Annotated in this window: 48 protein-coding genes (2 of these 48 running past the window's edge); 21 read left to right on the top strand and 27 right to left on the bottom strand. The window is 66.1% G+C overall.

The genetic code is table 11. The annotated features are described in order from the left end of the window. Positions 1 to 870 carry the 5' portion of an FAD/NAD(P)-binding protein gene (locus H7F51_RS01505; protein ID WP_185662429.1) on the bottom strand. Its footprint begins 486 nt before the window's first position, so the window shows 870 of its 1,356 coding nt (coding positions 1-870); the start codon lies at positions 868 to 870; its stop codon lies off the left edge, out of view. Positions 871 to 1,186: 316 nt separating this feature from the next. Here H7F51_RS01505 and H7F51_RS01500 point away from each other — a divergent pair, with 316 nt between their 5' ends. Then, positions 1,187 to 3,529, top strand: a complete 2,343-nt coding sequence (locus H7F51_RS01500) for a TonB-dependent receptor (RefSeq protein WP_246447576.1) — start codon at positions 1,187 to 1,189, stop codon at positions 3,527 to 3,529. Between the two features lie 426 nt (positions 3,530 to 3,955). Here H7F51_RS01500 and H7F51_RS01495 read toward each other — a convergent pair whose 3' ends face one another. Genes H7F51_RS01495 through H7F51_RS01465 form a run of 7 tightly spaced genes read right to left on the bottom strand, consistent with a single transcriptional unit; the run spans position 3,956 to position 10,273 of the window. After that, a complete protein-coding gene (locus H7F51_RS01495; protein WP_185662427.1) occupies positions 3,956 to 5,110 on the bottom strand; it encodes an LLM class flavin-dependent oxidoreductase in 1,155 nt (384 codons plus the stop codon). A gap of 18 nt (positions 5,111 to 5,128) precedes the next feature. Further along, positions 5,129 to 6,091 carry an LLM class flavin-dependent oxidoreductase gene (locus tag H7F51_RS01490; RefSeq protein ID WP_185662426.1) on the bottom strand — a complete coding sequence of 321 codons (963 nt, stop codon included), beginning with the start codon at positions 6,089 to 6,091 and terminating at the stop codon, positions 5,129 to 5,131. Further along, positions 6,088 to 6,696, bottom strand: coding sequence for a nitroreductase family protein (locus H7F51_RS01485; RefSeq protein WP_185662425.1), 609 nt, complete (start codon positions 6,694 to 6,696; stop codon positions 6,088 to 6,090). Before H7F51_RS01485 ends, H7F51_RS01490 begins: the two co-directional genes overlap by 4 nt. Beyond that, on the bottom strand, positions 6,696 to 7,556 hold the full coding sequence (locus tag H7F51_RS01480) for an ABC transporter ATP-binding protein (RefSeq protein ID WP_221773940.1): 861 nt from the start codon (positions 7,554 to 7,556) through the stop codon (positions 6,696 to 6,698). The genes H7F51_RS01485 and H7F51_RS01480 overlap by 1 nt, the downstream gene beginning before the upstream one ends. 13 nt (positions 7,557 to 7,569) lie before the next feature. Continuing rightward, the gene (locus H7F51_RS01475; RefSeq protein WP_221773939.1) at positions 7,570 to 8,346 is read right to left on the bottom strand and encodes an ABC transporter permease; all 777 of its coding nucleotides are present in this window, start codon (positions 8,344 to 8,346) and stop codon (positions 7,570 to 7,572) included. After that, entirely contained in the window at positions 8,343 to 9,134 is a 792-nt protein-coding gene (locus H7F51_RS01470) for an ABC transporter permease (protein WP_185662423.1), read from the bottom strand. The genes H7F51_RS01475 and H7F51_RS01470 overlap by 4 nt, the downstream gene beginning before the upstream one ends. Beyond that, positions 9,134 to 10,273 carry an ABC transporter substrate-binding protein gene (locus H7F51_RS01465; RefSeq protein ID WP_343061161.1) on the bottom strand — a complete coding sequence of 380 codons (1,140 nt, stop codon included), beginning with the start codon at positions 10,271 to 10,273 and terminating at the stop codon, positions 9,134 to 9,136. The genes H7F51_RS01470 and H7F51_RS01465 overlap by 1 nt, the downstream gene beginning before the upstream one ends. A 298-nt stretch (positions 10,274 to 10,571) precedes the next feature. Between H7F51_RS01465 and H7F51_RS01460 the strand changes: the two genes are divergently transcribed. The 8 genes from H7F51_RS01460 to H7F51_RS01425 all read left to right on the top strand — a co-directional run bounded on the left by H7F51_RS01460 (position 10,572) and on the right by H7F51_RS01425 (position 21,017). Then, complete coding sequence (locus H7F51_RS01460; protein WP_185662421.1) at positions 10,572 to 11,645, top strand: ABC transporter substrate-binding protein; 1,074 nt, start codon at positions 10,572 to 10,574, stop codon at positions 11,643 to 11,645. Positions 11,646 to 11,718: 73 nt separating this feature from the next. Further along, positions 11,719 to 12,834, top strand: coding sequence for a sigma-54 interaction domain-containing protein (locus H7F51_RS01455; protein ID WP_185662420.1), 1,116 nt, complete (start codon positions 11,719 to 11,721; stop codon positions 12,832 to 12,834). Between the two features lie 156 nt (positions 12,835 to 12,990). Further along, positions 12,991 to 14,076, top strand: a complete 1,086-nt coding sequence (locus H7F51_RS01450) for an ABC transporter substrate-binding protein (RefSeq protein WP_185662419.1) — start codon at positions 12,991 to 12,993, stop codon at positions 14,074 to 14,076. A 13-nt stretch (positions 14,077 to 14,089) separates the two neighbouring features. Beyond that, a complete protein-coding gene (locus H7F51_RS01445) occupies positions 14,090 to 14,836 on the top strand; it encodes a class II aldolase/adducin family protein (protein WP_185662418.1) in 747 nt (248 codons plus the stop codon). A 71-nt stretch (positions 14,837 to 14,907) separates the two neighbouring features. Next, entirely contained in the window at positions 14,908 to 16,263 is a 1,356-nt protein-coding gene (locus H7F51_RS01440) for an LLM class flavin-dependent oxidoreductase (RefSeq protein ID WP_185662417.1), read from the top strand. A gap of 32 nt (positions 16,264 to 16,295) precedes the next feature. Beyond that, a complete protein-coding gene (locus H7F51_RS01435) occupies positions 16,296 to 17,354 on the top strand; it encodes an ABC transporter substrate-binding protein (RefSeq protein WP_185662416.1) in 1,059 nt (352 codons plus the stop codon). A 13-nt stretch (positions 17,355 to 17,367) separates the two neighbouring features. Then, on the top strand, positions 17,368 to 19,182 hold the full coding sequence (locus H7F51_RS01430; RefSeq protein WP_185662415.1) for an ABC transporter ATP-binding protein: 1,815 nt from the start codon (positions 17,368 to 17,370) through the stop codon (positions 19,180 to 19,182). Positions 19,183 to 19,184: 2 nt separating this feature from the next. Next, a complete protein-coding gene (locus tag H7F51_RS01425) occupies positions 19,185 to 21,017 on the top strand; it encodes an ABC transporter ATP-binding protein (RefSeq protein ID WP_185662414.1) in 1,833 nt (610 codons plus the stop codon). Between the two features lie 50 nt (positions 21,018 to 21,067). On the opposite strand, the gene H7F51_RS18940 is transcribed toward H7F51_RS01425, so the two are convergent. Continuing rightward, positions 21,068 to 21,328 (bottom strand): hypothetical protein, encoded by a 261-nt coding sequence (locus H7F51_RS18940; protein ID WP_425490986.1) that lies wholly within the window; start codon positions 21,326 to 21,328, stop codon positions 21,068 to 21,070. Positions 21,329 to 21,639: 311 nt separating this feature from the next. After that, positions 21,640 to 24,033, bottom strand: coding sequence for a TonB-dependent receptor (locus tag H7F51_RS01415; protein WP_185662413.1), 2,394 nt, complete (start codon positions 24,031 to 24,033; stop codon positions 21,640 to 21,642). A gap of 109 nt (positions 24,034 to 24,142) precedes the next feature. Here H7F51_RS01415 and H7F51_RS01410 point away from each other — a divergent pair, with 109 nt between their 5' ends. Together H7F51_RS01410 and H7F51_RS01405 are read left to right on the top strand one after the other, a co-directional pair. Next, a complete protein-coding gene (locus tag H7F51_RS01410; RefSeq protein ID WP_221773938.1) occupies positions 24,143 to 25,090 on the top strand; it encodes a LysR family transcriptional regulator in 948 nt (315 codons plus the stop codon). 388 nt (positions 25,091 to 25,478) lie between these two features. Further along, positions 25,479 to 25,970: a hypothetical protein gene (locus H7F51_RS01405; RefSeq protein WP_185662412.1), complete on the top strand. Its 492-nt coding sequence runs from the start codon at positions 25,479 to 25,481 to the stop codon at positions 25,968 to 25,970. A gap of 152 nt (positions 25,971 to 26,122) precedes the next feature. On the opposite strand, the gene H7F51_RS01400 is transcribed toward H7F51_RS01405, so the two are convergent. The 3 genes from H7F51_RS01400 to H7F51_RS01390 all read right to left on the bottom strand — a co-directional run bounded on the left by H7F51_RS01400 (position 26,123) and on the right by H7F51_RS01390 (position 30,178). Beyond that, positions 26,123 to 27,154 (bottom strand): hypothetical protein, encoded by a 1,032-nt coding sequence (locus H7F51_RS01400; RefSeq protein WP_185662411.1) that lies wholly within the window; start codon positions 27,152 to 27,154, stop codon positions 26,123 to 26,125. Positions 27,155 to 27,273: 119 nt separating this feature from the next. Next, positions 27,274 to 28,458, bottom strand: a complete 1,185-nt coding sequence (locus tag H7F51_RS01395; RefSeq protein WP_185662410.1) for an MFS transporter — start codon at positions 28,456 to 28,458, stop codon at positions 27,274 to 27,276. Between the two features lie 28 nt (positions 28,459 to 28,486). Beyond that, positions 28,487 to 30,178, bottom strand: coding sequence for a thiamine pyrophosphate-dependent enzyme (locus H7F51_RS01390; RefSeq protein ID WP_185662409.1), 1,692 nt, complete (start codon positions 30,176 to 30,178; stop codon positions 28,487 to 28,489). Between the two features lie 52 nt (positions 30,179 to 30,230). Here H7F51_RS01390 and H7F51_RS01385 point away from each other — a divergent pair, with 52 nt between their 5' ends. Further along, a complete protein-coding gene (locus H7F51_RS01385; protein WP_221773937.1) occupies positions 30,231 to 31,208 on the top strand; it encodes a LysR family transcriptional regulator in 978 nt (325 codons plus the stop codon). A gap of 29 nt (positions 31,209 to 31,237) precedes the next feature. Here H7F51_RS01385 and H7F51_RS01380 read toward each other — a convergent pair whose 3' ends face one another. From H7F51_RS01380 to H7F51_RS01365, 4 genes are all read right to left on the bottom strand, one after another. Beyond that, complete coding sequence (locus tag H7F51_RS01380) at positions 31,238 to 33,907, bottom strand: TonB-dependent receptor plug domain-containing protein (RefSeq protein ID WP_185662407.1); 2,670 nt, start codon at positions 33,905 to 33,907, stop codon at positions 31,238 to 31,240. A gap of 331 nt (positions 33,908 to 34,238) precedes the next feature. Then, a complete protein-coding gene (locus H7F51_RS01375) occupies positions 34,239 to 34,970 on the bottom strand; it encodes an RES family NAD+ phosphorylase (RefSeq protein WP_185662406.1) in 732 nt (243 codons plus the stop codon). Next, positions 34,942 to 35,316, bottom strand: coding sequence for an antitoxin Xre/MbcA/ParS toxin-binding domain-containing protein (locus H7F51_RS01370; RefSeq protein WP_185662405.1), 375 nt, complete (start codon positions 35,314 to 35,316; stop codon positions 34,942 to 34,944). The genes H7F51_RS01375 and H7F51_RS01370 overlap by 29 nt, the downstream gene beginning before the upstream one ends. A 149-nt stretch (positions 35,317 to 35,465) precedes the next feature. Then, positions 35,466 to 36,071, bottom strand: coding sequence for a pyridoxamine 5'-phosphate oxidase family protein (locus tag H7F51_RS01365; protein ID WP_185662404.1), 606 nt, complete (start codon positions 36,069 to 36,071; stop codon positions 35,466 to 35,468). Positions 36,072 to 36,263: 192 nt separating this feature from the next. Between H7F51_RS01365 and H7F51_RS01355 the strand changes: the two genes are divergently transcribed. After that, on the top strand, positions 36,264 to 37,943 hold the full coding sequence (locus H7F51_RS01355; RefSeq protein WP_425490991.1) for a UGSC family (seleno)protein: 1,680 nt from the start codon (positions 36,264 to 36,266) through the stop codon (positions 37,941 to 37,943). 209 nt (positions 37,944 to 38,152) lie between these two features. Next, the gene (locus H7F51_RS01350; RefSeq protein ID WP_185662401.1) at positions 38,153 to 38,566 is read left to right on the top strand and encodes a recombinase family protein; all 414 of its coding nucleotides are present in this window, start codon (positions 38,153 to 38,155) and stop codon (positions 38,564 to 38,566) included. Here H7F51_RS01350 and H7F51_RS01345 read toward each other — a convergent pair. Continuing rightward, positions 38,563 to 40,341: a cation:proton antiporter domain-containing protein gene (locus H7F51_RS01345; RefSeq protein ID WP_185662400.1), complete on the bottom strand. Its 1,779-nt coding sequence runs from the start codon at positions 40,339 to 40,341 to the stop codon at positions 38,563 to 38,565. The two genes, H7F51_RS01350 and H7F51_RS01345, sit on opposite strands and share 4 nt — an antisense overlap. A 438-nt stretch (positions 40,342 to 40,779) precedes the next feature. On the opposite strand from H7F51_RS01345, the gene H7F51_RS01340 reads away from it, so the two are divergent. The 4 genes from H7F51_RS01340 to H7F51_RS01325 all read left to right on the top strand — a co-directional run bounded on the left by H7F51_RS01340 (position 40,780) and on the right by H7F51_RS01325 (position 42,081). Next, positions 40,780 to 41,214: a hypothetical protein gene (locus tag H7F51_RS01340; RefSeq protein WP_185662399.1), complete on the top strand. Its 435-nt coding sequence runs from the start codon at positions 40,780 to 40,782 to the stop codon at positions 41,212 to 41,214. Then, entirely contained in the window at positions 41,211 to 41,375 is a 165-nt protein-coding gene (locus tag H7F51_RS01335) for a hypothetical protein (protein WP_185662398.1), read from the top strand. Before H7F51_RS01340 ends, H7F51_RS01335 begins: the two co-directional genes overlap by 4 nt. Before the next feature lie 106 nt (positions 41,376 to 41,481). Further along, positions 41,482 to 41,808 (top strand): hypothetical protein, encoded by a 327-nt coding sequence (locus H7F51_RS01330; protein ID WP_185662397.1) that lies wholly within the window; start codon positions 41,482 to 41,484, stop codon positions 41,806 to 41,808. Between the two features lie 72 nt (positions 41,809 to 41,880). Continuing rightward, positions 41,881 to 42,081 carry a hypothetical protein gene (locus H7F51_RS01325; RefSeq protein WP_185662396.1) on the top strand — a complete coding sequence of 67 codons (201 nt, stop codon included), beginning with the start codon at positions 41,881 to 41,883 and terminating at the stop codon, positions 42,079 to 42,081. A gap of 81 nt (positions 42,082 to 42,162) precedes the next feature. Here the strand turns inward: H7F51_RS01325 and secA are convergent, their stop codons facing one another. Both secA and H7F51_RS01315 read right to left on the bottom strand, forming a co-directional pair. After that, entirely contained in the window at positions 42,163 to 44,904 is a 2,742-nt protein-coding gene (gene secA / locus H7F51_RS01320) for a preprotein translocase subunit SecA (RefSeq protein WP_185662395.1), read from the bottom strand. A gap of 119 nt (positions 44,905 to 45,023) precedes the next feature. After that, positions 45,024 to 45,299, bottom strand: coding sequence for a hypothetical protein (locus tag H7F51_RS01315; protein ID WP_185662394.1), 276 nt, complete (start codon positions 45,297 to 45,299; stop codon positions 45,024 to 45,026). A gap of 187 nt (positions 45,300 to 45,486) precedes the next feature. Between H7F51_RS01315 and H7F51_RS01310 the strand changes: the two genes are divergently transcribed. The 3 genes from H7F51_RS01310 to H7F51_RS01300 are packed head-to-tail and all read left to right on the top strand — an operon-like array spanning position 45,487 to position 48,584. Further along, the gene (locus H7F51_RS01310) at positions 45,487 to 46,512 is read left to right on the top strand and encodes an acyltransferase family protein (RefSeq protein ID WP_185662393.1); all 1,026 of its coding nucleotides are present in this window, start codon (positions 45,487 to 45,489) and stop codon (positions 46,510 to 46,512) included. A 31-nt stretch (positions 46,513 to 46,543) separates the two neighbouring features. Further along, a complete protein-coding gene (gene argJ / locus H7F51_RS01305; protein WP_185662392.1) occupies positions 46,544 to 47,770 on the top strand; it encodes a bifunctional glutamate N-acetyltransferase/amino-acid acetyltransferase ArgJ in 1,227 nt (408 codons plus the stop codon). A 7-nt stretch (positions 47,771 to 47,777) separates the two neighbouring features. Beyond that, complete coding sequence (locus H7F51_RS01300) at positions 47,778 to 48,584, top strand: inositol monophosphatase family protein (RefSeq protein ID WP_185662391.1); 807 nt, start codon at positions 47,778 to 47,780, stop codon at positions 48,582 to 48,584. 3 nt (positions 48,585 to 48,587) lie between these two features. Here the strand turns inward: H7F51_RS01300 and trxA are convergent, their stop codons facing one another. The 7 genes from trxA to H7F51_RS01265 form a co-directional block, all read right to left on the bottom strand. After that, a complete protein-coding gene (gene trxA, locus H7F51_RS01295) occupies positions 48,588 to 48,908 on the bottom strand; it encodes a thioredoxin (protein ID WP_185662390.1) in 321 nt (106 codons plus the stop codon). Between the two features lie 80 nt (positions 48,909 to 48,988). After that, a complete protein-coding gene (addA, locus tag H7F51_RS01290) occupies positions 48,989 to 52,459 on the bottom strand; it encodes a double-strand break repair helicase AddA (protein WP_185662389.1) in 3,471 nt (1,156 codons plus the stop codon). Between the two features lie 36 nt (positions 52,460 to 52,495). Next, positions 52,496 to 55,495 (bottom strand): double-strand break repair protein AddB, encoded by a 3,000-nt coding sequence (addB, locus tag H7F51_RS01285; protein WP_185662388.1) that lies wholly within the window; start codon positions 55,493 to 55,495, stop codon positions 52,496 to 52,498. A gap of 2 nt (positions 55,496 to 55,497) precedes the next feature. Continuing rightward, positions 55,498 to 56,226, bottom strand: a complete 729-nt coding sequence (locus H7F51_RS01280; protein WP_185662387.1) for a nucleotidyltransferase family protein — start codon at positions 56,224 to 56,226, stop codon at positions 55,498 to 55,500. Then, on the bottom strand, positions 56,223 to 57,206 hold the full coding sequence (locus tag H7F51_RS01275; RefSeq protein ID WP_185662386.1) for an aminoglycoside phosphotransferase family protein: 984 nt from the start codon (positions 57,204 to 57,206) through the stop codon (positions 56,223 to 56,225). The genes H7F51_RS01280 and H7F51_RS01275 overlap by 4 nt, the downstream gene beginning before the upstream one ends. Further along, complete coding sequence (gene tsaE, locus H7F51_RS01270; RefSeq protein ID WP_185662385.1) at positions 57,203 to 57,646, bottom strand: tRNA (adenosine(37)-N6)-threonylcarbamoyltransferase complex ATPase subunit type 1 TsaE; 444 nt, start codon at positions 57,644 to 57,646, stop codon at positions 57,203 to 57,205. The genes H7F51_RS01275 and tsaE overlap by 4 nt, the downstream gene beginning before the upstream one ends. After that, positions 57,643 to 57,671: the 3' end of a sensor histidine kinase gene (locus H7F51_RS01265; protein WP_185662384.1), read on the bottom strand. It continues 2,323 nt past the right edge of the window; 29 of the gene's 2,352 nt are visible here — the last part of the coding sequence; its start codon lies off the right edge, out of view — the gene reads right to left on this strand; its stop codon occupies positions 57,643 to 57,645. Before H7F51_RS01265 ends, tsaE begins: the two co-directional genes overlap by 4 nt.

The raw sequence follows: 57,671 nt of genomic DNA, 5'->3' as shown, positions 1-57,671 counted from the left end.
CAGGTGCCGCAGGAAACGGCGCTGTGCCTGCTCGTCATGCAGGCGCCACAAGCTTTGGGTATGTGTCCGCAGCTCATCCACCGCCGCGCGCCACCCCACCCGCTCGGAGCGCTTGCGGACATGCCGCAAGAGCCACGACCCGCGCCCCTCGGGACGGGAGACGAACGCGATCGTCGCCGCCTCGGCGTCATGCGCCAATGGCACCAGGCCGCGCCGCGACAGCGCCGTGATCCGCCCCTGGTGCCCCGCGCCGACAAGGCCGAGGATCACGTCCACCGCCGTCAGCGCCGTTCCCAGCAGCAGCACGTCACCGCCAGCCCGGGCGACAGCGTCGATCGCGCCCTGCCAGGGATCGCTGATCACGATCGAACCGGGCAGCCCGGCGAAGGCGGGAGGCAGTCGCGGCGGACAGTTGCCGATCGCCAGAACGACCGCCCTGACGTCGAGGCTACGACCATCCGCAAAGTCTAGGCGAGTGCTGCCCGGGCCGACCACCGCGTCGACAGCCTCGCTTTCGACGATGCGGATCCGGTCAGGCGACTTGCCCAGTGCGTTCATCAGCAACTCGCGCAAATACCGACCATAGGCGAGGCGGGGGACGAACCGGTTGACCTGCTCCCGTTCGGCAAAGCCCATCCACCGCAGGAAGTGGCCCGGATCATCGGGGAAAGCACTCATGTTGCTGGCGCGCACGTTCAGCAGGTGCTCCGGCCGCCGCGTGCCATAGGCCAGGCCGCGCGCGATGCTCGTATGGTCGCGCTCGACCAGCACGACGCGCCCGCCATGCCGCAGGATATGAATGGCGAGGAGGGTTCCGCTGAACCCTGCTCCCACGATGGCAATCGGCAATTTCTGCCCGTCGCGCTTCACGAATCGCTCCTGTTTCCGGCTGGCGCGCACCCTAGGAAGCAGATCGGAAAAAACTCAACTCTTTTAATAGACATTGCGCGCCGAGCGGCTTCACCCGTGCGGTGCCCCGGCCATGGCGCGCCGGGCCATGGGCTGCGCAAGATCCAGCAGCGCCGTCACCGCTGATGCTGCAATTGCAGCATGCCGCAGGGCCGGATTTCGCGCCAAAATCGATATATCACATTGATATATATTGATTTCAGCAAGGATGGCACGCTCGTTGCGTAACCCCTCCCGACACCCGCGCACCGTTGCGCCCGATTTGAGGGGGAAGTCCTTGTCGTACCGAGTTCACCGCACCGCCCGCTTCCTGAGCGCCGGAGCCAGCGCCCTGGCGCTGAGCCTGGCCGCAACCCCGGCGCTCGCCGCGACGGCCGAAGAGGCTGCGGCGCCCGAAGCTCCCATCCCCGCCGCCGAAGCGGCCGACGAAGCCGCCGGCGGCAGCTACGACATCGTCGTCACCGCTGGCCGCCGCGAGGAACGGCTGCAGGACGTTCCCACCGCCGTCAGCGCGCTCAGCAAGGAACAGTTCCAGGTCGGCGGCATCGGCCGTTCCGCCAATGAAGTGCTGAGCCTTGTCCCCAACGCCTCGGCCGGCACGCAGCAGCACGGCCGCCCTCGCTGGTGGATCCGCGGCGTCGGCGCGGGCCAGCAGCAGCTCGACCTCGCAAACCCGGTCGGGTTCTATCTCGACGACGTCTACATCAGCAATTCCAGCGCGACCGGCCTGCCCCTGTTCGACATCGAGCGGGTGGAAATCCTGCGCGGCCCGCAGGGCACGCTGTGGGGCAAGAACACCACCGGCGGCGCGATCAACGTCATTTCCAAGCGCCCCAGCCTGAGCGGCGATGACGAGAATTACCTGAAGCTCGAATACGGCAGCTACGACGACAAGATCGCCGAAGGCGGCGTCGGCGCCGTGATCGTGCCCGACAAGCTGGCCGTGCGCGGCTCCTTCCGCATCGACGACCGCGACGGCCGCTTCACCAACCTGTTCACCGGCCAGAATTCCAACGCGATCAGCGACCAGGTCTTCCGCGGCCAGATCCTGGCCAAGCCGACCGACGACCTCGAAGCCCTGCTCAGCCTGCACTACCGTCGCTACAAGACCGACGGCAGCTACTGGAACACGGCAAGCTATGCCGCCAGCGGGGTCTATCGCGGGGGCTACGTGCCCTCGACCGACCAGGACACCACGAATACCAATGCGCCGGAATGGACCAACAACAAGCAGGTCGGCGGCTCGCTCCATCTCGACTGGCATCCCGGAGACCTGACGCTTACCTCGATCACCGGCTACGAACGCTTCGACAGCCGCAGCGCCGGCGACAACGACTATACGCCGTTCGAGATTTCGCGCGGCTATTCTAACGCCAGCTCGCGGCAATGGTCGCAGGAACTGCGCCTGACCTCGCCCAAGGACCAGACCCTGTCGTGGATCGTCGGGGCTTTCTATTTCAACGAGAAGATCCGCTCGAATGCCTATTCCGCGGCCCTGCCGGAAACCGCCGTGCCCGCGCTGGCCGGCGGCGGCGCCACGGTCGCCTTCAGCAACACCCGCTATAACCACAAGACCGAAAGCGGCGCGGTGTTCGCCAGCGGCACGCTCAACATCTCCGACAGGTTCAAGCTGACCCTCGGCGGCCGCTGGACCCGCGAGACGAAGCAGCTCGAATTCAACCGTCTCGCCTCGGCCAGCGCGGCCACGGCGTCATGGAGCAATTATGCCCAGTGGTGGAACAGCTACACCGGCACTTACGGCGGTGCCGGCACCTTCTCGGGCAACCTCTCGCGGACCTGGGATGCCTTCACCTATGACGCCACCCCCTCGTTCCAGATCGACCGCCACAACCTGATCTATTTCAAGTATTCGCACGGCCTGAAGTCCGGCGGCTTCAACACGGCGGCCACCCTTCCCGCCGCCCTGATCGCGGTCGAGCCGGAACGGCTCAACTCCTATGAAGTCGGCTACAAGTCGCAGTGGCTGGACGGCGCCGTGACGCTCAACCTGACCGGCTTCCACTATGACTACCGCAACGTGCAGGTGAACGTCGTCGGCCCGAACCCGGGCGCGGTCGGCGGCACGACCGTCTCCTACCTCCAGAACGCCGCCAAGGGCCACGTCGACGGGGCCGAGGTCGAACTGGCGGTCCGCCCGGTCGAAAACCTGCACCTCAACGCCGCACTCGGCCTGCTCAATACGCGCTACGACCAGTTCAACGTGCTCAACGGCGGGGCCAACCTGTCCGGCGCGCAGTTCGTCCGTTCACCGCACACCACGCTCAACGTCGCGGCCAGCTACACCGTGCCGCTGCGCAACTCTGGCAACATCGAGTTCGAGGCCGACGCGCGCTACACCTCGCTGCAGTATTACTACGTCACCCCGCAGGACCCGGCGACGCGCTACTACACCTCGCAGCCGGGCTACACCCTCGCCAACGCCCGCATCACCTACACCACCGCCGACGACAAGTTCAGCGTCTCGGCCTTCGTCAACAACCTGCTCAATGCCCGCTATCTCAACCACTCGCTCGTCGCGGCCTCGGCCACGGTAACGGGCGACGTGGTCCAGTGGGGCGATCCGCGCACCTGGGGTGCATCGGTGATCTACCGCTTCTGACCAAGGAAAGCGGGGCGGCGCGATCCCTGCCGCCTCGCCTCCATCACCAGCGGCAGACCGGAAGGGCGTCGGGAACAATCCCGGCGCCCTTTTTTGGGGCCATGTCGTTTGAGATGGATCCGGGGGCGCATCCAACGGCCGCAATGACGGCTGCCTGCCTAAATGTGGTCCGGACACGCCGACTTTGCGAACGTTGGACTTATTTCCAAACCCGCTCAGGCTGAGCGGAGTTTTGTGGCTGGATCGAGAATGTCGCCCCCCGACAAAGCTGCCCTCACCCCAATCGTCGTGCTGAAACAAGTTCCGACATGCCGAAAGCGGACCGTTGCTCAGGCCGTGAGACTTCAACCATATCCGCTCGCCCCCACAGAAAAGGGGCGCCGGGATTGCTCCCGACGCCCCTTCTCCAGGCCCTCTGCCAAGCGGTTATTCGGCAGCTTGAAGCAACGCCACACCGCTCTGCCCGAGCAGCGGAAGAACTTCCTCGCCCACGCGCCAGGCTTCCTCCAGATGGGGCGTGCCCGCGAGGATGAAGCCATCGGCGCCCAGCGCGATCAGTTCGTCCAGCCGCTCGGCGCATTGCTCATAGCTGCCGACGATGCCCAGCGCCGGGCCGCCGCGCAGCAGGTTGAAGCCGCCCCACAGGTTGGGCGCGACGATCAGGTCGTCGTAGCGCGTCGCATCGGCGGGCCGCAACGCGTCCTGCCGGGCGGCGCCGACCGAGTCCGTGCCGCGCGTGCGGGTGCGGCGGCGCTCTTCGCTGACGTTCTCGAAGCCGATCTGGACCTCGCGCCACGCCTCCTCCTCGGTCGGCCGGGCGACGAGATCCACGCGGATCGCGCACTTCTGTTCACCGCCCAGCCGCGCAGTGCGCTCCTTCACGCGGTCGAACTTGTCCGCCAACTGGTCGAACGGCTCCAGCCACGACAGGTAATAGTCGGCATGCCGCGCCGCGACTTCGAGCGCCGCATCGGACGAGCCCGAGAACCACATCTCGGGAAATTCCTCGTTTGCCAGAAGCGGTGCCAGGCCAGCGTTCTCGACCTGGTAGAAGCGGCCATCGTAATCAAACGAGCCGCCACCCCACACGCCGCGAAACACGTCGAGCCATTCCCGGGTGCGACCATAGCGGTCGTCGTGCGAAAAGCTGTCGCCCCACCACAGCTGCGATGGGCCGCCGCCGCCGGTGATGATGTTGAACAGGGCCCGGCCGCCGCTGAGGCGCTGCAGACTGGCTGCCGCCCGCGCGCTGTGGACCGGATTTCCGAAGCCCGGCTGGAAGGCGAGCATGAAGCGGAAAGTGCTGGTCTCGCGGGCCAGCAGCGAGGAGATCACCCAAGGGTCCTCGGTCCCCGGGAACGAGGGGATCAGCCCGCCAAGAAAGCCCGCGCCTTCCGCCGCCTTCGCGATCTGGGACAAGTGATCGATATAGGCGAACTGGTCCGCGCCGCCGTCGCTCGCCGGGCCGGGGGCGATATTGCCCGGCCGCAGCGGCGACCAGTCGCCCCGGTCGTAGTCGTGGGTGCGCAGGCTGGAATGGCAGCCATGGGTCGGCAGGCGCCAGTAGAAGTCGATCGCCATGAAAGTGCTCCTTTGGTCTCAGGCCGCGACGCGCAGGGTCGAGAGCCGCGCCCGCAACCGGGGCAGGACGTGCTGTCCGACGAGATAGGCCTCCTCGAGCGAGGGCAGGCTGCGAAAGACGAAGTGTGAAATCCCCACGCCTGCCAGGTCGGCAAGCCTTGCGGCGACCTCGTCATAGGACCCGACCAGGGCCTCGGCAGGCGCGCCGATCCGCTCGGCATGACGCTGCGCCTCGTCGGCAAACGGGCGCGCGACGACTGGCTGGAGCAGGCCATAGGCGACCGGGCGGCCGGTTCGCTTGCCCAGTCCGTCCAGGGTCTCGACCTGCCGGGACACGTCCGCCAAGGCGCTCGCCCGAAACAGATGAACGTCCGCCTGCCGCGCCGAATATTCGAGGTCTTCCTCGTCTTCGCCCTGCAGGAACACCTGCGGGAAATCCGCCCGGTTGAGCGGATCGGCAAAGCCGCCGTCCTTCACCGCGAAGTGCCGCCCCTCGAATGTGAAGGGCTGCGCGGCATGAACCCCGCGCGCGACGGTCAGGAATTCCTCCAGCCGCTCGCCCAGGTCATCCGCGCCGATGTAATCGCCCGAGCGCCGGCGGTCGGCAGCGCCCTCCGCTGCCGCGATCGCCCAGCCGAGCCGGTTGCGCGTGCTGCGCTGGAACGAAACGGCCTGCTTCGCGGCATAGACCGCCGATCCGACCGAGGCCGGAAACTCCGGCACGAGGACAATTCCCGGCACTTCTCGTGCAACCGCGGCGGCGATCACCCGGCTTTCGTCTGCCTCTTCGCGGTGGCGGATGAACAGACCGGAAAACCCGGCCTGGGCCGCGGCGCTGCCCACTTGCGCGTAGTAATCGAAGCGGTTCAGCGCCGGCCCGCGCTGCGACTTGACAATGCCGGGCAACTGCCGCCCGGCGAGAGGCTCGAAACGCTGCGGCTCGGCGGCGGGATCAAGCTCCCAGTAAGCGCTGATGGTCATGCGACATCCTTCTCTGCGTCAAAAGCCGGCTCGCCGAAGCGACCAACAAAAACCGTCTCGGCCAGCGGCCGCCGGGAATTCGGGGCCTCGGCGGCATGGAATTCGGGATCGAGCTGGTCCAGCCCGCCCTTCCGGCCGAGCGCGACCACGGCCTCGACCGCGAATTCATCGGGCACCGCCAGCAGGTCACGCGTGGCCGCCCGGTCGAACCCGCCGATGCCGTGGCTGTGCCAGCCGAGCCGAAGCGCCTGATGGGCAAAGTTGGACCAGGCCGCCCCGGCATCGAAACTGTGCGACCCGTTCTCCACCACTTCACCCCGGCGCTCGACGAAGCGGTCTGACAGGATCACGATCAGGGCCGACGCCTTGGCCGCCCATTTGGCGTTGCGCGGCGCGAGCAGGCCCAGCAGCGGCTCCCACAAGGGTTGCAGCGGCGTTGCAACCACGAAGCGCCACGGTTGCACGTTCGAGGCACTGGGCGCCCAGCGGGCCGCCTCGAAGGCGCTCAGGAGCACGCTTTCCGGTATGGCTTCGCCGGTAAAACTGCGCGGAGACCAGCGCTGCGTGAACACCGGATCGACGGGATGATCGGGACTGCGCGGCATCAGCGGGCCTCCCGCGCCGGAAGGCGCACCAGGTTGTCGGAAACGCCTCCGGGCTCGACCGGGGCCGCAGTCAGTTCGGCCAGGATCTCATCCTTCAGGCGATGCAGCAGCGGCGAACGGCGGTCGCGCGGATGGGGCAGGTCGACATCGACGATCCGCCTGATCCGCCCGGGATTGGGCGACATCACGATCACCCGGTCACCCAGGTAAAGCGCTTCCTCGACGTCGTGCGTAACCATCAGCATGGTCGAGCGCTGCGCCATCCAGATCCGCTGCAACTCGGTCTGGACGTTGACCCGCGTCAGCGCATCGAGCGCGCCCAGCGGCTCGTCCAGCAGCAGCAGCTTGGGTTCGGTCACCAGCGCCCGGGCAATGGCCCCGCGCTGCGCCATGCCGCCCGAAAGCTGGTGCGGATAAGCCTTTTCGAACCCCTCCAGCCCCACCAGCGCGATGTGCTCGGCCACGATCTGCGCCCGCCGCGCCTTGGGCACATTGGTGTTGCGCAGGGCCAGCTCGATGTTCTGTTCGAGCGTCATCCACGGGAACAGGCGGTGGTCCTGGAACACGATCCCGCGATCGAGACTGGTCGTGGCGACGCGCTCGCCGTCCAGCCGGATTTCGCCCTGGTAATCGTCGTCCAGGCCCACGATCAGGCGTAGCAGGGTGGACTTGCCGCAGCCAGACGCGCCGACGATGCTGACGAATTCGCCGGGGCGTAGGGTCAGGTTGATCCCCTCCAGCACCGGGCGGAGCTGCCCGCCGATGCGGAAGCTCTTGGACAGGTTGGCGATGGCCAGCTCGCCCCGCACGGGTGTGTTCGGTGTCTCGGCCGGGAGGCGGAGCGAAGGGTCGATACTCAAGACTGAGCTCCTTTCAGCGGTTGTCGGGTTGCCAGCGCAGCAGGCCGCGCCGCAGGTGCAGGAGGATCTGGTTGATCGCGAAGCCAAGGAACGCGGTGACGATGACGGCGACGAGCATCATGTCGAGACGCTGCTGCATCTGCGCCTGCTGCATCGTCACGCCGAGCCCGGCGCCGGTTCCCAGCAGGATCTCGCTGGCGATCGTTGCGATCCAGGCGAAGGCAAGAGCCTGATTGAGCCCGGTCAGCACGAACGGCAGAGCGGCAGGCAGCTGAACCAGCGCGAACCGTTGGCCGGTATCGAGGCCATAGATCCGGCCGACTTCGAGATAGCGGCTTTCGACCTGCCGCAAGCCGCTGTGGGTGCTGAGCAGGGTCGGGAAAAACGAGGCGACGCAGACGACGATCAGCTCGGACCCTTCGCCCGTCCCGAACCACAGAGCGATCAGGGGCATCCACCCCAGCATCGGCACCTGCCGCAAGGCCTGCAGCAGCGGCCCCAGCACACGGTTTACCGCGGACGACAGCGCCATGGCCACGCCGGTCAGAAAGCCCAGGGCGGCACCGATGCCAAAGCCCGTCAGCGCACGCGCCAGCGTTGCCGCCACGCCGGCACCGAGCGTGCCGTCAGCCACCAGTTCCCGCCCCGCGGTCAGCAGGGCCGAAGGCGGGGCAATTGCCACGCTGCCAAGGGCGCCGCCCGAATTCCACTGCCAGAGCGCCACCAGCAGGGCCGGCGCGACAAGCCCGGCGGCCGTGCGAAGCGGAGCGGAAAGCAAGCTCCGGGTCATGCCGCCCTCCACCGCGTCGCGTGCTGCTCGATGGCACGCGCGCCCCGGTCAATCGCGAACCCCACCAGGCCGCTGACGATCACGCCCGAGAGCACTACGTCGATCTGGAAGAGCTGCCGCCCCATCTCCATCATCTGGCCGATGCCGCTATCGGCGGCGAGCAGCTCGGAAGCGACGAGCACGACCCAGGCCCGGGTCAGGCCGATCCGCAGCCCGGTGACGACGGCCGGTACCGTGGCCGGCACGACAATCCGCCAGACCGTGTCGGCAAGGCTCAGGCGATAGACCCGGCCCACCTCGAACCATGCGCGCGGGACGCCGCGTACCGCGTCGAACGCGGCGAGTGCCACCGGGAAAAACGATGCGATGGCGACGATCGCGACCTTGAAGGGTTCGCCGATGCCGAGGAACATCACGAGAAGCGGGACCAGCGCGATGACCGGAACCTGCCATAGGGTCAGGAAGAGCGGGACAAACGCGGCCTCGGCAAGGCGCGACAGGGCAATGGTCACCCCGAAGGCGAGGCCCGCCGCCGCCCCGAGGATGAAGCCGACCGACAGGCGGTGCAGGCTGTCTCCGACGTGTCTTTGCAGCTCGCCGGACTGGGTCATCGCGAACAGGGTGCGGAAGACTTCGGCCGGCGGCACGAGCACCTGTTCGGGGAAAAGGTGGGACAGGCTGACCACTTCCCAAAGTGCCAGAAGGAGGACCGGCGGTGCAAGGGCGGCGAGATTGCCCGCGAAAGCGCGCGCTTCTCCCAGGCTTGGCGAAACGAGCGAGCCGGCCATCACGAATTCCCCTGGGCAGCGGCGGGTTCGGCCGCCGACCAGAACTTGGCCAGGTCGAGGTCCTTCAGGCCCTGCTGCACGAAACGATCGTCGAGCAAGGCGTCCGCATCGACCTTTTCCCGCACAAGGCCGCGCTTGAGCGCATATTCCGTGACTGAGCGGTAATGCGAGCGCAGCGCGTCGTCGTAATAGGGCAGGTAGCGATCTCGCCAGCTTATCCGGGGATCGAGATCGTTCACGACCACGTTGATCGGCAGCGATCCGCGCGACGAATCCTTGATCACCTGGTCACGGTTGGCATCCTGCGCGGACCACGCGGCGGCGCGGAGATAGGCATCCACCACCAGCTGGGTCAGCTGAGGATTGTCGTTCACGAAGTCGGCCCGGCCGAACAGTTCGGCGCGCATTTTCCAATCGCGCGGGGCCTGCTTGGTCGACCAGAGGATCTTGCCGATGCCGCGTTCCTGCGCGAGCAGGCCGTCGGCCAGCAGCACGGCCGCATCGACGCTGCCCGAGGACAGCGCGGCCGGGGTTGCGGAGGGATTGATGTTCACGATGGTGAAATCGGAAAACTTCAGGCCGTTGGCATCCAGCAGCTTGGAGAACGGCAGTTCCCACGGACGCCCGCGATGAAGCGCAATGCGCTTGCCCTTGAGGTCGGCAATGGAAGCGGCTTGCAGGCCGTTGCGAACGACGATGTAGGTTTCCTGCCCCTGCGCAAGCGGAGCGACGAGCTTCAGCGGAACCCCGCCGGCGACCGCGATCACGGCGGGAAAATCGCCGTAGGATGCAAAGTCGATGCGCTTGCCGGAAAAGCCCTCGTTGATCAGCGGCCCGCCGACAGCGGTGGGCACCGGGGTAAAGGCAAGCTCGACGCCGCGCTTGGCCAATTCCGCCTTGAGCCAGCCGTCGCGGATGATCACCCCGGTCAGGCCGCTGTAGATCTGCTGGCCCTGGAAGGGATGCGCAATCGCGGCAATGTTGACCGTTCGCACCGCGTTGCCGCCCGAGGCGGCCGCAGGACGCAGCCACTGCCACGCTCCCAGCCCGAGTACCGCTGCGGCGGCAAGCGCGAGGAGCAACTTGCGCTGCCAGGCTTGCGCCCGGGGTGGTTCGAAGCCGATGGGGGTCTTTGACACGATGAAAGCCGCCTTTCCTGCTGAGGGCCGATCCCAGTGTTGCAGGGGCCGTGCCAATCTGCCGACACCGCGCATTCGCGGGGTTTCGGGAGCTCGCCGCCACCCCGGGACCTGTGGAAATCGGCGCAGGCCTGTGCGAAAATGCGCAGCCGGGACGGGCCGCGGGCGCCAGCCGGCCTGCAGGGGCCCGCCCCCGGCGCGGTGCCGCGTTCTTGGCATGGCCTTTGCGAACCGGTAGCCATCAGTCTGCAAAGCGGTGCCCACTTGACCCGTAAGCGCCGCCTCCCTCGGAGGGCCAATGTCGATCGGGAATTTGGCTAGTGACCGGCACCGGATGCCGGAAGCGATCTGGCTGACGCATGGCCCGGTGCCGGCGGCCTCGGCGGTGGCGTGGTCGCTGGGCTGGCTGGCCGAGGAATTCGGACAGGATGGCATCCGCGTAGGCCGGATCTACGAAAACGGCCTCAACATCGTGGCATGCGATCCCGAACGGCAGGCCCGCCATCTCTTTCGCGAGGGCGGCAACATCAAGGCCCTGGCGGCCCGGGCGCTCGGCGCGCCGACAAGGGTGATCGGCCTCACCTGGATAGACGAGGGCCAGGCGATCGTGGTGCGGCCCGATACGCCGGTGCTGGACCCTGCGGATCTTGGCGGACTACGTTTCGCGCTGCCCGGCTTCGCCGCCCATCCCGGGGAAAGCATGGCCCGGGGAATGAGCCTCCACGGGATCCGCAGCGCGCTTGCCCTTGGTGGCCACGTGCTGGCCGCTGCAGACCTGGTGGAAATCCCCGTCCCCGGGGTCGGCCGACTGACGCCCGAACGGATGCGCCAATTGTGGAACGCGCTCGACTGGGTCGCGGACGGCCGGGCCGATGCCGCCTATATCAAGGGTGCCGCCGCCGCCGAGATGGCAGAAAGTCTGGGGCTTGTGGTCGCCATCGATCTTGATGCCTATCCCAGCAGGCTGGCCCGCATCAACAACGGCACGCCGCGGCCGATCGTGGTTCACGAGCATATGCTGGAGCGCCATCCCGAGCTTGTGGAGCGCTTTCTCGAACAGACCATGCGGGCGGCGGACTGGGCGGCGACGCACCCCCGCGAATTGAGCCCCATTCTGGCGCGGACGACGCTGGCCGGGCCGGACGGCGTGGCCATGGCCTACCGCCGGGGGGTACACCGCGCCCTGCACCCCGACCTTTCGCCCGACCGGATCGGCATGCTCCGGGTCCAGGCCGATTTTCTGTGGGACAACGGTTTTCTCGCGCGCCGCGTGGAGGTGAACCAGTGGATCGAGCCAGGCCCGCTGCACGCCGTTCTGGCCCGGAAACAGCGCGAACAAGCCCGCATTCCAGCGGGTTTAAAGCTCGGCTAGTCGTTTCGATCTATTTTCTACTAAGTTGGTAGAGATTTTTTGATTATGCTTCCGAGTACACCCGGAGGTCTCAATGCCCGCGACTCGAAACCAATCTTCCCAGCCGGCGCGGACGGTCAGCCTGGTCTCGGGCACCAATGCGGACGGCCGTCCGCTGCTGACCTTCGATCATGAAGACCATCACGCCGAGGGGCCGCGTGCGCGCGCCCTGGTATTTACCGATCCCCGCTCCCGGGCCCTGTTGCCCTTGCTGGCCAGGGTCGCCCCGAGCCAGGCGAACGTCCTGATCATCGGCGAGACCGGCACCGGCAAGGAACTGGTGGCCCGCTACGTTCATGAACTGAGCGACCGTGCGGCGGGACCGTTCCTTGCCGTCAACTGCGGTGCCTTCTCCGAGGCGCTCGTGGAGGGGGAACTGTTCGGCTATGAACGCGGGGCATTCACCGGCGCGAACATGGCGCGCGCGGGCTGGTTCGAGGCCGCCAACGGCGGAACCCTGTTTCTCGACGAGGTGGGCGACCTTCCCCCGTCGCTTCAGGTCAAGCTGCTGCGCGTTCTGCAGGAGCGCGAAGTCGTAAGGATCGGCTCGCGCACCCCGGTGCGCCTCGACGTCAGGGTCATCGCCGCAACCAATGTCGACCTGCACAAGGCGGTGCAGGCCGGGCGCTTCCGTTCAGACCTGTTCTACCGCCTGCAGGTCGTGCCCGTGCCGCTTCTGCCGCTGCGCGACCGGCGGGCCGACATCCTGCCGCTGGCACGCCATTTCCTGCAGGTCTATGGCGACATGACCCAGTTTTCGCGGGTGGAACTGACGCCTGCCGCGGAGGAAGCGCTGTTCCGCCATTCCTGGCCCGGCAACATTCGTGAACTCGAAAATGCGATCTACCGGGCCACGCTGATCAGCCGCGACGGGCAGGTCTCGCCCGACGACCTGGCGCTGATCGACCTGAACCTTGCTCCTGCCCTTGGCAGCGAGGATGGACCGGCCGGCACCCTTGAAGAACAGCTCCGCCCGTTCGTGACGCGGCTGCTCGACGGGGGGCATCCCGAACTGCTGGAGCGACTGATTGGCATGACGGTCAGCGAGGCATTCCAGAAATCAGGCGAGAACCAGATCAAGACGGCCGAAGCGCTCGGCGTCACGCGCAATGTCGTGCGGACCTATCTCAAGAACCTTGGCCTGATCTGATCCGGCGCCGCTGCAAATGCAGCAGCGGCGCTGCGCAATATCGCACAGCCTCGCCAGACCAGCCGCTTCAGGAATGGCGGTTTTCCGCCCTTTCCGGACTTGGCACAGCTCTTGCGATCATACCGGCGAGACCAACTCGCAAGGAGATCGCGGGCCATGCCCGAAGCGCATAACCAGCCTGAAACCATCTGGTTCACCCGTTGCCCGGTGCCGACCGCAACCGGCATCGCCTACAAGCTGGGCTGGCTGACCGAAGCCTTCGCCGGCGATGGCATCGCCCTGCGCACGCTGCAGGAATCGGGTTCCGACCTTGCGCGGCATCATTATGATCACGGCCTTCCGACGCTGATCCGCGAAGGCGGCAACATGCTGGCCTTCGGCGCGCGCGCGCAGGGCGAGCCGACCCGCCTGATCGGCCTGACCTGGATCGAGGAGAGCCAGCTCATCCTCACCCGTGCGGACTCCGGGATCTTCTCGGCGGCCGACCTCAAGGGCAAGCGGCTGGCCCTGCCGGGCTGGTCCCACAACCCCATCCCCAGCCACGTCCGCGGAACGAGCATCGCACGCGGCATGTCGCTCGCCGGCTACAAGGGCGCGCTGGCCTCGGCCGGCTTGACGCTTGACGATGTGAACCTCGTCGAAGTGCCCGACCGCCTTCGCAATATCGGCGGAACCGGGCGCGATCTCCAGCCCCGGGCCGATCGCGGCGTGAACCGGCTCTGGCCGTTCGCCGCGCTCCTCTCCGGCGAGGTCGATGCGATCTACGTCAAGGGCGCAGCGGCGCTGGACCAGGCGCGCGAAGCCGGGCTGGTCGTGGCGGTCGATCTCGATGCCCTGCCCGACCGGCGCTTTCGGGTGAACAACGGGACTCCCCGTCCGATCACGGTGCACCAGCGCCTGCTGGACGAGCATTTCGACCTCGTGGTGCGGTTCCTCGCCGTCACCCTGCGCGCGGCGGACTGGGTTGCCGCTCAGCCCGACCGGCTGCGCGAGATCCTTGAATTCGAAACCGCCGGCAGCGCCGAGGCAGTGAGCCACGCCTATGCCCGCCTGCACGAAGGACTGCGCCCGACGCTGGATGCCGACCGGCTCGCCCTTTTCGAGCAGCAGAAGAAGTTCCTGTTCACCCATGGCTTCCTCGATGCCGATTTCGCGCTCGCCGACTGGATCGACACCCGCCCGTTGCAAGCCGCCGAGGCCTTCAACGCTTCCGTTCCCCAATCCGACCCCATCCTGGCCTGAGGAGTACCTGCCCATGTCTCAAACCACCGGACTTTCCCCCGCCGCCATCGGCTTCGTGCTCAACGCTGAAAAGGACGCGCGCCGCGCCTTCCGCTGGCTGCGCGAGACGCACACCATCTCGCCCAGCGGCACTGTCGGCATTGCCCAGCGCATCCCCGGCGAGGACAAGATCGTGACCTTCGGCTACGCCGGCCCGTGGGAGGACGATCCCGACCAGCCGCGCACCGCCGTGATCGATTTCGACGGCAACTCCTACTGGGGCGACCGGCCGGCCGGCGAATCCCGCTACCTCAAGCTGTTCCGCGAGCATCCGGATTTCCAGGCGATCAGCCACGTTCATGCGCCGCATCTCGGCGCCTACTCGCAGGCCCATGCGGAACTGCCCCTGCTCTACGTTCCCAACCGCCGCTTCCGCTTCTCGACCGAGCTGCCGGTCTACATCAACCGCCGCCAGAAGGAGGTGGACTTCATCCTCGAAGCGATCGCCGCCGACCGCCAGGTGCCGGGCATCGTCGAGGCCAACGGCGGCGCCACGATCTGGAGCTGGAAGGGGATCCGCGATCTCGCCAACACCATCGTCCTGCTCGAGGAGGGCGCGCGATTCCAGGTGCTTGCCGCGGCCTTGGGCGGTTCGCAGCCGTTCGGCGCTGGCGTGCTCGAACAGCAGTGGAAGATGAGCAAGCTGGTTCCGGCCGATGCCCATGTTGCTGACGACGGCACGATCCATCTCGCCCAGCCGGTCGCCGAACCCGCCGAATGATCCTTCCGGGCCGGCGCCGCGCGCCGATGGCGGTGCCGGCCCTTCACACCTGACCTACCGGAGATAGACCCATGAGTACTGCCCGCCGGCGGCAACTGGCGCTTGCCGTATTCCTCACCCGCCACGGTCATCACCCCGGCGCCTGGCGCCAGCCGGATTCCGCCGCGACCGGCAAGCCGGATTTCCGGCACTGGGCCGACCTCGTCCGCACGGCCGAACGGGGCAAGCTCGATGCGGCGTTCTTCGCCGATTTCGTCGGCATCAGCGGCGACAGCACCAAGGGCATCGAGCGCCGCCATGCCTTCCTCGATTTCGAGCCGCTGACCGTTACGGCGGCGCTGGCCGCCATCACCAGCCGGATCGGGCTGGTCGCCACGGTCAACACCAATTTTGAGCAGCCCTATGCGCTCGCCCGCCGTTTCGCCTCGCTTGACCACATCAGCGGCGGGCGGATCGGCTGGAACATCGTCTCGTCGCTCGCGGACGGCGCCGCGCGCAGCTTCGGTCTCGACGCCTCGTTCAGCCACGCCGAGCGCTATGCCCGAGCCGACGAATTCGTCGATCTCGCCAAGTCCCTGTGGGACAGCTGGGAGGACAATGCCTTCGAGGGCGCCGATGCGGAGAGCGGGATCTACCTCGACGCCGGCGCGGTTCACCCGGTCCATCACCACGGCGCCTATTACCAGGTCGATTCCGTGCTCGACGCAGCCCGCCCGGTCCAAGGCTATCCTGTCTTCGTCCAGGCCGGCAATTCCGAGGTCGGCCGCGACTTTGCCGCAAGGCACGCCGAGATGATCTATGCCGCCGCGCAGTTCATCGAGGACGCGCAGGCATTCTACGCCGACGTCAAGGCCCGCACCGCGGCGCATGGCCGCGATGCCGACACGATCAAGGTCATGCCGGGCCTCTCGTTCACCATCGCCGGCAGCGTGCAGGAAGCGCAGGACAAGTTCGGCGCCCTCGAAGCGGCGGTTGATTTCTCGGGCGAGCTCAACCTGATGGGCCACGACGTCAGCGCCTATCCGCTCGACGGGCCGCTGCCCGACCTGCCCGAACCGGAAAACGGCAAGGGCCGCTGGCGGCAGCTGACTGCCCTTGCCCGGCGCGAGAACCTGACCATCCGCCAGCTGTTCCTGCGCTTCAACGCGGTGCGCGGGCACCGCGTGGTGCTGGGCACGGCGACCGACATCGCCGACCAGATCCAGGACTGGTTCGAGCGCGATGCGGCAGACGGCTTCAACCTCATTCCGCCGCTCCTGCCCTCCTCGCTGACCGACTTCGTCGACCAGGTGGTGCCCGAACTCCAGCGGCGCGGCATCTTCCGCAAGGAATACGAAGGATCGACCCTGCGCGAACACCTTGGTCTGCCGCGCCCGCAAAATCGCAACACGATCGCCGCCCCTGCCTCGCTCGAAGCGGCCGAATAGCCGTCCAGCCATCCCATTCAGGAGAGAAATCCATGTCCGCGCAGCTCGACAAGCTCTGGTACACCCGCTGCCCGGTTCCGACCGGGCTGGGCATCGCGATCCAGCAGGGATGGCTGGAAGAGGTGTTCCGCCGTCAGGGGACCGAGCTTGGCTCGATCCTGGAATCCAATGACTTCGCCACGCGCGAATCCCACTTCAGCCACAAGGTGCGCAATTCGGTGCGCCATGGCGGCAGCATCCCTGCGATCAGCGCGCGGTCGCTCGGGCGGGACACTCGCCTCATCGGCCTCTCCTGGGCCGACGAGGCGCAGTTGATTCTTGCCCGCCCCGAATCCGGCATCGAAAGTGTGAAGGACCTCAAGGGCCGCCGCTTCGGCCTGCCCAACTGGAAGAACGTGGAGATCGACTTTTCCCGCGCCCAGGCGATCCGCGGGCTTGAGAACGCGCTGCGGCTGGAAGGCCTCGAAGTCAGCGACGTCGAACTGGTCGATCAGGATATCGAGCGCCACTATTCCGACCGCGCGGCCGAACAGGTGGGCGGGGCCCTGACGTGGAACGGCCGCTCCGTCAGCCGCGGGCGGGCCAGCAACCTCGAAGTCATCGCGCTTCTGCGCGGAGAGGTCGACGCGATCTTCCTGAAGGGCGCACACGGCGCGCAGGTCGCCAGCCAGTTCGGGCTGACCACCGTGATCGACACCGGCAGCCATCCCGATCCGCTGGTGCGCTCCAACAACGGCACGCCGCGCACGCTCGCCGTCGATGGCCACCTGCTCGACAATCACTTCGATGCGGCCGTCACCATCCTCGATCAGGTGATCCGGGCGGAGGAATGGGCCTGGGAACACCCTGCCGAGGTCCGCCGCTTCCTCGGCCGAGAGACCAATGCCAGCGAATACTGGGTGACTGCGGCCTATGGCGAGGATGCGCACAAGCGCCTGCGCACCGACCTTGCCGAACAGTCGGTCACGGCGCTGCAGGATTTCACCAGTTTCCTCCATCGCTGGGGATTCATCCCCAACGACTTCGCGGTGCGCGAATGGATCGACGCCCGGCCGCTGGAAGCCGTTCGCCACGCCGCCCTGGCGGTTTGAGGCAGGCGTTCTCATGGGGGATCTTCCGTCCGGAGCCCGGCCTCTCGGCACCGGCCCGCTCGCCAACAGCCCGCTGCTGCGCTGTCTCGCCATCTATCGCGAGATGCCGCTGCGCTTTGCCCTGACCGCCACCCTGTTCGCGGTGGTCAATGTCGCGCTGGTCGGCCAGCAGGTGCTGGTCGGCCACGCCGTGCAGGAAGCGGGCGCGGGCAAGCTCGTCCGGCGCCTGACTGACGGCGCGCTGGACTATTCGCGGGCATGGCACTGGGTGGCGCTGCTGCTCTCCCTCGCGGTGGCCCGGGCCATCGTGCAGTATGGCGCCGGCCTGCTCTCCCTCTCGATCGGGCAGGCCCTGCTGACGATCCTGCGTTCCCGGATCATGGTCCAGATCCAGCGGCTGGACCTTGCCTATCACTGGCGGCACGGCGTCGGCGAGATGGTCACGCGCATGACCCGTGATGCGGACAAGGTCCGCGATGCGCTGATCAATTTCTGGCGGCAGATGTTCGAGACGGGCTTGATGGTGCTGATTTCGCTCGGCGTCCTGTTCAGCTGGGCGCCGCTGCTGGGGATCGTGCCGCTGGCGCTGGTCTTGCTGGGGATTGCCCTGCTAGCGCGCGAGGCCGACACCTTGGTGGCGCTCGACCGGCGCATCGGCTCTGCTTACGATGCGGTAACGCAGGACCTTTCCGAAGGGGTCAACGGGGTACGGGTGATCAAGGCCTTTGCCCTCGGCGAAGCGCGGACCGCCCGCTTTCGCGAACATATCGAGGTCTTCCGGCACGAAGCCCGCGCGGCGCTGGCCCATGCCTCGCGGCGGGTTCCGCTGCCCCAGGCCGTGATCGCGCTCAGCCATGTCTGGGTGCTGGGCTATGGCGCCTGGCTGGTCGCGCAGGGCCGGCTCGGGCTCGGGCCGCTGGTGGCCGCCATGCTGGTGGTGAACACGATGGTCCTGCGGATCGAAGGGATCGGACGACTGCTCCAGGTCGTGGCCGATGCGCGCGCCTCGGCCGGACGGATCTGGGAAGTGCTCGACGCGCAGCCGGCGATCCGGCCGGGTACGGCGCATCTGCCGGGCGGCCCGCTTGGCCTGCGTCTCCGCGACGTGGCCGTCGCTCCGCTGGATGACCACGCGACCGTTCTCAAGGGCCTTTCGCTGGACATCCAGCCCGGCGAGATCGTCGCGCTGGTCGGCCCCACCGGTGTCGGAAAATCGCTCCTGACCGGGCTCCTGCCGCGCCTCCTCGAAGCGGAGAGCGGCTCGGTCGAGATCGGTTCGGACGCGATCGGCTGGCACGACGTGCGCGGCCTCGATCTTGCCGCCCTGCGCCGCCGCGTCCACGTCCTGCCGCAGGAAAGCTTCCTGTTCTCCGACACTCTGGCCGCCAATCTGCGCCTTACCGCGCCGGAAGCGAGCGACGAGGACCTGGTGCGAGCACTTCGGCTCGCCGCTGCGGACGAGGTGCTCGAGCGGCTCGCCGATGGCTTCGCCACCCGCGTGGGAGATCGGGGCGTGACACTGTCGGGCGGGCAGCGCCAGCGCATCTGCCTCGCCCGCGCGCTTCTCGCCGGCGCCGATATCCTTGTTCTCGACGATGCGACGAGCGCGCTCGATGCGGCCACAGAACGGCGTGCCATCGACAATATCCGCAGCCTTCGCCAGGGCCTCGACCACCCCGTTACGATGCTAATCGTATCGAGCCGGCTGTCCACGATCCTCGCCGCGGACCGGGTCGTGGTGCTTGGGCAAGGACGGGTCGGCGCGGAAGGAAGCCATGCCGAACTTGCCGCGGGCAATGCATCCTACCGCGCGCTGATGGGGATCTGACCATGAAGGGGTTTCGCGGCGATTCCGCGCTTTCCGACATCGAACTGGAAGAACAGCTGGCCAAGGCCGGGCTCGAACGCGCCATCCGCCGCCGCCTCCTGCCGCTCCTGACGCCTGTGCGCGCCCTGATCGCGGCCGTCGTGTCGATCGAACTGGCGCAGGTGGCGGTCATTTTCCTGCGGCCGGCCCTGATCGGCCTCGTGATCGACCGGGGGTTCCGGCAAGGCGGCATCCACTGGCCCGTCATCGCCTGGGCATGTGCCGGCCTTGCCGCCACCTGGACGGCGCGGTTCGCGCTGGGCGGCCTCTCGCAATACTGCGCCGGGCTCGCCGCGATCCGCGTCCTCAACGATCTGCGCGCGCAGGTCTTCGCCCATGTGCAGCGGCTGAGCGTCGGCTATTTCGATCGCACCAAGGCCGGGCGGATCATCTCGCGCGCCGACCGCGATGTCGACACGCTCGAGCCGCTGCTGATCCAGGGGCCGCCCGAATTCCTCTCGGCCGTGCTGCGCTTGCTGATTTCCGCGGCCCTGCTGTGGCTGATCGCACCCGACCTGCTGCTCGGCCTAGCCGGCATCGTGCCCCTGCTCGTGCTGGGAACCGTACTGTTCAAGCGGCTCGCCCAGCGCAACTGGGCCAAGGTGGCCGAGCATCGCAGCCGGTTTACCGCTCATCTGGTCGAAACCGTCGCCGGGGTACGCCTGATCAAGCAGGCGGGGCGCGAGCAGGAGAACCTGCTCGCCTACGAAAGCCTGCTCCATGATTTCAACCGCGCCCTGGTCCGCGGCTCGTCGCGGTCCGGCTGGTTCGCCCCGTTCACCGGCGTGCTCACCACGCTGGGGCTGGCGCTCATCCTCACCATCGGCGGGCGCGGGATCGCGCTCGGCACGCTGACGCTGGGCCAGCTCGCGCAGAGCCTGTTCTACGTATACCTGTTCCTCGCTCCGCTGCAGGAATTCAGCGACCTGTTCGAACGCTTCGCCAATGGCACGGCCTGCGCCCAGCGCATCTTCCTCCTGCTCGATACGCGGCCCGATGTTGCGGAGCCCGAGCGACCGGTTCCCTTGCCCCCGCTCGAGGGCGAGATCCGCTTTCGCGATGTCTCCTTCGGCTACCTGCCCGGCAAGCCGGTGATCCGGGGGCTCAATCTCACGATCCGCCCCGGCGAGACGCTGGCGATCGTCGGCCCCACCGGGCACGGCAAGAGCACCCTCGTCCAGCTGCTCACGCGGTTCTATGATGTCGATGAAGGCGCGGTCCTGCTCGACGGGCACGACATTCGGACCCTGTCAGAGGCCGATCTGCGCCAGGAAGTCGGCGTTGTCCTGCAGGACAATGTCCTGTTTGGCGGCACGGTGCTGGAAAACCTGCGCCTCGCCAAGCCCGATGCATCCGACCCCGATCTGATCGCAGCCGCCCGCGCCATCGGCGCCGACGAGGTGCTCGAAGCCCTGCCGCACGGCTATCACACCCAGGTCGGCGCCCTCGGCAACCAGCTGAGTCAGGGCCAGCGTCAGCTCGTATGCCTCGTTCGGGCCTATCTGGCCGATCCCGCCATCCTGGTGCTGGATGAAGCCACCTCGGCCGTCGACGTGGCGACCGAGCGAAAGATCCAGGTGGCCTTGCGCCGCCTGTGCCAGGGCCGCACCTCGGTCATCATCGCTCACCGGCTGGCAACCATCCGCGAAGCGGACCGGATCGCCGTCGTCCACGAGGGAGAAATTGTCGAGCTGGGCCCGCACGGACAGCTACTGGCCGGCAAGGGTCGCTATGCCCAGCTCTATGCGGCTTACTCGTCGTCGAGCGGCGTCACCATGGAGATTGCCAATGCATAGCCCGGCTCGGACGGCTATTCGCCCGAGGATCGCCGCGCCGGCATAGATCGTCACGTCGTTCTGGATGACGCGTGACGACGTTCGTCCTTGATGAGCCTGCCTTCGGCATCGGCGCTGAAGCTGCGCGCGCCGAGTGTTATGGCCTGATATATCCGCACGCGGTCACTGATGATTGCCGCCTGGCCAATTGCCACGCAGTGCCGTGATCGATGAAGATGGATTCCCGGCTCAGTCAAAGCAACTGCACCGGCTAGCGAAACAGCGAGGCTGGTTTCGCTAGCCGGTGCATTCCGCATATCGAGCGATGCCATAACAGTCGTATCGCTCCAACCTCATTACAGGACCGACGTCCCGTAAACCTGTGTGATGTGGAAAAGGGGCAGCAAGAACGTCTTCTGCGTAAGGGTCGAAATTGATCGTTGGTATCGTCATGGCTGACCTGCCGTATTTTTAATTGCCTCGCGCAGTTGATCCACCGGGCGTTTCGGCAAACCAGTGGGCTGGCAGAGCTCCCATCGAACCGGCAATTTCGCGCCGTGCGAAACTCATGACACTTTCTTTCAGTCCAGCCACCGGCCGGGGAATGCCCGCTTCCCCGGCCGGTGGAGATCAACCGCTGCGATCAGAACCGGAAGCCAAGCCCCAGCCCGAAGGTACGAAACGAATCCAGCGAGAAGGTGCGGAGCAGCGTCAGCTTGGGGACCGCATTACCCCGATTGTCCCGAGCCGAGGCATCGCCCGGATCGGTTCCGATCGAGGTCGGCATGTGGACATTGGTGCAGTTGCGGCAGAACAGCGTGACGCGGATGTTGCCGCCGATCTGCGCGCCAAGGCTGGCGCCGAACAGGTCCACCATCGGGATCGTCGCCCCCGGCGTTTCAGCCGGAGAGGTCTTGACCGAGCTTCGGTGATACCAGTTACCCTCGATGAACGGCTTTACCGAACCGCTGACCGGGAATTCGTACTTGGCCTGGACCGTAGAGGTGAATTCCGGCGAGTTGGGCAGGCGCAGGCCGCTGGCGTCAAAGGTCGTCTGGGTAATTGTGCAGCCCGCGGTCGTCTGGGTGGGGTAGCACTGGGCGCCCGGGAAGCTGCCGAATTTGGACGACAGCAGCGAAGCGCTGGCGTTCAGGGTCAGGCCGGTTACCGGCGCTGCATACAGGCTCGCTTCGATACCCTTGGTGGTAACCTTGGCCGCGTTCAGGATCTGGAACGTGCGGATCACTGTGTCGAACGACTGGACCTGGAAGTTGTCGAACTTGGTCTGGAAGGCCGACAGGTTCAGGGTCAGGCGGCGGTTGAAGAAGCTCGACTTGATGCCCGCTTCAAGCGCCTTCGAAGATTCCTCGCGCACCACCAGCGAGGCCGTGATCACCGGGGCGACGTCATTGAAGCCCGGCCCCTTGTAGCCGCGACCATAGAAGCCATAGAGCATGATGTCGGGCGTCACCTGATACTGTGCGCCCAGCTTCCAGCTGAAGTTGGTGTGGGAATAGCGCCGGTCGATCGTCGCATTCGGTCCGCCCAGGTTGGTGAAGTAGTTGTATTGCCCCTGGACGAGGTGGATCGAGACCTTGTCATGGGTGACGCGGCCGCCGGCGATCAGCTTGAACTGGTTCGTCACGTCATAGGTCAGCTGGCCGAACCCGGCATAGCTCTCGGTATCCAGCACATATGCGTTGTCCCGGCCGAGGAAGGATACGTTGCTGACCGAGCAGGTGGGCGGGTTGGCGCCGGGTACGGCCGTGACTCCCACGCAGAACGGATAGCCGCTGGCAACGAACGAGGGCACATAATTGGCGCCGCGGATCACGTTCGACTGATCGAGGGTCGACTTGAAGTAATACAGCCCGGCCTGGCCAGTCAGGCGGTTGCCCGATGGCAGGGCCACGCGCAGTTCGTTCGAATACTGGTCATAGCGGCCGCTGGTGCGGTTGATGCTGGCGCCGTCGGCCGACAGGTTGTCGATGTCGTACTGCTGCTCAACGGTGTAGAAGCGCCAGGCCGCCAAGTTGCTGATTTCAAGACCTGAATCCAGCGTATAGGCCAGCCGCGCCTGAGCGCCGCCGGTCTTGATGTCGCGGAAATATCCGGTTTCGCTGCCATATTTGAAGTTGTTCGCGCCCGGGGTGATCCCGTCGGCGGCAAGCGCGGCGGTGTTGACGCTGTCCGGTGCGACGACGAAATAGGGTCGGTCGAACCCGCCGCCGACGCCAGTGTTCTTGTTAAGATCGCCGATCAGGTAGAGCGACAGGGCATCGGCCTCGAGCAGGTACTTGGCCTTGAACGACCACGAGCGCGGGTTGATGTCATTGCGCACGCCGGGGTTGAGTTTGCCGACGAAGGTCGTGCCCGGTTCCTGATAGGAATAGAGCGCGTTGAGACGCAGGGCCGAATTCGCCGAAACCGGGATGTTGAGCACCTGCTTGGCGATCACGCCATTGGCATTGCCGGGCGACTGCGGGGTATCGCGCGAGACGAATTCGAGATCGGTCTTGCTCGAGAATTCGCCCAGCTTGGGCTTGGCCGTGACTATATTGAGCAGGCCGGCCGAGGCGTTCTTGCCGAACAGCAGGCCTTGCGGCCCGTTGAGCACTTCGACGCGCTCAAGGTCGTTGAACAGCGAACCGCCAAGGAACGGGCGGCCAAGGTTCACTTCGTCAAGCGAGAGGGCCACGCTCGAATCGATCGTCCCGGCGAAAGCCAGTGTCCCGACGCCGCGCACGGCGAAGGTGTTGTCGCTGCCGACCTGAAGCGAGGGTGCGGCGCGGGCGATCTGGGTCAGATCGTTGATCTGGCGCGATTGCAGCATTTCGCTGGTCACTGCGGTCAGGCTGACCGGGACCTTCTGGAGGCTTTCACTGCGCCGCTGTGCGGTCACGATGATTTCGCCGCTGGCTGTGCCATCGGCGGCTGCATCAACGCTCGCTGCGGCCGGGCTGGTACCCTGCGCGAGAGCGGCGGGGGCGATCATGGTGCTGGCAGTCAGCAGCGCGGTGGCGAGGGCGGGGCGCATGGTTTCTCCCTGTTGTTGTTCTGAATGGTCGACCAGCAGAGCATACCGGTCTGACCAATATCATTGACCAAAGCCCGCCCTGCTGTAAAACAAATTGATCAACTCGATAATGATATCGTTTCTTAATCGATTGGAGTTTCGCGTGCGCCTGAAGGGTCTCGACCTCAATCTCTTCGTTGTCTTCGATGCTCTGATGGAGACCCGCAGCACCTCGCGGGCGGCGGAGAGGATCGGGATCAGCCAACCTGCGGCGAGCGCCGCGTTGGGGCGGCTCAGGGAATACTTCGGCGACGAACTGTTGGTCGTTCAGGGCAAGCGCATGTACCCCACGCCACTTGCCGAATCGCTCCTGCCGGAAGTGCGGGCCTGTCTGCGCAGCGCTGAATCAGTCCTATCGATGCCGGTGGAATTCGCGCCCGAACGGTCTGATCGTCTTTTCCGCGTCAACGCATCTGACTATGTTGCCGCGACCATCCTCGCTCCGCTTGCCCGCCATCTCGCGCAGGCTGCTCCCGGCGTGCGCATCCACGTCAGCCTAAGTGATGAACACGCAGAGGGCCGTCTGCGCCGCGGCGAGATCGATCTTCTGGTCACGCCAGCGGAATGGGCCGTGGCCGGATTTCCCGCAGAGCCTCTTTACGAAGAGGAGTTCGTCCTCGCCGGGTGGCTCGACAACCCGATATTCGCCTCGCCGATCACGGCCGAGGACGTGCTCGCGCACGGACATGTCGCGGTTTCGGTCGGCGGCCCGCGGATTACCGCGGTTGGCGACAAGCAACTGGAACTTCTTGGCTACTCCCGCCGCATTGACATCGTAGCGCCTTCGTTCGTCGTCGTGCCGTGGCTGCTGATAGGAACCATGCGGCTGGCGCTCATGCACCGCCGGCTGGCGCACGATGCAGCACGCCACTTCCCCCTCGCCTACGCAGACCTGCCCTTCGCCCTGCCCCCTCTAAGGCAATTGGCGCAATATCACGAGACACGTGCAACCGACGCCGGCCTGCGGTGGCTAATCGACCAGATTGGATATTTCGCGGCAGTCATACTGCAAGAGTGACATTCGCCGCCACATCAAGGCTCCGTTCGCACGGCCGCACGACATGACCAGTTGGAGGAGACGCGGCGCCCGGATCGATACGATTAGCCCCGGCATCGTGATACCCCCTCTCACCAAGGACGAACTCGCCGGCCGGCACGGCGAAGGCTAACCAAGACCGTGCAATGCGCGGTCGCGCTCATCTGGGAGCGGTCGGTCCGCTTTACTCCTTGGCCGTCAGGAAATAGACGTTCAGGACTATCCAACTCGCCGCCGTTCAACCGTCTCATTTTGTTTCGGTGAACGTATGGCCGCGTGGTCGGGTTCGTTAGGAGACTTACCGGACCGCCGAACTAAGCGGTCAAAAGCCCAACCCTCCCGACCTAACATGCTAGCGACGTTGCCGACCATGGCTGCCATCGGCACACCGCCAGCATGTTCGGGACGGGATGCCTTACCCCGCAGCCGCAGCCGGATCTGGCCAGGCATATTCGTCTGCCCTGGTCCGCTCTGCCTCGCTCTGCTGCAGACGGCACATCGCATTGTAACGGGCGATCAACTGTTTGGCCGCCGCATTCGGCTGGGAAACGGCCTTGCCGAGAGCCGCCAACAATTCGTCCGGCTCACGATCCTCGCGCACCGCTTCAGCATAGCTCGCGAGAAGATCGAAGGGGCGGGCAAAGGTGACCGTGAGAGCACCATTCGCCCAGATGCATTCTCCGAGCAACAAGGCGGGCCATCCGGCGCCATCATCCTGCTCGGCGTCGCGGCCTATTTCATGGGTGTTGTGCGGGCACCGCTCACGGCAGACTGGGTGGACAGTCAGATTTGCCCGGCCAAGCTCTATCATACCCTGTCGCAGGGCTTTCGGACCAACACCAGTCCAGCAGCGGCAACCTGATCATGGAGCCGGTTGCCCGGTGATGTGACATTGCCCGCTCGATCAAACCGACGTTCAACTGGCCAAACGGGGCCTTCGAACCTGCCGCGCGCCAGACCGAAATCGGCCCGCACGAGACGAACCGATATCCGCGGCAGGTTCGGATCAGCCGCTCAATCTTCCGGGCGGTTGACGTCGTAGGGAACCGGCTCCGGATTGATCACGTATTTGCCGGCGATCAACATATGAAAATCCGGACGGGCGAGCATGGCCATGCGCTGGGTTGCTCCCTCGAACAGGACCACAAGAGGTCGCCCGTGCGTGACGGATGAGGCATAAGTGAGCCGATAAGGGCGCTGGCTCATGTCCAGGACCGAGGCACGCGTTTCCCTGTTCGGGTGATACTTGCCGCCGATCAGATGGGCTTCCTCCAAGATCGAAACGGTGTGCGTTTTCGGGTCCACGGCCGAGGCGTCATAGACAATCCGAGCCGTGTCGGCCTGGCCGACCTTGTACATTCCCTCATCTTCGGGAGCGACCTGATCCACCACGACGTCGACCCGAAGCGCGACCAGCTTCGCACTCTTGCCAACCTTCAGCGGCGGCGTTGGCGCGTGCGGCAAGCCCGGCGACGGGCTGCCTGTTCCCACGGCGGGCAACACGTTTGTCATGGCCTGCCCGCGCCCATCCGGGGCGCCTTTGCCGTTGATCACCCAGTCAACCTGCGGCCCGCTCATTTCCTCCTCGCCGACGATGTACTTGCCGGAGAGTTCGAGCCCGCCGTCTGACTGCCGGCGGATGGTCATGCGCTGGGTGTCCTCATCGAACAGGATGGCATAGGGCGCCCACGCCGGTTTGCCGTCAGGGCGCAGCCGCACTGCGGGCGAAGCGGCCATGTGATAGCGGTAGGGCTTGGACCCGAGATCCAGCCAGGCATTGCCCACCGGCATTTCGGCGGCATCGGGATGGGCCGGGATCAGCATCGGGGTGTGCTGCTGGTGCAGGATCGGCACGCGATGGCTAACCGGATCGATCTTGCTGTCATCGTAGTAGATCCGCGCCTCATGCGTCTTGCCAACGTCCGCAGCATGAGACGGGTCGGACGCATCCATCAGGATCTTGATGTCGCGAGCCACGATCTTCGCATTAACCGGCGAGGCGCAAATAGCAGCGAGGCTGCACCCCAGCGCGAAGGTTCTGATCATTCCATTATCCTCTCATGCCCTGTTCTTCCCCCGGCGGGGTGCATCGATGATGCGAGCCGCGCCAATCCATTGTCCTGATCACGACTATTTCGCCGCGTGATAGCCCGGCGCCGGGATGCCTAGGCCGTCTCATGTGCGGGCTCAGGCAAGACCAGCGCGATCAGCAGGACCACGACCATCGTGGCGCTGCAGAACCACATCACTGCCGCGTGGCCCCAGCTTTCCGCGACGATTCCAGCCAGAACCGGACCGATAGTAGCCCCGATCCCTTCGGCGCCGATTGCCACGAAGCCGATCGCCGAGGCACCCAGGGCCCGCGGCGAATATTCCACCGGCAATACGATCAGCATCAGGGTGGCGATGACGGGCGCCGCGGTAAGGAGGACCATGCCCGCGCCCAATGCCGCAACCGGAATGCCTCCACCGGCAAGCACCGTGATCGGCATCAGGCAGCTCAGGCCCGCAGCGAGAACGAGGATTTTCCGCCGCCCGATCCGATCGGATGCGAGCGGCCCGACCAGCGCATAGATGAACCCGCCGAGCCCTGACAGCCCCATCACCAACCCGGCCGCCGACTTTGTGAATGCCTGATCGGCGATGAGGTAAATGGGTGCGAAGATCGAGGAGGAGATGACAAAGGTCGTGAAGCACGAAGCGCCCGCAAGACACAGCCACAAGGACGGCTGCCGCATCAGGCGCCGCAGGTCGCTTGTCCCCATGCGCTCGGACTTTGACCGAACCGCAGGTTCATCCAGCAAATAGGCGATCAGCATGGCGAGCACGAAGCCCGGCACGCCCGCCACCAGGAAGGCCGCCCGCCAGCCGAACGCGGTGGTAATCTGCGCCGCGAAGATGGGAGCGAGCGCAGAACCGGCTAGCGAACCCGCGCAGTTGACGATGCCGATATTCCGCCCCCGCCGGTCGGGCGACGAACGGTCGGACATGAACGCCATGATCACCGACCAGCAGGGCCCCTCGCAGAAACCGAGCAGGGCCCGCATCGCCAGCAGCTCGCCGAAACTTCGCGCAAAGGCCGTCAGGAGCGAGGCGACCGAGAAGGCGATCATGGCCGGAACCAGAACGCGCTTCCTGCCAATTCGATCGGACAGCGCCCCGAAGATCATTGTCGAGAGCGCCCATGACAGGCTCACCACCCCGGCCAGCAGGCCGAGCTGGCTGCCCGTGAGACTGAATTCCGCGGTGAGGTCCGTGCCCAGGAACAGCTGGACCATCCGGTCCAGCATGACGGTTCCGAATGCCAGTGCGAGCAGCACGGCCGTACCGATTTCGGTGCGAATTCTCATTTTCAGACCCTGTTCTGACTTTGCACGCTCAGCCCTGCGAGCTTCGGGCGAAGGCCGGGAGCATCGGATGCGGGACGAACTTCACCCGCACGTCCAGTACCGCCGGCAGTCCGCTCGCGCGCGCCCGGGCGATCGCGCCGGGGATTTCATCCAGCGTAGTGACCACCTCGCCAAAGCAGCCGAACCCCCTGGCCACGGCAGCGTAATCGGTGCCAGCAAGGCTGGTCCCGAGCGAAAAGCCTGCCTTTTCCTGACCTTGCTGGATGACCCCGAGCGCTTCGTTGTTGTGCACGACGATCAGGACGTCGAGGCCTTCGCGGCGCGCCGTGTCCAGTTCCTGGATGGTAAAGCCGAAAGCGCCGTCGCCGGTGATGCACCACACCGGCAGGTCCGGCTCCGCCCGCTTCATGGCGAGGGCCCATGGCAGGCCGAACCCCAGGTGAGTCATGCCGGGTTCGTGAAACCGGGTACGGGGCCCCGGCACCGGGGTAAAATCATTGCTCCAGAAGGTCGTGTGTCCGCCATCGAAGATGACAAGGCCTGCTCCGCCGATTGCCGATCCGACCGCATTGGCAAGTGCCGCCGGGTGGATCGGCGTAGTCCGTTCGTCCGACAGGGCCCTGAGCGCGGCCCGATGCCGATCACGGACCTCGCGAAGCTCCTGCGCCCATTTGCGCCGATCAGGGATCGCCAGTTCGCCCACCCAGGCGATGATGGAACTGAGAAAGGCGCTGCTGTCGCAGACAAAGCCGTGGTCGACGGGAGCATAGCGGCCAATCACAGGCGGATCGATGTCGACCTGCACGACGCTCTGGCGATCGGGATGAGTCCACCCGCGCCTTCCATCGGGCCACATCCAGGACGAAAAGCGGCACCCGACGACCAGCAGGCCATCGGCCTCCAGCAGCGCCTTCTGGACCGCAGGCCCACCAATGATCCCGCCTTGACCGACCAGATTTTCGTGATCGGAGGGCATTATCCCAAGTCCCATCTGCGTGGTGACAACCGGCCAGCCGGTCATGTTGCTCAGGGCCACGATCTTTTCGCTGGCAGCGATTGCCCCGCCACCCGCGATTATCAGCGGGCGCTCAGCCCGAAGCAGGACATCAGCAGCCGCCTCGAGTTCATGAAAACGCGGACCAACTGACGATGGGACGGCATAATGCCATCGCGGTGCTTCGAGCTCGCCAGCCGGGGCTTCCATCGTGTTGGCGAGAATGTCGGCCGGGATATCGATGTGCACCGGCCCCGGCCTTCCCGTCGTTGCCCGGCGGAATGCCTCGCGCATCAGTTCCGGTATGCGTTCCCCGGCTCGCACGTCACAGGACCACTTGGTGACAGCTTCGAACAGCGCCCTGTTGCGCGACGACGAGAACACGCCGGCGTCGGGGTCGATCAGATGGCTGCTGTTGTTGGAGGTGATCGCGATGACGGGCAGGCTGTTGGCAAACGCCCCGCCCAATCCGCTCAGCAGATTGAGCCCCCCCGCACCTGTTTCCCCCAGGCACACCGCAGGTTCGCCATGGCGCGCGGCAATGGCGGTCGCCATGAAGGCCGCGGACGCTTCGTGCCTGACGCCCATGTAATCCAGCTCGGGCCTGTCAGAAATTGCCTTCAGTAAAGGTGAAAGCTTTCCGCTTGCCACTCCGAATACATTTCTAATCTTGAAGGATTTTAGAGCCGCCGCAACAGCCTCTCCTCCAGAAATATTAGAAGCCACCTCGTCACCTCTTTAAAAAAGATATAGCATTAAATTATTAAATAGTATAACATTGCCATTAAATCCGGAACTTCCGGATAAAATCCTAGAATCGCATTGCGGAAAGCAAGCTATGACCCCGTTGGGATTGGAAGTTCGGCACATCGAAATTCTCGAAGCCGTACTGGCAGAACGCCATATCAGTCGCGCTGCCGAGCGCCTGGCGCTGTCGCAGCCGGCGGTGAGCAATGTCATGGGCCAATTGCGCAGGCATTTTTCCGACGATCTGCTGATCCGTCACGGCGGTCAAATGGTGCTTACCCCATTCGCCCATTCGCTGAAGGAGCAGGTTGCAGCCACGCTCAAGGGCATTCGGGCGCTTGCGAAGGCCCGCCCCCATTTCGATCCGGCGGCAAATGACCGGAGCTTCACGCTGGCGATGCCGCCGCACGTCGGCGCGATGGTGATGCCCAACCTGATCCAGGCCATCGCCCTCGTCGCGCCGCAGGTTCGGCTTGAATGCGTGCCGCTCGGTTCCTCGTGGGAGCAGTTCGGCGCCGGGGACATCGACATCGTTCTTTCCAACGTCAATCTGCTCCCGCCGATGACGCCCAACATCATCGTATTCGAGGATCATTGGCGCTGCCTCGTCTCGGCCCAGCAGCATTTTGCCGGAGACACGATCACGCGTGACGAGCTGGCCCGCCTCCGCTTTGTCGAGCCCTTGAAAGAACAGCGCCTCGCCATGCCGCCGATGGATCTGGAGGCACCGCACAGCGCGGCGGTTCCGATGGAAATCATTCCCCACATCGTCGCGGCCGGCGGCGGGGTGTCGATCGTGCCTGCGAGCTTTGCCCAGTTTCATCAGCTCAGCCTTCCCCTTCGCAGTTGCCCGCTGCCCTTCGAGACCCCGATCATCCAGTGCGCGATGGCCTGGCCCTTCAGTCAGGATCATGATCCCGCCAACATCTGGCTGAGGGATCGCGTCTTTGCCGCGGCCGAGCCGGTCAGCCTCCGGCTTGCGGCGCTGGAAGGCGGCAAGGGAGCATAGCTCCCCTGCCGTTCCCGAGGGCGTGCGGTTCAAAACCGGGTATTCAGCGCAACGGCCATGGTCCGTCCGAGCGCAGAGGCGGACTGGGGATCGTAACCCAGTGCCGTGTTGGAATGGGGCGGGTCGCGGTCGAAGACGTTGTTGATGGTCAGCGACAGGCTGCCATCCTTCAGCGCCGGCACGAGCTTGCCCAGCGAATAGCCGACAAACAGATCGAAGGTCGTGTTTGCGGGGATGCGATAGGCCGGCGCCGTCAGGTCGTTGATGTAGCTCGTGGCGTAATTGGCCGCGATCTGCGCCGAAACCGGCCCGGACCGGAAACCGACCTCGCTCCGCAGGCGGAACTCCGGTGCGCGATTGATATGTCCCTTCACGTCGACCACCGGCGCGCCGGGCGCGGCGCTCACTGCCAGTCTGGTCAGCAGCGTCGCGCTGGTGTGGAGGTTCCAGTCGCCGATCGCGGTGCCGAACTGGTATCCGAGGTCGAAATCCAGGCCCTCCATCTTCGTATCGCCCAGATTGTGGCGGCGCGCGTCAATGATGAAGGAAACCGTGGCGGGCAAGGTACCCAGGCTGATCGGCAGCGGTGAGCCGCCGAAGTTCAGGTATTGCTGGATCTGCTCCTGCGTCGGGTTGCGGATCACATAGGCGGAATAGAACGGGCTCTGCAGCACGGTCGGATTGACCAGATCGGCAATCTGGCCCGTGTAGGAGATCGAGAAGAATGTCGTCGAAAGGCTCAGGCCGGGAAGCGGCCGCAGGTCGGCGCCGATCGTATAGGTCCGCGACTTTTCGGGGGCCAGGTCGGGATTCCCGCCTACCAGGCTGATCCCGTTGCTCACGCCCGTAGGCGAGAGCGGATCGGCCAGCGCCGTGTTGACGTTGATGCCATAGCCGGCCGACTTGAAGTTCGCCTCGGCGATCGAAGGTGCCCGGAACGAACGCCCGTAGCTGCCCCGCAGGCTCAGCCCTTCCAAGGGCACCCAGGTGACTCCCACCTTGGGGTTCGTGGTATTGCCGACGTCGGAATAATGCTCATGGCGCAGGGCCAGCGACAGATTGAGCGATTGCAGCCCGGGAATGCCGCTGTTGCGCAGGATCGGCAGGTAAACCTCGCCAAAGACCGAACTCACGGTGCGCGTGCCCCTGAACGGGTCACCGGCCAGCGGCGCCGATTGCGTGCCCCGCGTCAGGATGCCGAAGTTCAGCTCGCTGCGATATTCGCCGCCTACCGAAAGTTTCACGGCCCCGCCGGGCAAGTCGAACAGCGAGCCCTGGGCGCTGCCGTTCACGGACTTGAGGACGTTGTAGCCCTTGATGACGAAAAGGCCGGTGAACAGGTTCGAAAGGGTAGCCGCATTGTTGGTGTAGGCCGAGCCGAAGACGTTCAGCGATGTCGCCGGATTGGTGTCCGCAACCGCCGCTGCGATCGCGGTGGCATTGGCCTGCTGGGTATTGTTCGTGAGGTCGTCCGAGCGCCCGATGCTACCCGACAGTTCGACCCGCCAGTCCCCGCCGACCTTGGCGCGAAGCCCGCCGACCGCCATCACGGCTTTCTCGTAGCCGGGGGTATAGGTGTACCCGATCTCCGGATAGAAGTTGTAGGCAACGGCCACGGAAGTCCGCCCCGCCACTGGCGTGACGAAGAACGGATTTGTCGAGGGAACCGTGACGGTCGCCGTCGGCACGTTCGCATTCAGGAAGGTGCGCTTGGTCCAAAACGCGTCGGCGAAAAGCTCGATGTCAGGAGCCAGCTCCTGCGCGAAGGACGACAGGACCGTGTCACGGGCCTGCTTGGGCAGGATCGTGCCCAATGCCTGCAAATCGCACCGATTGGGAGAACCCGCCGCAAGCTGGGCCGGCGTAAGGCCCACCCCGTTCCCGGCCGGAAGCGGATAGTTGGTCGTGCCGCCTGCGGTCAGATTGCCCGGACGGCAGAAGGTCGAACGGAAATCCGCACCCCCGAACGGACGCTGATCGGACGTGACGAAAGCGCGCTTGGTGGCGAGCAGCAGATTGTGCCCGCTGTGTTCGGCGGAAAGGTTGAAATGGCCGCCCGACCATGTCTTGCCCGCGATCGCGCTGATGGCGAATTCATGATAGCCGCCATCCGCGATGCCATAGCGGGCATTCGCCTCGATGCCGTCGAAATTGCGCCGCGTGATGATGTTGGCAACGCCCGAGACCGCGTCCGAACCATAGATCGCCGAGGCACCGTCAGCCACGATTTCGACCCGCTCCAGGGCCACGGTGGGGAAAGTCGAAGGGTCCACGAAATTCCCGAACCCGCCCATGCCGACAACCCGGTTGCCGTTCCAGAGAACCAGTGTCGCCCGCGTACCAAGTCCGCGAATGTTCAGCCCCTGCGCGCGCGACTGGTTCGCGGTGGCGTCCTGCCCGCCGCCGCCCAGGGCTTCGGTCGCCCCAAGCGCGACCACCTGGGGCATCTGCCGCAGGATCTCGGCGGTGTTGTTCTTGCCTGACTGAAGCACATCGGTGCGGCCGAGCGACACCACCGGCGAGCCGACCGGCGCAATGCCGCGAATGCGACTGCCGGTGACCACGATCGCCTCGGAGGCTGCCTCGTCGCCGCTCGGACGCCCCGCCTCGCCCGCCTTCTTGTCCGCATCAGCCTGCGCATAAGCACCCTGGCTAGCAAGCGCCGCCGCGACCGCGAAAACGGCGCAATAACGCTTCAATCGGCATTTGCCTCTCATCGAACTCTCCCTACATCGGATTTTTCCAACTTCGGGCCAAATGGAGTATCCGGCGGACGGAACGCCAATCGTGAGTTCAAATGTTCGCTATCACCGCAGAGTGATAGTTCGCCTGGCCATACAAAGTTTCGAGGAAATCAGGGCGCGCTGCTGTTGTCGCCAGCCCCGAACGCCAACAGAGCCCCTACGCGCCGCCCAAGTGGCGGAGCGTTATCTGCCCCCGCCCATCAAGCGCCCGAGAAACAGTGACGGCCGAAATCCTCGACAAACCGGTCGTTCACGAGCGCAAATCACTGAGCGGAAAGCGAAAGTCCTACCGCTCCTCGTCGAGACCAAAGCCTGCCGCCGTGAACTCCAATTGGTCGAACGACGGAAAGGCCGCCAAGGCAAGGAGCCGGCCGTCCTGAAAACGCAAGTGCCAGGTTCGACCAAGACGATGTGTGCGTTCCGCGAAGGCGGCCGGGTCCAGTATCACGACATTGCAACCTCCGGCCGCATCCCGAGCCGACCTCGTCCGGAGCATCTCGGTGCCAGCAATTCGGGCCTCTGCGGCCAGTTGCTGACAGGCCGTGTAGTCGACCGGATCGATCCACTGCTTCTCGCGCACGTCGAACGGAGGAAGGGTCAGATCCAAAGCCCGCAGCGAGCGGACGGCGACCCGGAAGCTACTGTGTTCCGTCGTGGTCGTCGGCGGCCGAAATCCCGGTGAACGCGAAAGGAAGCGCAGCCGCCAGTAAGCGGCCTCGGCCAGGGCGGTCTCCTCCTTCTCGGCGGAGTAAAAAATGCCGGGCAACTCTCCGCTCTTGCGGAAGCGGCTGGCCCCGGAATGGCCGTAACGAAACGGCGCGGCAAGCAAGTAGTCGAGATGTTGCGCTGACGCAGGCAGGCGAGGTTTGATCTCCTCGATCAGTTCCTCCAGCAAGGCCTGCTCATCCCGGTTGCCGGACAATCGGTTGGTCGAGATCCGGTGCTGCGCTTCGACGACGCGCCAGACTTCCCCGGCGTAATGCCGGTGCTCAGACGCGAGCGCGGTAGAAGTCCACATAATCACAAACTGCAATCAACCCGCGCATTGTCTCGATCGCTTCGATCGGCCTGGCACCCAAATCGAGGTTAGGTGTCTGGAGCCACTGCCGAGCAGCATCGTCGTCACTGCCGAGCAGAGCGTCCAGGCTGCGAAACAGGCGAACCAGGAACTGGCCTGCCTCGAAGGACTTGCTGGCTGCATCCAGCTTGGTTGCCCCCCGCTTCAAGCGCGAAATCGTCGGCCCGGACAACCCCAGCACAGCGCCAAGCTTCGTGTTGCTGAGCCCCCACAGGTCGGCAACGCGGGTGACCGCAGCTGAAAGCACGACACTGCGATCGGGCGTGGGTTTCGCGAATGCATTCATCACAGCAACCTTTCAGATGAAACATATAGTGTATTATGGTTCATCTGAAAAGAACCTGATCGCGTTTGAACAGGGGGCTGGCCGGATCCCTCGGCAAACGTGCCGCAAGAGCGTCAAACCAGCCATTCCCCGACCCGTTGCAATGGCCGTCAGCCCTTGAATGTCGGATGCCGCGGCGGAACCACGTCCTTGAACGCATCGAAGCCCTTCCATGCCGGCTCGGGCGGATCCACGCCGGCACGGGGCGCGTAGATCGAAGGTTCGGCCATTTCCAACGCCGGGACATAGCGCGGGCAATTGGGAAAAATGGCCTTGGCCTGGACCCTCACGATCAACTGCGCGCCGACTGCCTCGGACAGCAAGGGATCGTCGCCGCTCACGCTGGCCGTGCCATTGATGCGAAGCCGCCGAGGCTTGCCGTGCATGGAAATGAACAGCATGCCGACATGCGGATTGACCAGCAGGTTGCCGAGGCTCTTGAACATGCCGTTGCCGTCATAGTCCGGAAAGGCCAGTTCGGCTGGCCCTGTTACCCGGACGAACCCGGGCATGCCGCCCTTGAACGAGCAATCCGGTCGCCCTTCGCCATCTGCCGTTGCCAGGAAGAAATATGGCAGGCTTTCGATGAAGGCCTTGTCGTCGTCCGAAACGACTGATCGTGCGAGTTTCTGTTCCAGCCGGTCGGCAAGTGCGCGGCTGCCGAACCGGTCCTGCAATTCACGGTTGCCGGAGTGGTAAAGGTTGCTTTCGCCCACAGATCGTCTCCCAGCCCGCTGAGCCCACAGACGATCCTATCGCAATTCGTCCGCAATGCCGAGCGGCAGCAGGGCGGTTCGGCCTTCCGCGCCCGTTCGAACGAGCCGAACCGGCCGCCAAGGTATTTGGCACTGTCGCCGGCTTGCCGATCTGTGCATAGGCTTCGCGCTCCGCAACCAACGAGGCCGGAAATGGAAAACAGATACGACGTCGTCCGGCCCTACGGGAGGAGCACGAGTGCCACGGTCCGGCTCGCGAAACGGCTGGATACGCTTGAGGGCAAGGTTGTAGTTCAGTTGTGGGACCGCATCTTCAAGGGCGACATCATGTTCGCGGCGCTCGAGGCGGAGCTGCCGAAACGCTTTCCGGGCATCCGTTTCGTGAGCTGGAAAGAGTTCGACAACTTTCACGGCGCCGGCGAAGCGGATTTGTTGGCCTCGCTGCCGGAGCGGTTCAAGGAACTCGGCGTCGATGCGGTGATCTGCGGCTCAGGTTGCTGAGGAGGATGCATTGCCGCCGTGACGCGTGCAAGCATCGCCGTCGAGAAACTGGGAATACCGACCGTCAGCCTGTGCTGCGACGGCTTCAAGACGGCCGGCATGTTCATAGCGAGAGGCGAAGGCCTGCCGAACCTGCCGTTTGCCGTCCATCCCGGCCATGTGAACACGGTTCCGGACGAAACGGTGTACCGGAACACGATCGAGTTCATGGCGGACATGGTCGTGGAAGGGCTCACCGTCCAACCCGCCGACGTCAAGATCGCAGGCGGACATGCAGCGCGTGACATCGCGTTCAGCGGCAGTTTCGAAGAGGTCAACGAACACTTCCTGCAGCATGAGTGGAGCGACGGCCTGCCTGTCGTTCCGCCAACGATAGAGAAGGTCGAAGCCTTTCTCCGTCACACCCGGCGCGATCCGGATGAGGTGCTGGGCATCCTCAAGCCCGAGAACCGCGAGGCGACGATCTGGACCATCGCCGTGAACGGCGTGATGGCGGGATGCCGCCCGGAATACATGCCGATTCTCGTCGCCATCGTCGAAGCGCTGTGCGACCCGGACTTCGGCCACGTCAACCTGGGCAACTCGCCCGGCAGCGAGACCGTGATCCTGCTCAATGGCCCGATCATCAAGGACCTGAAGTTCAACTGCACGCAGGGCGTGATGCGGCCCGGATTCCAGGCCAATACCAGCGTCGCCCGCTTTCTCCGGCTCTATGCGCGCAATGCCTGCGGCTTTCTGCTCCACAAGACCGACAAGAGCTGCTTCGGCGACAATTTCAAGATCGTGGTGGCCGAGAACGAGGAATACCTGCGCGAAATCGGCTGGACCACCTATGCCGAGGATCGCGGCTTCGCGCCCGACGACAATGTCGTAACGCTATTTTTCTCGACGGAAAAGACAGCCGCGCTGGAGGTGGGCTGGCCCACCGCCGAAGGCGTGTTGCTGAATATCGAGAACCGCATGGCGGACAACCAGCTTCACGTCCATTTCGTGTTCCGCGGGCAACGCACTCACCCAATGATCGTCCTGACGCCCACGGTCGTCGACTCGCTGATCAGGGAAGGCTTCACCAAACAGTCGATCAAGCAGCACTTCTACGATCACGCCCGGCTGCGGCTCAGCAACCTCAGCGGCCGCATGGTCGAGCGCTTCCACAAGGGCATCGAGGAAGGCCACTGGCCCGAGCAGCTGGGCACTTCAAAGAGCATGACCGAGCACGACTTCGTCAAGTTGACGACCGGCCCGGACGACTACCAGCTTTTCGTCAGCGGCGATCCGGCGCGCGACCACGTGCTAATCTTCGGACACAACACCTTCCGGGGCCTGCCAACATGCCGGAAGATCGAACGCCCCGAAAATTGGGACACTTGATCGACAGGCCGCTCAAGATCGGGTCAGGATCGCCGCGATTGCCGGCGCTCCTGACCACCCCCCCGGCACAACCGCGGCACCGCCGGTTTTTCATCGCCGATACCGACTGGCTGAAAATGCCGTTCACCGCTAGCGGTGAACGCCCTCCGGGAATTGGGACCGGCTTCCGTTCGCCAAGGTTGTCCTTGCTCGCGTAGGAGTGTGCAGAAGTGAAGTTGGGTTACGCGCGCGTCAGCAAGGGCGAAGGAAATCTCGAGATTCAGATCGAGGCCCTTCGCGCTGCTGGCGCGGTAAGAATTTGGCAGGATCATGACGTGTCCGGCTCGGCCGTGATCAAGCCCGGCTTCATCGAGATGCTCGCCTACGCCGCGCCGGGCGATGAGATCGTTGTCTGGCGGCTCGATCGCCTTGCCCGGTCCCTCATCACGCTCATGGTTGAACTGGAGACCCTTGGAAAGCGCCAGGTCGAATTCCATTCACTGACCGAAGGCATTGCAACAAATGAGAAAAGCGGCGGCTCGTTCTTCCACGCCATCGCGGCTTTCAGATCGTTCGAACGGGATGTCCTGCAGGAACGCGCCGATGCGGAGCGGAAATGGCCCCGGCAACCAGGCCCGGCCTAACGCCCTTCCGCTGACAACCCTGACGGACCGCCATTGCCGGGTTGCACCAGAATGCGGTCACGTGCGCTGCGCACATCGCCAGTCTCGATTTGCTTGTGCAGCCGTTCGCGGTCGCGGTTTCGGTACATCGCCTCGGCCCGCTCGATGGCTTCCCCGCTCACGGATACGGCTTCCAGCGCCAGCCGTGCCATCTTGATCGCGGATTCCATGACTTCCCGGACGATGTAACGCGCCGGCGTGCCCTGCAGGCTGATGACGGCCCGGCGGTCGAACGCGCGAATATAGATAGCGGCATCCGGGAATGCCTCGTGCACGCTTTCGACCAGGTCGGGCGACAGCTGGTCGCCGTCCATGCAGAACAGGATCAGCTCCGCCTCGTCGGCACCGGCCTGCCGCAGCAGATCGATCCGTGTGCCGTCCCCGAAATAGACCTTGGCGCCAAAGCTTTCCGCCACGTCGATCATCTCGACGTCCGTGTCGATCAGGGTAACCGGGATATCGCTGGCGATCAGCATCTGGGCAACGGTCTGGCCAAACCGGCCATAGCCCACCACAATGGCATTGGCCCCATCGGCCTCGGGCCCCTTGCGGGCCGCATCGGCCTCCAGCGGCGCGGTGCGCAGCCGCCGCGTGGCCGCCATCAGAAAAGGCGTCGTTGCCATCGAAAGCGTCACCACGGCGCCGAACAGGCTGACGGTCTCGGGGGCAATGAGCAGGGCCCCCTGGGCCTGGGTGAACAGCACGAACCCGAATTCACCGCCCTGGCTCAGCAGCAGGCCGAGCGCCAGGGCCCGGCGCCAGGGCATGCGGGCGGCCATGGCGATGGCGAAGATCACGGCAGCCTTCACCGCGATCAGCACAATGGCCATGCCGACAACGAACAGCGGCCGTGCCGCGATGGCCGAGAGATCCAGCAGCATGCCGACCGCCAGGAAGAAGAGGCCCAACAGGATGGACCGGAACGGCTCGACGTCCGCTTCCAGTTCATGCCGGTAAGGAGAGTCGGCGAGCATGACCCCCGCCACGAACGCGCCGAGTGCGGTGGACAGCCCCAGCGCCTCCATCAGGGCTGCCGCGCCCACCACCGTGAACAGCGCGGCGACCACGAACATTTCGCGCTCGCCAAGGTTGCCGATGAGCCTGAACAGGGGGCGGATCGCGAACCGGCCAGCTGCGATCAGCCCGGCAACGGCGAGCAGACTATACAGCGCCAGCTGCCATCCGGGCGTTTCCGTCCCCTGCGCCGGATTGCGGCTCATCGCGGCGATGATGGTGATGAGAGGGATGATCGAGAGATCCTGGAACAGCAGGATCGCAAATGCCCGCTCGCCGAACGGTGTCCGCATTTGCCCCGATGAGCGGAGCATGGGCAGTACCTGTGCGGTAGAGGACAGCGCCAAGGGCAGGCCGAGGGCAATGGCCGCGGTCGGGGAGAAGCCGGCCACGACAAGGGCGCCAGCCACGGCAAGGCCGCAGGCTACGACCTGCACCAGCCCAATCCCCAGGATCTCCTGCTTCATTCGCCAAAGCCGGGACGGATTGAGCTCAAGCCCGACGATGAAGAGCAGCAGGGTAATCCCCAGCTCGGCGATCCCCAGCTTGGCGTGAGCATCGCCGACGAGGCCCAGAACGTGCGGCCCGACCATGATGCCCGCAAGGAGATAACCGAGCGTAGCCCCAAGCCCCAACCTGCGGAAAACCAGCACAAATGTCAGGGCAAAGCCGAGGAGGAGTACTCCTTCACCCAAAGTGGAAAGCGCCCCTGCGTGGGACATAAACGCTTGCTCCTCCACACGGCTTGAAGTCAGCCTCTCACAATGACGACATAGCCGCGGGAAGCAAGCGCCAGGAGCGCCCGATAAGTCAGATGCCGGGGCAACTACAAGCCCCTCCCCCTTTGCGCAGGCGAACCCCTGCCTCGCCCTGCCCGTCGCCGGCGATCAGGGCCCTTCCGGCCATCCTGGCGATTCGGCCGACTTGCGCCAGGCTCAACTGCCGGCAAGCCATATCCAAACCCCGGAACACCGGCCGAGACAGTGGTTAGCACCGGATTAAGCTGAATTACGCGCAACTATAAAAGGTTAGAAACACTCGTCATTTCAACGCCTTAATTACACATCCCGTCGTCCGGACGTTTCCCTTTGCCGCATCTTCCGGGCATGTCTCGAGGCGGGAACGTCGAAACAATCGGCGCCCAGCAGGAAAAGAAAATCGTGTCGCAAATCAGAAACATCCGACCGACCGCCCCCGCCACGGTTTCGCCGCAACGCGGAAACCTGCGTGAACTGGCCCGCAATTGCGAGGAGGCCGGGTTCGGCCAGCAGTCAGGCTGCCTGACGGCGGCCACCCACCTGCTCGGCAACCTCTATCTCCGGCTATACCCGCGGACCGCCGCCGAAATGCTCGACCGGGCCGAAGACCTCGCCCGTGCCGGCGCGTTCGAATCCGCGGCGCTCGCCCTGCTCCCTCCCCGCGCCGTGTTTACCGGCGGGCGGCTGGCCGACGGCAGCGTGATTGCGCAGGTCCAGCTCAATCCGGGCCACGGCACCCATTCCCGCAACGCCCGCTGGCTATCCATGGCCGTCCTCGCCGCCCTGCTCCGCGCGCTGGCGGAAACGGCCGGGCCGCAGGCGCTGGACGCGGCATGATCGAACCTCGCCTGCTCATCGCCTACGGCCTCATCGCCGTCCTTCTCGGGTCCATCGCGGCCGCCATCATCACCTGGCGCAGGCGGATCCTGCGCGACCGGGAGATGCGCTGGCACACCCGGCTGAGCCCGCGCCAGGCCATGCGCCAGAAGCGCCACTGAACAACGTGCCTACCTTTTCGGAAACCACGTCGGTTTTCCGTGGTTGTTGATGTGGACTTCACCGGAATCGGCGATGCAGTCCTTACCAACCGCAAAGGTTTTCGCGATGTCGATCGGCCTGCTGCTCGGAATGCTCGCCCCGCACCTTCTCGCCGCCGAGGTCGCGCATGCCCATGCGCCGGTGCGGATCGAGCTGTCCCCGGCCGAGTTCGCGCGCGAGCGCACAGCCCTCGCGCAGCCGGCGCCGCTCCGGGTCAAGGCCGCCGCCGATCGCTTCCCCCTGCTTGACGATGCCACCTACGAAACGCCGCTGCCCGACCTCGCGCTCAAGGCCGGTTCGCGGCGCGGCACGGAAGTCGAACTGGGCGCGCTGGGCGGCGGCCGCGCCGATGCGCCAAGCCTCGTTCACGTTGGAGTAGGGTTCGATTTCTGATAATGGCGCCCTGACCCCATTCGGCGGGGCCGGCCCTGCCGCGCCGCGCCAAACTCCAATGCAGAGCAAACGATGATCGCCCTCGTGAAAGCCCTGATCCCCGGCGCCTTCCTGTCGTGGATCATCTCGACCTTCATCGGCACGCGCGGCGGTTCCGGCGGCCTGCTGCATATCCAGCATTTCAATGTCCAGGGCACTGAAATCTACGGTTCGTGGACCCTGTTCATCATCGGCACGGCCATCGCTTGGGCCCTTCTGATGATGATGGAATAGCCGCAAGCGCGCGACCCGGTGCCGCCGCCTCGGTGAATTCACCCGAAAAGGGGCGCGGAGTTTCCCCGCGCCCCTTTTCCGTCAGGCCACGGCGCCGTGGCAGTGCTTGTACTTGTTGCCCGAACCGCAGGGGCACAGCGCATTGCGCGACAGGCCGAGGTCGGCATAGGGATCGCCGCCCTCCACCGCATGGGCCGCCAGCGGCGCGGCCGTCCCGAGAGCGCTGAGCATGGCCTCGGCTCCGGGCACCTGGCTCCCCATCGAGGCATCAAGCTCGCCGGTCAGCGGATCGATATGGCCGGTCAGGAACGAGGGCAGCTCGGGCAGGCTCATTTCTTCGGGCTGCTGCTGGAAGCGGAACTCGGCCGTGCTCAGGATGCGCGTCACGTCCTCGCGGATCGTTTCCAGCATCTTCTCGAACAGGCCGAAGGCCTCCTGCTTGTACTCGTTGATCGGGGTCTTCTGGGCATAGGCGCGCAGGAACACCACCTGCCGCAGCGCGTCGAGCGTGGCGAGGTGCTCCTTCCAGTAATGGTCCAGCCGCTCGAGCAGGATCGACTTCTCGACCGTGCGCCACACTTCCTGCTGGTCGGCCATGCGCTCGGCCATCCGGGCATCGGCGAGCGCGGAGATGCGCTCCTCGATCACTTCCGGATCGACGCCGTCCTCTTCCATCCACTCGGCCAGCGGCACTTCAAGGCCGAGCACCTCGTAAGCGCGGTTGACCAGCGCCTCGACGTCCCACTGCTCCGGATAAGAGCCCGGCGGGCAGGCATCGCCGACGATCGTGTTGACCGTGTCGCGGCGCATGTCGACCACCACGTCGTCCACCGTCTCGGCATCCATGATGTCCGAGCGCTGCTCGTAGATCACCTTGCGCTGGTCGTTCATCACGTCGTCGTATTCGACGACCTGCTTGCGGATGTCGTAGTTGCGCGCCTCGACCTTCTTCTGCGCGGTCTCGATCGCCTTCGACAGCCACTTGGAGCCGATCGCCTCGCCGTCGGCCAGGTTGGAATTCATCATCCGGCTGAACAGCGTGTCCGGCCCGAAGATGCGCAACAGGTCATCCTCGAGGCAGAGGTAGAACTTGCTCATGCCCGGATCGCCCTGGCGGCCAGAGCGGCCGCGCAGCTGGTTGTCGATGCGGCGGCTCTCATGGCGCTCGGTGCCGATCACGCACAGGCCGCCCGAGGCAAGAACGGCGGCCTTGGCCTCGGCCACTTCAGCCTTGATCTTGGCGATGGCCGCATCGCGCTCCGCCCCCTCGGGCATGTCCCTGAGCTCGTCCTCGATCCGGAACTCGACGTTGCCGCCCAGCTGAATGTCGGTGCCGCGGCCCGCCATGTTGGTGGCGACGGTCACTGCGCCGGGGCTGCCGGCCTGGGCGACGATGTGCGCTTCCTGCTCGTGGAAGCGCGCGTTGAGCACGGCGTGCTTGACGTTCTCGCGGTTGAGGAACTCGCTCAGCAGCTCCGACTTCTCGATCGAAACCGTGCCGACCAGCACCGGCTGGCCGATCTCCTGCCGCTCTCGGATCAGCTTGGCGATAGCGCCGAACTTGTCGTGCGTGTTCTTGTAGAACTCGTCCTCGTCGTCGATGCGCTGCACCGGCACGTTGGTCGGGATGGTGACCACGTTCATCTTGTAGATGTCGTAGAATTCCGGGGCTTCGGTGGCGGCCGTGCCGGTCATGCCCGAAAGCTTGGGGTACATGCGGAAATAGTTCTGGAAGGTGATCGAGGCCATGGTCTGGTTCTCGGGCTCGATCTTCACGCCCTCCTTGGCCTCGACCGCCTGGTGCAGGCCGTTCGACCAGCGGCGGCCGTCCATCATGCGGCCGGTGAACTCGTCGATGATCACTACCTTGTCGTCCTTCACGACATAGTCGATGTCGCGCTTGAACATGACGTTCGCCTTGAGCGCCTGGTCGAGGTGATGGACGACCTGGGTGTTCTCGACGTCGTAGAGGTTCGACCCTTCAAGCAGCCCGGCGGCCTCGAGCTGGCGCTCGGCCCATTCCACGCCGTCTTCGGTCAGGGTGATGTTCTTGGTCTTCTCGTCGGCTTCATAAAGCTCTTCGGGCAGATTCTTGATGACCGCGTCGACCGAAATGTAGAGGTCCGACTTGTCGTCGGTCGGGCCGGAGATGATCAGCGGGGTGCGCGCCTCGTCGATCAGGATCGAGTCCACCTCGTCGACGATCGCGAAGTTGAACGGGCGCTGCGTCATCTGGCTGCGCTCGTGCTTCATGTTGTCGCGCAGGTAGTCGAAGCCCAGCTCGTTGTTGGTGGCATAGGTGATGTCGGCGTTATAGGCCTCGCGCCGCTCGTACTCGTTGAGGTTGGGCACGATCACGCCCACGGTCAGGCCGAGGAAGCGATGCAGCTGCCCCATCCATTCCGCGTCGCGCTTGGCGAGGTAGTCGTTCACGGTAACGACGTGGACGCCCTTGCCCTCAAGCGCGTTGAGGTAAGTCGCCGTGGTCGCCACCAGGGTCTTGCCCTCGCCGGTGCGCATTTCCGCGATCTCGCCGCGATGGAGCACGATGCCGCCGATCATCTGGACGTCGAAGTGGCGCATACCGAACACGCGCTTCGATGCCTCGCGCACCGTGGCGAAGGCTTCGGGCAGAATGTCGTCAAGGCTGGCGCCGGCGGCAAGCTGTTCGCGGAACTTGACCGTCTGGGCCTTCAGCTCGTCGTCCGAAAAGGCTTCGAGCTGCGGCTCATAAGCGTTGATCCGGGCGACGGTCTTGTCGAGCTTCTTGACGTAGCGTTCGTTGGAAGAGCCGAACATGGCCTTGGCGAGTGCGCCGAGCATGGGAATATCCTGTGATGAGCGCCGCGCGCCGAAGGCGCGGCATGACGTGACGATAGGGTGAATACGCGCGGGCCAGCGGGCCGGTTTCGCGCGAAAAAACAAGGATGCCGGGGGCCGCGCTATTCGCGGGCGCGATCGACCTTGATCAGGACGGTCGGCGCAGGCGCAATGGCCAGCAGGGCGACCGGGACTTCGCTGGAAGCGAAGTGTTCGCCGCGGACCGGCGCAAGATGCGGCGGCGCGGCAATGCTGCGCACGGCAATGACCCCCGCGACTGCCGCCCCGGAGGCGATCAGCCGGACCTGCGCCGTCTCGCCGCAGGGACGCGCCTCGGCCGGAGCGGCCTGGGCAACGATGCCGAGCAAGGCAAGAAAGGCGAGCAGCAGACGGGTCATGGTCGGTCACACCAGATAGGGGCGCCGAGGCGGTTCGTCCACTCCTGAAGTCACATCACCGCGCACGAGCATGGCGCAAAGCCGATCAGGCCCGGCGCCGACCGCGCCTAACCGGCTGTTCACGTTTTGCGGCGATAAAGCGGGAGTGACGAGAGCCCTTACTGCGCCAACGACGACCGACGCCCGCATGCCGGTGCTGGACGGACTGCGCGCCTTGGCGGCGGTCGGCGTGGTGCTGTACCATGTCACCACGACTTTCGGTCGGTGGGGTCTGGTTGAGCGAGGCTACCTGCTCGTCGATCTGTTTTTCATGCTGAGCGGCTTCGTTCTGGCCATGGCGTTCGACCGCCGGTTTGCCGCGGGCCTTTCCTTCGCCCGGTTCATGAAGGCGCGCATCATGCGTCTTTGGCCCCTGATGGCGATGGGGGTGGCGCTGGGCGTCGTCTGTCACTTCGCGGCGCGCGGAACCTTGTTTTCCGTTCGCGATGTGGCGCTTGGCCTGTTGATTCTGCCGCGCCTGTCCGGCGAAGGGCAGCTTTTCGTGGTCGATCCACCGGAATGGTCGCTGCTGTTCGAACTGATCGCCAATGCAGTCCATGTGCTGATCCTGTGGCGCCTTTCGGACCGGCTCCTGCTGCTTCTGGCGCTCCTGGCCGGCGCGGCGCTCACGGTGAGCGTTGCGATGATCGGCTCGAACGGCGCCGGGCCGGATGTTTACGGCTGGTGGCTAGGCCTGCTTCGAGTGATGTTCGCCTATCCGATCGGCATGCTGCTCGCCCGGCGCTCCGTGCGGCGCGGTGCCAATTCGGGCCTTGGATGGCAAGTTTCGCTATTGTTGCCGGTGGCTATCGTGGCCTTCTCGCCGCTTCTGCCGCTTTCACGTGGGCTGGGGGACGTGATCCTCACCCTGCTGGCCTTCCCCTTGGTCATGTGGCTTGCCGCGGCACCTTCGCGCGGCGAGCCTGCCGCCCTGCTGATGGCCATGGGCAGACTGTCCTATCCGCTCTATGTCTTCCATTATCCCTTGCTCCTCTGCGGCAAGGCGGTCAGCGACCGGGTGCCGGAAACCTTCGCGCCGCTTGTCGCCGCGGCAAGCGTGACAATCTCCCTGGTTCTGGCCCATTGCGCCGCGCGCTTGCTGGAACGAGGCAAACAGCCAAAGCCGATGGGCGACCACGACGGGCATTCACCAGGGCTGGCGCTCAACGCTTGATTTCACGGCCGCGCGCGCTAGTCCCTCGGCCATGTCCGAAGCCGTCTCCCCGCTCGCCTCGCCCTTCCCCGCCCTGCCCGCCATCGCCGGGGTTACCCCGCGCATCGTCCGCGCCGGGTACAAGGACTGGGGCCGCTGTGACCTGACCTATGTCGAATTGATCGAAGGCACGGCCGTTGCCGGCGTGTTCACCCGCAACGTTTGCTGCTCGTCCGAAGTCGAGCTTGGCCGCCAGAACGTGAAGCAGGGCAAGGCCCGGGCCCTGGTGGTCAACGCCGGCAATTCCAACGCCTTCACCGGCTATCGCGGACGCGAGGCGGTGGAGCAGATCATGGAGCAGGTGGCCGACCATCTCGGCTGCGGGCGTGAGGAAGTCTTCGTCTCCTCCACCGGCGTGATCGGCGTCCCCCTGCCCAAGGACAAGGCCCGCGCCGGGGTCGAGGCCGCGCTCACCGCCCACCCCTGCGGCTGGGAAGACGCAGCGCGCACCATCGGCACGACCGACACCTTCCCCAAGGGCGCGACGGCGAGCGCGATGATCGGCGACGTGAAGGTCCACTTCAGTGCGATCATCAAGGGTTCGGGCATGATCGCGCCCGACATGGCAACCATGCTCGGCTACGTCTTCACCGACGCGGCAGTCGACCCCGCCTTTCTCCAGCAATGCCTGTCCGCCTCGGCCGACGCGACCTTCAACTGCATCACGGTCGACAGCGACACATCGACCTCGGACACGGTGCTGGCCTTCGCCACCGGCGCTGCCGGCAACGCTCCACTGGTCTCGTTCGAGAGCGCCGGGGCCGATGCCTTTGCAGCGGCGTTGCAGTCCGTTTGCAGGGAGCTTGCACACCTCGTGGTCAAGGACGGCGAAGGCGCGCAGAAGTTCATCGAAGTGGCCGTAACCGGCGCCGTCAGCGACGCCTCGGCCCGCAAGGTCGGCCTCGCCATCGCCAACTCTCCGCTCGTAAAAACCGCCATCGCCGGGGAAGACGCCAACTGGGGCCGCGTGGTCATGGCGGTCGGCAAGGCCGGCGAACCCGCCGACCGCGACAGGCTCTCGATCGGCTTCGGCGGGGTCTGGGCGGCCAAGGACGGCCAGCCACTGGCCGACTACGACGAGGCCCCGGTGGCCGCGCACCTCAAGGGCCGCGAAGTGAGAATTTCCGTGGATCTGGGGCTGGGCCAGGGTCGCGCGACCGTGTGGACCTGCGACCTCACGCACGGTTACATCTCGATCAACGCCGACTATCGCAGCTGACGGCGTCATGCCGAACCAAGCCCTCGACAACGCCGTTTCCGCCCTGATGCGCGAGACGGCCGAGCAATGCCTGCTGACGCACTATCGCCAGCTCACGGCCGACGAGATCATCAGCAAGGCGGCCGACGACGTCGTGACCGTGGCCGATCTCGAAAGCGAAGCGCGGCTGGCCGAGGGGCTGGCCCGCATCCTGCCCGAGGCGGCGATCGTCGGCGAAGAAGGCTGCCATGCCGACCCGTCCCTGATGGACCGGCTCGCCGACAGGCTGTGCTGGATCATCGACCCGCTCGACGGGACCAACAATTTCGCCGTGGGCAAGCCGCCCTTCGGCATCCTGCTGGCGCTGGCCGACCGGGGCGAAATCCTGTCCGGCTGGATCTACGATCCCTTGCAACAGCGCCTCTGCACGGCGCATCGCGGCGGCGGCGCCTTCGTCAACGGAGAGCGGATCGGCGCCCGTAGCACGGGGCAGGAACCGCCGGTTGCCGCAATTTCGGTGATCTTCGCCGATGCGGCACGGCGCGCGGCGCTCATGGCGCACATTGCCCCGCACTATGCGCTGGTCGACATTCCGCGCTGCGCGGCCGAACAGTATCCGCGCCTTGCGCTGGGGGTGAACGACGTCTCGGTGTTCGAGCGCACCCTCGCGTGGGACCATGCGGCGGGCGTGCTGTTCCTCAACGAGGCCGGCGGGCGGGCTGCCCGGCCGGACGGCTCGGAATACCGGGTTGACCGGCATCTGGAGCCCGGCCTGATCGGCGCGGCGAGCCCGGCCCTGTGGGACGACCTCGCCGCGCGAATGCAGGCGATTTAACGCTTAGAGAGCGCCCTGGATCCAGGCCTTCAGCGCACCCTTGGGGGCAGCGCCGAGCTTCTGGGCAACCGGCTCACCATTCTTGAACAGCACCAGCAGCGGGATCGACTGGACGCCGAACTTGGTCGCAGTGTCGGTGTTGGCCATGATGTCGACCTTGGCGATGGTCACATCTTCAGCCAACTCGTCGGCGATTTCCTCGAGGGCCGGGCCGATCATCTTGCACGGGCCGCACCATTCCGCCCAGAAATCGACCAGCACGGGCTTGTCGGAAGCCAGCACATCGCTGTCGAAGCTGGCGTCGGTAACCTTCACGGTGGGCATGGAATCACTACTCCTGACACTTGTTTCGGACTGTTATCTAGGCCGCCGGGGCCCGCATGCAACGCCCAGCGGGTACAGGATTATTGCGCCCCCGCAAACCCGGGCTTGTGCCGCGCCACCAGTTCGTCCGGCAGGACGATCAATGCAGGCGCCTCGGTATAGAGCAGGGCCGCCTCGATTATCCGGCCCGGCCAGACCTGTTCGAGCGCGGCGGCATAGGCCCCCATCTGGCGCAGGATCGCCACGGGAACCTGCTCCGCTGAAGCCGGCGGACGGCGCGCGGTCTTGAAATCGACCAGCCGGATGCGCCCGGCCGTCACGATCAGGCGGTCGATCGTGCCGGCGACGACCTGCTCGCCGACCGTGGCGGCAATCGGGACTTCGGCAAGGGCGCCGGGCCCGAACAGATCGCCCCAGCCTTCGACCGCGAGCACGCGCAGCGCAGCCCCGGCCATCTCGGCGCGGACATCTTGCGCAAGATCGGCGGCATTGCGGGCAAGCCAGCGGGCGGCGGCCTCATGCCTGCTCTCGGCCGCAAGATCGGGCAGACGTTCGAGCAGGCGGTGGATCAAGGTACCGCGCCGGGCAGCTGCGGCGACATCGGCCGCGCGGCCTGCCGGGCGCGGCGGATCGGCGGCACTGTCCTCGCCCAGCGCGGAGGGCGCGAGCGGGCGCGGCGGGCGCGGTTCGGCGGCAAGCGGGCGGCTGAGCCATGCCGGCAGGGCGGCGGGCAGCGGCAGGGCCAGCGCTTCCGCCGCGCGGGCCGGCGGGGGCGCCGGCGCGTTGCCGTGCTCGATCCGTTCGCCCCACAGCGGATCGGCCTGCCACGCGGCATCTCCGAACACCTCGGCAAGCCGGGCATACCAGGAATCCTCGGCGGGCCGGGTTTCGCGCGGACCGAGCGAGCCGGTAACGAACAGCGCCTCTTCCGCCCGGGTCATGGCGACGTAGAGCAGACGCCAGTGCTCCTCGCGCTCCTCCTTGCCGACCAGCGCCTCGGCGGCGGCGATCCGGCCCAGCTTCTCGTCCTTGCGCAAACCCGGCAGCGGGATCGACGGAACGTGCCGCAGACCAGCGGGACCGGGTTCCGACAGGGCCAGTTCCGCGCCAAGCCCGCGATCGGGATTGTCGGCCGCATCGGCGAGGATCACGATCGGGGCCTGCAGGCCCTTCGAACCGTGGACCGTCATCACCCGCACCAGCCCGCCGCCGCCCTCGGCCTCGCGCTTCAGTTCGCCGTCCCCGGCATCGAACCAGTTGAGGAAGCCGACGAGGCTCGGCGTATCTGTAGCCGCATAGGCGTGGGCGGCGTTGACCAGTTCGTCGATCGGATCGTTCGCCTCGGTGCCCAGCCGGGCGACGAGGCGGCGACGCCCCTGCCACGGACCGACCAGCAGCCATTGCAGCAGCGCCTGCGGCGGGGCGAAATCAGCGCGGGCGAGAAGCTCCAGCAATTGCCCGACCGTGGCGGCGACCAAGGGCCCGCGCGAGCGGCGCAGGTGGTCCCACAGGGGTACGCCCGGTTCGCGGTAGCCGTGTTCGAGCAGGTCTTCCTGGCTCCAGCCGACGAGCGGCGAGACCAGCAGGGCAGCAAGGGTCAGGCTGTCACGCGGCTGGGCGGCGAAGCGTAGCGCGGCGATGAGGTCCTTGACCGCGAGCGGAGCGCCAAGCCGCAGCCGGTCGACCCCCGCCACGGGCACACCGCGCGCATGAAGCCGGGCCACGATCAGACCGGCCAGTTCCTTGCGCTTGCGCACCAGCACCATGACGTCACCCGCCGCGGCGCGGCGCGGCTGGCCTTTGACCAGGGCATAGCCATCCCGCAGCCAGGCGGCGACCTGCCGGGCGATCCGGTCCGCCAGTTGCCGGTCGGGCCGCGAGAGCCAACCTTCCTCGCCCTCGTCCGGTTCCTCGCCCGTATCGTCGCCCGACAGGCCGACCGGCCGCCACAGGGTGACGAGACCCGGCCGGTCCTCCCCCAGATGTGGTTCGGGCGAAGCGGACAGGCCGAAGCGCTCCGGCCCGATCCCGGAAATCGCGGCGTCAACGAATTCGAGGATCGGCCGCGCCGTGCGGTAAGACCGGCCGAGACCCAGTTCCTGCAATTCGCGCAGCCCCGAGGCGCCGCGCAACTGCTCAGCATTGGCGGCGGCGCCGAGCATCTGCTCCTTCACGCTGCGGCGGGCGCGCTCGAAGTTTTCCGGGCTGGTGCCCTGGAAGCGGAAGATCGCCTGCTTGTAATCGCCCACCACGAACAGGGTGCGCAGGGCCTCGGCACCGTGCTGGCCCGCCCCGGCGAAGAAATCACCCGTCAGCGCCTCGATGATCTGCCACTGCGCGGCATTGGTATCCTGCGCCTCGTCGATCAGGATGTGATCGAAGCGGCGGTCAAGCTTGTAGCGGATCCAGTCGGCAAGGTCCGAGCGGGTGAGAAGGTCGGCAGCCTGGCGGATCTGGTCGTCGAAGTCGATCAGCCCCTCGCGGGTCTTGGCCTCGTCCCAGGCGAGCGCGAACCGGCGGCCGAGGGTGAGCGCTGGAGTCAGCCAGCCGGCGAGCGCGAGCATGGCCTTGCGCTCGCACACCGCGTTGATGCAGGCGGCGACGCGGCCAACGAAGTCGGCATAGGCCGGATCGATCTTCTGCTGCGATTTCGATGCGCGCAGCTCGCCGCCCTTGGTGAAGAACACCTCGGCCAGCGCGTCGATCGCATCAGCCCGCGCGCCCTCGTCCTTCGCCAACCAGTGCCCGATCGCATTGGCCGCGTTCTGCCCGGTCTGAGCAGGCCACGCCGCGTTGATCTCCATGCAGCGGCGCAGCGAGCGGGTGTCGAACGCGGCATCGTCGCACAGTTCGGCAAGATCCCTGCCCTCGGGCAAGCCGAGCAGGCGCTCGACCCTGGGGCGCAGCGGCGGAACCCACGAACCGGGCCCGAACCACGCCTCGCGCGCCGTCGCGCAGCGCAGCAGGAACCGCTCAACCTCGTCCGGCCCCATGCGCAGCGACAGGGCGGCGAGCGCGTCCAGCATCTCGTGATCGCCCTGATCCTCGGCATCAAGCAGGAGGCGCGAGAGCACCTCGCGCGAGAGCAGCGCCCGGTCGCGGTCCTCCATCGCGCGGGTGCCGGGCGAGAGGCCCGCCTCCTCCGGGAAACCCGCCAGCAGCCACTGGGCGAAGGCGTGGATCGTGTTGATCCTAAGCCCCCCGCCCGGGCAATCGAGCACGGCGGCGAAGAGCGTGCGGGCGCGGGCCCGCGTGGCATCGTTGGCCGAGGCCCCGATCGCCTGAAGCTCGATCCCCAGCGCCACGTCGGGCATCCTCACCCAGTTGGCCAGCACCTCGTTGACGCGGTTGGCCATTTCCGCCGCGCCCGCCTTGGTGAAGGTGAGGCAGAGGATCTGGGCGGGAGAGACCCCCTCGCTCAGCAGCAGGCGCAGGACGCGGGCCGAGAGCACCTGGGTCTTGCCCGTTCCGGCCGAGGCCGAGAGCCAGACCGTGTCGCGCGGATCGACCGCGAGGCGCTGGTTGTCCTGCAAGGGATAGACCTTGCTCATGCCAGTTCCTCGGGGCTCATGCCAGTTCCTCGGGGCTCATTCCGGCTCCTCCAGGTCGGCGGCGCGCGCCTGCCACTCGTCGAGCCGCATCAACTGGTCATAGTCGTCATAGCTGGGCAGATCGGGATTGAGGCGGGCGGTGAACGGATCGTTGCCCTTGATCCAGCGGGCGATGGCCTCCGACAGGTAGCGCTCGGTCTCGGGCAGGAAATCCTCGCGCGGGATGCCGCTTTTCTTCTGGCCCTCCAGGATCGGCTCGCTGCATTCGCCAAACCCGGTCGGGCTCTTCCCGGACTTCCTGAGCGACCAGTATTCGAACCGCTCCGGCTCGCCGGAAATGCCGGAAAAGGCCCCTTCCCGCGCCATCAGGCCGATCAGGCCGAGCTGGAGCGCGAAGCCTTCGCCGACCCGGCGGGCCGAAGGCGGGCTGCCGGTCTTGTAATCGACAATGGCTAGCGTGCCGTCGGCGCTGCGGTCGATCCGGTCGGCCCGGCCGGTGATCTTCACGCCCTTGTACGTGATGTGTCCCTTGGCCTCGCTCGCGGCCACCTCGCGCCCCTCGGCCTTGAGGCGCTCGATCTCCAGCGCGATCCATTCCAGCCCGGCAACCAGCCGCGGCCACCATAGCCCGCGCACCAGCGGGTGCGCACTCATCTTCGCCAGTTCACCTTCTGCGATGGGCAGGAGTTCGCCGCGCTGCTTGTGCCATTCCTCGAGGATCTTGTGGACCGCCGTGCCCTTCCACGCCGCCGTCGGCTCGGCATCGAGCGCGTCCCAGGCGCGCAGGCGCAGAATCTCGCTGGCGTAGAACTGGTAGGGGTCGCCGCGCAGCCGGTCGAGCCCGGTGACCGCGATCGGCACGTCACGCTGCGCCGCGCTCGGCATGGGCTCGGGGCGCGGATGGGGTGGCGCGGGCAGCGGATCGTCGATCGCGCGGGCAAGCTCGACCGCGCGGGTCTCCAGGTGATCCGCCAGCAACTTCTCGCCCAGCATGGCGCGCACCCGCAGCACGAAGCGCGAGGGGATGGCCGGGCCGGCGGCATCGCGGCGGGCATGGCTCAGCACCACTTCCGGCGCGCCGAGCGCGGCGGCAAGGTCATGCGCGGCAAGGCCGATCCGGAAATCGGCGCCGGGCACGCCAAGTGCGCGCAGCACGGCCGGAGCGAGCAGCGCGTCAGGCGCCGAGGCGCCGGGCCAGGTGCCTTCGACGAGGCCGCCGCAGATGACGAGATCGGCCCGGCTCATCCGCGCCTCGATCAAGCCGTAGATGCCCACGCGCGGATGGCCGCCCCACGGCGGGCGCACGGCAACGCGGTCCATTGCGTCGCGCAGGGCGGCGGCAAGATCGTCCGGCGCGAGGCGGGTGCCGACGTCGGCAGCGGCCTCGCGCAGATCGTCCACGAAGGCCGAGAGCGCGCGGCCATCGGCCCCGGCCCAGACCGCACCACCGGACAGGGCTTCGGCCGCCGCGACCAACAGGTCGACGAGGTCAGAAAGCGCCTGCTCGCCGCCGCCCAGCAGCGGCGCGAGAATGGCCGAGACCGCCTCCCACCAGGCAGCAAGCCGCGGATTTCCGGCGCCCTCGACCGTGCGGGCGACATGGCCAAGGCCCGGCTCCGGGCGCGGTCCGCGCAAGCGTTCGTCCAGTTCGCGCAGCCGATCGAGCCAGTCTGCGCGCCCTTCCCCGCAGCCGGCCAGCGGATGGCCGAGCAGGGCGACCAGCGGCACCGGGCAGGCCCCGCTTGCCGCCACTTCGGCCAGCAGCAGGAACAGGCGCCCCGCAGCGGTCTGCGGCAGGGGCTGGCCCGCCGTATCGTCTGCCGAGATCCCCCAGCGCTGGAGATGGGCGATCACCCGCCCGGCCAACGCCCGGTCTGGCGTGACGAGAGCAACGCGGCGCTCGGGCTCTTCCAGCGCTTCGCGGATCAGGATGGCGATGGCCTGGGCTTCCTCCCCGGGATGGGCCGTTTCCATCAGCCGCACCGCGGAAAGGCGCCGTTCCTCGGCCTTGAGGCGGACCCACCGGGCGCTGGCCGCGGGCGGGAGGAACAGGTTGGAGATGGCCCGGCGCCGCTCAGGCGGCGCCGCTGCCAGGCCCGAACGGTGCCACGGCTCGACCTCGCCGCGCCCCACGCCCATGCGGTGCAGCAGCAGCTTGAGGTGATATTGCGGGTGGACGACGGCATCGTCGCGGCCGATCGGGGGATCGTCCGGCGTTTTCGGCGATCCCGCCGTGCCGAGATCATCCCAGACCGCCTCATCGAGGGTGAGATCGAGGTCGGGCAGGATCACGGCTCCATCGGGCAGGTCCGCCACGGTGCGCAGCAGGGCAGCGAGCGCGGGCGAGGCACTGGTGACGCCGGCAGCCACGACCGGGAACGGCGGCGGTTCGTCCCGCCAGCGCCGCGCGGCATGGGCGAACAGGGCATTGCGCCGCGAGGGGGCGTCAAGCTCGCCGCGCGCCTCGAGTTCGGCAAGCCAGCGGGCCTGAACCCGCGCAAAAGTGCGGATCGAGGCCTTCCAGTGCTCGGCTTGTTCGCCGACCACTGCCAGAACCCGGTCCTGCAGCAGTTCCTGCGGGCCAATCCCCTCGACCAGCAGGCGATCCATCGTCCGCCCGATCTCGAAAGCCTGGCGGAGCAGGGCCGGGCCGCGCGGGGCGCTGTCGGCCAGTTCCTCACGCAGAAGGTCGGCGATCCGCAACCAACGCCGGGTAGGGTCCGCGGCTGGTGCGATATCGGCCCCGGCACCGAGCGGATCGAGCAGGGGGCCGAGTGTTTCGTCGAGGTCGAGGTCACCGACCGCGACCATGCGCGGAAGGAGCATCCCCCCCTTCCCCTCCCCTTGGCCGGACAGGCGCACGAAGGCCTCGGTCACCGTGCGCACGGCGCGCTGGCTGGGCAGCAGCAGGGTCAGGCGGGCCAGGCCGAGTTCGCCCGAGGCGTAACGCGGGATCAGGCCGGCGGCGAGCGCATCGGCGAAACCGCGGTGTGCCGCGATCGAATAGAGCGTCGGCCCGGCGCGCCGTTCAGTCACGCTTAGTGGCGCCCGAGCAGAATCGCCTCGGTCGGTGCGATGGCCTGGGGATTGCCGACCTCGAACCACTCACCGGTATGGACCCAGCCGTAGAGCCGTCCTTCTTCCATCGCGCGGCTCCACAGCACGTTGGTCGAAAACGGGCCTTCCGGCGCATCACGCAGCAGGCGGTGCGAGCAGAGCTGGATGCCGGTGTAGATGAACGGAGCAACCCGGCCGGAGCGGCGACGGCTGACCTGGCCCAGCCCATCGAGATGGAAATCGCCCTTGCCGACATAGTTGTGCGCGGCGGGATGGCGGACCATCAGCAGCAGCGCGTCCATCCGGTCAGGGTTCCAGGCCTGGCTCAGCTCGTCAAAGGCGCTGCGCGGGCCATCCAGCCAGATATTATCGCTGTTCACGCAGAAGAACGGATCGGGCAGCAGGCCCTGGGCATGGGCGCGGACCAGCCCGCCGCCGGTCTCGAGCAATTCGGGACGCTCGTCGGACACCGCGATTTCGAGCCGGGGATAGTGTTCAAGGTGCACTTCCAGCGCATCGGCGAGGTAGTGGACGTTGACGACGGCCTTCTTCACCCCCGCATCGGCGAGCAGATCGAGGCTCCAGTCGATCAGCGGCTTGCCGGCGACCTTGACCAGCGGCTTGGGCCGGGCCGCGGTCAGCGGGCGCATCCGCTTGCCGAGCCCGGCAGCCATGACCATCGCGGTGTCGGAGGCAAGCGGCTTGCTCATACGTCGTAGGTGCCCCCGCCATCGGCGCGCAGGTGATCCGGGATGTTCGCGGCGAACCATTCCGCCACCGGCGCGAGCGCGGGATGAGTCAGGTCGCGCTCGAGCAGGGCCCAGACGCGCGGGATCAGTGAGAGGTAGCGCGGCTTGCCGTCGCGCTTCCACAGGCGGACGAAAATGCCGACGATCTTGGCATTCCGCTGGGCGCCGAGGCGAGCATAGTCAGCCACGAAAGTCTCGGGATCGGGGTGGCCGCGCAGGTAATGGCCGACCATCTCCGCCTCGAGATCGGTCGAGACATCACGGCGCGCGTCCTGCAGCAGGGAGACGAGATCGTAGGCCGGATGGCCGACCAGCGCGTCCTGGAAATCGAGCAGACCCTGCTTGTGCAGCGCGCCGAGCAGCATGATGTTCTCGGCATGATAGTCGCGCAGCACGGTCACGCCCGGGCGCTGGCGGCCGAGCAGCGGCATCAGCGCCGCATCCCACGCCTCAGTCCAGCCCTTGCCGTCGACATAAAGGTTCTGGGCCGGGCAATACCAGTCGATGAACAGCTTGGCCTCGCGCTGGTATTCGGCCAGCGAATAGGCGGTAAACGGCCCCGGAGGAACCTGGTGCAGGGCCTTGAGCGCATCGACCGCGGCGGCATAGACCGGCAGCTCGTCGTCGGGCCAGGCATCGAGATAGTCGCGCATCCGGACTTCGCCGAAGTCTTCCAGCAGGACCAGCCCTTCGCGCGCGGCCTCGTGAAGCACGATCGGGGCGCGCTGACCGACATCGTCGAGCCAGCGGGCGGCGCGCAGGAAGGGTGCGGGATCCTCGTGCGGCGGCGGGGCGTGCATCAGCATGGCGGTTTTCTCGCCCTTGCGGATGCGGAAATAGCGGCGGAACGAGGCATCGCCGGGCAGCGGCTCGATGGCGGCGCCGGTCCAGCCGGCGGCGGCGAGGAAGGGATCGATCCCCTCGGGCACGGTATCGGTCATGGCAGCCGCCCTACCCAATCGGGGCCGCCGTTTACAATGGCGATCCGCCCCTCTCCCGCACTTTCCAACAGGATCGACAAGCAGCCCGTCTCATGAGCGAAACCGCCTGCCATTTCCGGCCATTCCGCGATGAGGGCCGCGCCGCTCCGATAGTCGTCCAGCCCCAGTTCCTGCGCCTCTTCCGGATGCTTCAGCCGGTAGAAATCGGCGTGGACCAGGGGCAGGCGGACGGCGGGGGGATCGTAGGTCTCAACGATGGTGAAGGTCGGGCTCGGCACTTCGCCCTGATGGCCGAGCGCGGCGATGATGGCGCGGGCAAGCGTGGTCTTGCCCATGCCGAGGCCGCCGGAGAGCGCCACGACGTCGCCAATTTGCAACCGCTCTGCAACGGCACTGCCAAAAGCCTGCATCGCGGCGAGATCGGGGAGGTCCACCCTCACGGCAGGTTGACGATCGCGGCCGTGC

The sequence above is a fragment of the Novosphingobium flavum genome (assembly GCF_014230315.1).
GTDB classification, from domain to species: Bacteria; Pseudomonadota; Alphaproteobacteria; order Sphingomonadales; family Sphingomonadaceae; genus Novosphingobium; species Novosphingobium flavum.
Note: the sequence above shows the minus strand (reverse complement) of the source record. Positions and strands in the feature narration are given on the sequence as shown.

Excerpts from the sequence above, each read along its gene's own strand:
- H7F51_RS01435 (WP_185662416.1), top strand. The coding sequence starts at position 16,296 with ATGTCCGCGCAGCTCGACAAGCTCTGGTACACCCGCTGCCCGGTTCCG.
- secA (WP_185662395.1), bottom strand. The coding sequence starts at position 44,904 with ATGCTCGGCGCACTCGCCAAGGCCATGTTCGGCTCTTCCAACGAACGC.
- H7F51_RS01395 (WP_185662410.1), bottom strand. The coding sequence starts at position 28,458 with ATGAGAATTCGCACCGAAATCGGTACGGCCGTGCTGCTCGCACTGGCA.
- H7F51_RS01475 (WP_221773939.1), bottom strand. The coding sequence starts at position 8,346 with ATGACCCGGAGCTTGCTTTCCGCTCCGCTTCGCACGGCCGCCGGGCTT.
- H7F51_RS01490 (WP_185662426.1), bottom strand. The coding sequence starts at position 6,091 with ATGACCATCAGCGCTTACTGGGAGCTTGATCCCGCCGCCGAGCCGCAG.
- trxA (WP_185662390.1), bottom strand. The coding sequence starts at position 48,908 with ATGCCCACCGTGAAGGTTACCGACGCCAGCTTCGACAGCGATGTGCTG.
- H7F51_RS01425 (WP_185662414.1), top strand. The coding sequence starts at position 19,185 with ATGAAGGGGTTTCGCGGCGATTCCGCGCTTTCCGACATCGAACTGGAA.
- H7F51_RS01410 (WP_221773938.1), top strand. The coding sequence starts at position 24,143 with ATGATATCGTTTCTTAATCGATTGGAGTTTCGCGTGCGCCTGAAGGGT.
- addA (WP_185662389.1), bottom strand. The coding sequence starts at position 52,459 with ATGAGCAAGGTCTATCCCTTGCAGGACAACCAGCGCCTCGCGGTCGAT.
- H7F51_RS01310 (WP_185662393.1), top strand. The coding sequence starts at position 45,487 with ATGCCGGTGCTGGACGGACTGCGCGCCTTGGCGGCGGTCGGCGTGGTG.
- H7F51_RS18940 (WP_425490986.1), bottom strand. The coding sequence starts at position 21,328 with ATGGCATCGCTCGATATGCGGAATGCACCGGCTAGCGAAACCAGCCTC.
- H7F51_RS01330 (WP_185662397.1), top strand. The coding sequence starts at position 41,482 with ATGTCGATCGGCCTGCTGCTCGGAATGCTCGCCCCGCACCTTCTCGCC.
- H7F51_RS01315 (WP_185662394.1), bottom strand. The coding sequence starts at position 45,299 with ATGACCCGTCTGCTGCTCGCCTTTCTTGCCTTGCTCGGCATCGTTGCC.
- H7F51_RS01370 (WP_185662405.1), bottom strand. The coding sequence starts at position 35,316 with ATGAATGCATTCGCGAAACCCACGCCCGATCGCAGTGTCGTGCTTTCA.
- H7F51_RS01495 (WP_185662427.1), bottom strand. The coding sequence starts at position 5,110 with ATGGCGATCGACTTCTACTGGCGCCTGCCGACCCATGGCTGCCATTCC.
- H7F51_RS01400 (WP_185662411.1), bottom strand. The coding sequence starts at position 27,154 with ATGATCAGAACCTTCGCGCTGGGGTGCAGCCTCGCTGCTATTTGCGCC.
- H7F51_RS01300 (WP_185662391.1), top strand. The coding sequence starts at position 47,778 with ATGCCGAACCAAGCCCTCGACAACGCCGTTTCCGCCCTGATGCGCGAG.
- H7F51_RS01430 (WP_185662415.1), top strand. The coding sequence starts at position 17,368 with ATGGGGGATCTTCCGTCCGGAGCCCGGCCTCTCGGCACCGGCCCGCTC.
- H7F51_RS01405 (WP_185662412.1), top strand. The coding sequence starts at position 25,479 with ATGGCTGCCATCGGCACACCGCCAGCATGTTCGGGACGGGATGCCTTA.
- H7F51_RS01375 (WP_185662406.1), bottom strand. The coding sequence starts at position 34,970 with ATGTGGACTTCTACCGCGCTCGCGTCTGAGCACCGGCATTACGCCGGG.
- H7F51_RS01485 (WP_185662425.1), bottom strand. The coding sequence starts at position 6,696 with ATGCCGCGCAGTCCCGATCATCCCGTCGATCCGGTGTTCACGCAGCGC.
- H7F51_RS01470 (WP_185662423.1), bottom strand. The coding sequence starts at position 9,134 with ATGGCCGGCTCGCTCGTTTCGCCAAGCCTGGGAGAAGCGCGCGCTTTC.
- H7F51_RS01450 (WP_185662419.1), top strand. The coding sequence starts at position 12,991 with ATGCCCGAAGCGCATAACCAGCCTGAAACCATCTGGTTCACCCGTTGC.
- H7F51_RS01280 (WP_185662387.1), bottom strand. The coding sequence starts at position 56,226 with ATGAGCAAGCCGCTTGCCTCCGACACCGCGATGGTCATGGCTGCCGGG.
- H7F51_RS01335 (WP_185662398.1), top strand. The coding sequence starts at position 41,211 with ATGATCGAACCTCGCCTGCTCATCGCCTACGGCCTCATCGCCGTCCTT.
- H7F51_RS01455 (WP_185662420.1), top strand. The coding sequence starts at position 11,719 with ATGCCCGCGACTCGAAACCAATCTTCCCAGCCGGCGCGGACGGTCAGC.
- H7F51_RS01325 (WP_185662396.1), top strand. The coding sequence starts at position 41,881 with ATGATCGCCCTCGTGAAAGCCCTGATCCCCGGCGCCTTCCTGTCGTGG.
- H7F51_RS01460 (WP_185662421.1), top strand. The coding sequence starts at position 10,572 with ATGTCGATCGGGAATTTGGCTAGTGACCGGCACCGGATGCCGGAAGCG.
- H7F51_RS01275 (WP_185662386.1), bottom strand. The coding sequence starts at position 57,206 with ATGACCGATACCGTGCCCGAGGGGATCGATCCCTTCCTCGCCGCCGCC.
- H7F51_RS01440 (WP_185662417.1), top strand. The coding sequence starts at position 14,908 with ATGAGTACTGCCCGCCGGCGGCAACTGGCGCTTGCCGTATTCCTCACC.
- H7F51_RS01445 (WP_185662418.1), top strand. The coding sequence starts at position 14,090 with ATGTCTCAAACCACCGGACTTTCCCCCGCCGCCATCGGCTTCGTGCTC.
- H7F51_RS01345 (WP_185662400.1), bottom strand. The coding sequence starts at position 40,341 with ATGTCCCACGCAGGGGCGCTTTCCACTTTGGGTGAAGGAGTACTCCTC.
- argJ (WP_185662392.1), top strand. The coding sequence starts at position 46,544 with ATGTCCGAAGCCGTCTCCCCGCTCGCCTCGCCCTTCCCCGCCCTGCCC.
- H7F51_RS01415 (WP_185662413.1), bottom strand. The coding sequence starts at position 24,033 with ATGCGCCCCGCCCTCGCCACCGCGCTGCTGACTGCCAGCACCATGATC.